Annotated in this window: 72 protein-coding genes, 1 tRNA gene and 1 pseudogene (2 of these 74 running past the window's edge); 31 read left to right on the top strand and 43 right to left on the bottom strand. The window is 57.4% G+C overall.

What is annotated here, in order from left to right; genetic code table 11:
* From HX818_RS10920 to HX818_RS10785, 28 genes are all read right to left on the bottom strand, one after another.
* Positions 1–426, bottom strand: partial view of a phage tail protein gene (locus HX818_RS10920; RefSeq protein WP_010211415.1) — the 5' portion only. Its footprint begins 231 nt before the window's first position; only the first 426 of its 657 coding nucleotides appear in the window; its start codon is at positions 424–426; its stop codon lies off the left edge, out of view.
* 72 nt (positions 427–498) lie between these two features.
* On the bottom strand, positions 499–915 hold the full coding sequence (locus HX818_RS10915) for a phage tail terminator-like protein (RefSeq protein ID WP_177020062.1): 417 nt from the start codon (positions 913–915) through the stop codon (positions 499–501).
* The gene (locus tag HX818_RS10910) at positions 912–1,496 is read right to left on the bottom strand and encodes a hypothetical protein (protein ID WP_065905500.1); all 585 of its coding nucleotides are present in this window, start codon (positions 1,494–1,496) and stop codon (positions 912–914) included. The genes HX818_RS10915 and HX818_RS10910 overlap by 4 nt, the downstream gene beginning before the upstream one ends.
* A gap of 1 nt (position 1,497) precedes the next feature.
* Positions 1,498–1,890, bottom strand: a complete 393-nt coding sequence (locus tag HX818_RS10905) for a hypothetical protein (RefSeq protein WP_177020061.1) — start codon at positions 1,888–1,890, stop codon at positions 1,498–1,500.
* Positions 1,891–1,892: 2 nt separating this feature from the next.
* Positions 1,893–2,270, bottom strand: coding sequence for a hypothetical protein (locus tag HX818_RS10900; protein ID WP_177020060.1), 378 nt, complete (start codon positions 2,268–2,270; stop codon positions 1,893–1,895).
* 10 nt (positions 2,271–2,280) lie between these two features.
* Positions 2,281–2,586, bottom strand: coding sequence for a HeH/LEM domain-containing protein (locus HX818_RS10895; RefSeq protein WP_177020059.1), 306 nt, complete (start codon positions 2,584–2,586; stop codon positions 2,281–2,283).
* A 55-nt stretch (positions 2,587–2,641) separates the two neighbouring features.
* A complete protein-coding gene (locus HX818_RS10890) occupies positions 2,642–3,619 on the bottom strand; it encodes a major capsid protein (RefSeq protein WP_134326529.1) in 978 nt (325 codons plus the stop codon).
* 3 nt (positions 3,620–3,622) lie between these two features.
* Positions 3,623–4,390 carry a hypothetical protein gene (locus HX818_RS10885; RefSeq protein ID WP_177020058.1) on the bottom strand — a complete coding sequence of 256 codons (768 nt, stop codon included), beginning with the start codon at positions 4,388–4,390 and terminating at the stop codon, positions 3,623–3,625.
* Positions 4,391–4,478: 88 nt separating this feature from the next.
* On the bottom strand, positions 4,479–4,847 hold the full coding sequence (locus HX818_RS10880) for a Gp49 family protein (RefSeq protein ID WP_177020057.1): 369 nt from the start codon (positions 4,845–4,847) through the stop codon (positions 4,479–4,481).
* A 68-nt stretch (positions 4,848–4,915) separates the two neighbouring features.
* Positions 4,916–5,530: a hypothetical protein gene (locus tag HX818_RS10875; RefSeq protein ID WP_177020056.1), complete on the bottom strand. Its 615-nt coding sequence runs from the start codon at positions 5,528–5,530 to the stop codon at positions 4,916–4,918.
* Between the two features lie 55 nt (positions 5,531–5,585).
* Positions 5,586–6,080: a DnaT-like ssDNA-binding protein gene (locus tag HX818_RS10870; RefSeq protein WP_177020055.1), complete on the bottom strand. Its 495-nt coding sequence runs from the start codon at positions 6,078–6,080 to the stop codon at positions 5,586–5,588.
* Positions 6,081–6,088: 8 nt separating this feature from the next.
* Entirely contained in the window at positions 6,089–7,201 is a 1,113-nt protein-coding gene (locus HX818_RS10865; protein ID WP_177020054.1) for a minor capsid protein, read from the bottom strand.
* A complete protein-coding gene (locus HX818_RS10860; protein ID WP_177020053.1) occupies positions 7,119–8,579 on the bottom strand; it encodes a DUF4055 domain-containing protein in 1,461 nt (486 codons plus the stop codon). Before HX818_RS10860 ends, HX818_RS10865 begins: the two co-directional genes overlap by 83 nt.
* Complete coding sequence (locus HX818_RS10855; protein WP_138725816.1) at positions 8,579–9,916, bottom strand: hypothetical protein; 1,338 nt, start codon at positions 9,914–9,916, stop codon at positions 8,579–8,581. The genes HX818_RS10860 and HX818_RS10855 overlap by 1 nt, the downstream gene beginning before the upstream one ends.
* Entirely contained in the window at positions 9,913–10,428 is a 516-nt protein-coding gene (locus tag HX818_RS10850) for a DUF2280 domain-containing protein (RefSeq protein WP_256346308.1), read from the bottom strand. The genes HX818_RS10855 and HX818_RS10850 overlap by 4 nt, the downstream gene beginning before the upstream one ends.
* 32 nt (positions 10,429–10,460) lie before the next feature.
* Positions 10,461–11,084 carry a putative metallopeptidase gene (locus tag HX818_RS10845; RefSeq protein WP_177020052.1) on the bottom strand — a complete coding sequence of 208 codons (624 nt, stop codon included), beginning with the start codon at positions 11,082–11,084 and terminating at the stop codon, positions 10,461–10,463.
* A 424-nt stretch (positions 11,085–11,508) separates the two neighbouring features.
* Complete coding sequence (locus tag HX818_RS10840) at positions 11,509–11,853, bottom strand: hypothetical protein (protein WP_177020051.1); 345 nt, start codon at positions 11,851–11,853, stop codon at positions 11,509–11,511.
* Positions 11,850–12,188 carry an MFS transporter gene (locus tag HX818_RS10835; protein ID WP_177020050.1) on the bottom strand — a complete coding sequence of 113 codons (339 nt, stop codon included), beginning with the start codon at positions 12,186–12,188 and terminating at the stop codon, positions 11,850–11,852. The genes HX818_RS10840 and HX818_RS10835 overlap by 4 nt, the downstream gene beginning before the upstream one ends.
* Before the next feature lie 137 nt (positions 12,189–12,325).
* Positions 12,326–13,288, bottom strand: coding sequence for a hypothetical protein (locus HX818_RS10830; RefSeq protein WP_177020049.1), 963 nt, complete (start codon positions 13,286–13,288; stop codon positions 12,326–12,328).
* 11 nt (positions 13,289–13,299) lie between these two features.
* The gene (locus tag HX818_RS10825) at positions 13,300–13,485 is read right to left on the bottom strand and encodes a Com family DNA-binding transcriptional regulator (RefSeq protein WP_177015841.1); all 186 of its coding nucleotides are present in this window, start codon (positions 13,483–13,485) and stop codon (positions 13,300–13,302) included.
* Between the two features lie 462 nt (positions 13,486–13,947).
* Positions 13,948–14,493 carry a hypothetical protein gene (locus HX818_RS10820; protein ID WP_177020048.1) on the bottom strand — a complete coding sequence of 182 codons (546 nt, stop codon included), beginning with the start codon at positions 14,491–14,493 and terminating at the stop codon, positions 13,948–13,950.
* Positions 14,490–15,080: a recombination protein NinG gene (locus tag HX818_RS10815; protein WP_177020047.1), complete on the bottom strand. Its 591-nt coding sequence runs from the start codon at positions 15,078–15,080 to the stop codon at positions 14,490–14,492. The genes HX818_RS10820 and HX818_RS10815 overlap by 4 nt, the downstream gene beginning before the upstream one ends.
* On the bottom strand, positions 15,077–15,547 hold the full coding sequence (locus tag HX818_RS10810; protein ID WP_177020046.1) for a hypothetical protein: 471 nt from the start codon (positions 15,545–15,547) through the stop codon (positions 15,077–15,079). The genes HX818_RS10815 and HX818_RS10810 overlap by 4 nt, the downstream gene beginning before the upstream one ends.
* Positions 15,544–16,341 carry a hypothetical protein gene (locus HX818_RS10805; RefSeq protein WP_177020045.1) on the bottom strand — a complete coding sequence of 266 codons (798 nt, stop codon included), beginning with the start codon at positions 16,339–16,341 and terminating at the stop codon, positions 15,544–15,546. Before HX818_RS10805 ends, HX818_RS10810 begins: the two co-directional genes overlap by 4 nt.
* Positions 16,328–17,308: a phage replication protein gene (locus HX818_RS10800; protein WP_177020044.1), complete on the bottom strand. Its 981-nt coding sequence runs from the start codon at positions 17,306–17,308 to the stop codon at positions 16,328–16,330. The genes HX818_RS10805 and HX818_RS10800 overlap by 14 nt, the downstream gene beginning before the upstream one ends.
* Position 17,309: 1 nt before the next feature.
* The gene (locus HX818_RS10795; protein WP_177020043.1) at positions 17,310–18,113 is read right to left on the bottom strand and encodes a Rha family transcriptional regulator; all 804 of its coding nucleotides are present in this window, start codon (positions 18,111–18,113) and stop codon (positions 17,310–17,312) included.
* Between the two features lie 69 nt (positions 18,114–18,182).
* Positions 18,183–18,797: a hypothetical protein gene (locus tag HX818_RS10790; protein ID WP_177020042.1), complete on the bottom strand. Its 615-nt coding sequence runs from the start codon at positions 18,795–18,797 to the stop codon at positions 18,183–18,185.
* 54 nt (positions 18,798–18,851) lie between these two features.
* Positions 18,852–19,079, bottom strand: a complete 228-nt coding sequence (locus HX818_RS10785; RefSeq protein WP_063030611.1) for a helix-turn-helix transcriptional regulator — start codon at positions 19,077–19,079, stop codon at positions 18,852–18,854.
* Between the two features lie 43 nt (positions 19,080–19,122).
* Between HX818_RS10785 and HX818_RS10780 the strand changes: the two genes are divergently transcribed.
* From HX818_RS10780 to HX818_RS10725, 13 genes are all read left to right on the top strand, one after another.
* Positions 19,123–19,830, top strand: a complete 708-nt coding sequence (locus HX818_RS10780; RefSeq protein WP_177020041.1) for a LexA family transcriptional regulator — start codon at positions 19,123–19,125, stop codon at positions 19,828–19,830.
* On the top strand, positions 19,830–20,069 hold the full coding sequence (locus tag HX818_RS31195; protein WP_256346306.1) for a hypothetical protein: 240 nt from the start codon (positions 19,830–19,832) through the stop codon (positions 20,067–20,069). Before HX818_RS10780 ends, HX818_RS31195 begins: the two co-directional genes overlap by 1 nt.
* Before the next feature lie 242 nt (positions 20,070–20,311).
* Positions 20,312–21,349, top strand: a complete 1,038-nt coding sequence (locus tag HX818_RS10775; protein WP_177020040.1) for a P63C domain-containing protein — start codon at positions 20,312–20,314, stop codon at positions 21,347–21,349.
* Positions 21,350–22,298: 949 nt separating this feature from the next.
* Positions 22,299–22,550 (top strand): DUF1654 domain-containing protein, encoded by a 252-nt coding sequence (locus HX818_RS10770; protein WP_177020039.1) that lies wholly within the window; start codon positions 22,299–22,301, stop codon positions 22,548–22,550.
* Between the two features lie 454 nt (positions 22,551–23,004).
* Positions 23,005–23,211: a hypothetical protein gene (locus HX818_RS10765; RefSeq protein ID WP_177020038.1), complete on the top strand. Its 207-nt coding sequence runs from the start codon at positions 23,005–23,007 to the stop codon at positions 23,209–23,211.
* Between the two features lie 160 nt (positions 23,212–23,371).
* Entirely contained in the window at positions 23,372–23,815 is a 444-nt protein-coding gene (locus tag HX818_RS10760; RefSeq protein WP_177020037.1) for a septation protein IspZ, read from the top strand.
* Between the two features lie 174 nt (positions 23,816–23,989).
* The gene (locus HX818_RS10755) at positions 23,990–24,322 is read left to right on the top strand and encodes a hypothetical protein (RefSeq protein WP_371315709.1); all 333 of its coding nucleotides are present in this window, start codon (positions 23,990–23,992) and stop codon (positions 24,320–24,322) included.
* Positions 24,319–24,531 carry a hypothetical protein gene (locus HX818_RS10750; protein WP_134326507.1) on the top strand — a complete coding sequence of 71 codons (213 nt, stop codon included), beginning with the start codon at positions 24,319–24,321 and terminating at the stop codon, positions 24,529–24,531. The genes HX818_RS10755 and HX818_RS10750 overlap by 4 nt, the downstream gene beginning before the upstream one ends.
* A complete protein-coding gene (locus HX818_RS10745; RefSeq protein WP_177020036.1) occupies positions 24,528–24,722 on the top strand; it encodes a hypothetical protein in 195 nt (64 codons plus the stop codon). Before HX818_RS10750 ends, HX818_RS10745 begins: the two co-directional genes overlap by 4 nt.
* Before the next feature lie 168 nt (positions 24,723–24,890).
* The gene (gene bet, locus HX818_RS10740; RefSeq protein WP_177020127.1) at positions 24,891–25,697 is read left to right on the top strand and encodes a phage recombination protein Bet; all 807 of its coding nucleotides are present in this window, start codon (positions 24,891–24,893) and stop codon (positions 25,695–25,697) included.
* Positions 25,694–27,319, top strand: a complete 1,626-nt coding sequence (locus tag HX818_RS10735) for a YqaJ viral recombinase family protein (RefSeq protein ID WP_177020035.1) — start codon at positions 25,694–25,696, stop codon at positions 27,317–27,319. Before bet ends, HX818_RS10735 begins: the two co-directional genes overlap by 4 nt.
* Complete coding sequence (locus HX818_RS10730; protein WP_177020034.1) at positions 27,316–27,909, top strand: hypothetical protein; 594 nt, start codon at positions 27,316–27,318, stop codon at positions 27,907–27,909. The genes HX818_RS10735 and HX818_RS10730 overlap by 4 nt, the downstream gene beginning before the upstream one ends.
* A 69-nt stretch (positions 27,910–27,978) precedes the next feature.
* Positions 27,979–28,455 (top strand): hypothetical protein, encoded by a 477-nt coding sequence (locus HX818_RS10725; protein ID WP_177020033.1) that lies wholly within the window; start codon positions 27,979–27,981, stop codon positions 28,453–28,455.
* On the opposite strand, the gene HX818_RS10720 is transcribed toward HX818_RS10725, so the two are convergent.
* Positions 28,456–29,148 (bottom strand): hypothetical protein, encoded by a 693-nt coding sequence (locus HX818_RS10720; protein ID WP_177020032.1) that lies wholly within the window; start codon positions 29,146–29,148, stop codon positions 28,456–28,458.
* 121 nt (positions 29,149–29,269) lie between these two features.
* On the opposite strand from HX818_RS10720, the gene HX818_RS10715 reads away from it, so the two are divergent.
* The gene (locus tag HX818_RS10715; protein WP_177020031.1) at positions 29,270–29,902 is read left to right on the top strand and encodes a hypothetical protein; all 633 of its coding nucleotides are present in this window, start codon (positions 29,270–29,272) and stop codon (positions 29,900–29,902) included.
* 27 nt (positions 29,903–29,929) lie between these two features.
* Here HX818_RS10715 and HX818_RS10710 read toward each other — a convergent pair whose 3' ends face one another.
* The gene (locus HX818_RS10710) at positions 29,930–30,466 is read right to left on the bottom strand and encodes a hypothetical protein (RefSeq protein WP_177020030.1); all 537 of its coding nucleotides are present in this window, start codon (positions 30,464–30,466) and stop codon (positions 29,930–29,932) included.
* Positions 30,467–30,554: 88 nt separating this feature from the next.
* The gene (locus HX818_RS10705; RefSeq protein WP_177020029.1) at positions 30,555–31,211 is read right to left on the bottom strand and encodes a hypothetical protein; all 657 of its coding nucleotides are present in this window, start codon (positions 31,209–31,211) and stop codon (positions 30,555–30,557) included.
* Between the two features lie 51 nt (positions 31,212–31,262).
* On the opposite strand from HX818_RS10705, the gene HX818_RS10700 reads away from it, so the two are divergent.
* A complete protein-coding gene (locus tag HX818_RS10700; RefSeq protein ID WP_177020028.1) occupies positions 31,263–32,225 on the top strand; it encodes a DNA cytosine methyltransferase in 963 nt (320 codons plus the stop codon).
* On the opposite strand, the gene HX818_RS10695 is transcribed toward HX818_RS10700, so the two are convergent.
* Positions 32,185–33,033: an HNH endonuclease gene (locus HX818_RS10695; protein ID WP_256346305.1), complete on the bottom strand. Its 849-nt coding sequence runs from the start codon at positions 33,031–33,033 to the stop codon at positions 32,185–32,187. The two genes, HX818_RS10700 and HX818_RS10695, sit on opposite strands and share 41 nt — an antisense overlap.
* A gap of 88 nt (positions 33,034–33,121) precedes the next feature.
* On the opposite strand from HX818_RS10695, the gene HX818_RS10690 reads away from it, so the two are divergent.
* The gene (locus HX818_RS10690; protein WP_177020027.1) at positions 33,122–33,763 is read left to right on the top strand and encodes a hypothetical protein; all 642 of its coding nucleotides are present in this window, start codon (positions 33,122–33,124) and stop codon (positions 33,761–33,763) included.
* Positions 33,760–34,062, top strand: a complete 303-nt coding sequence (locus tag HX818_RS10685; protein WP_177020026.1) for a DUF4406 domain-containing protein — start codon at positions 33,760–33,762, stop codon at positions 34,060–34,062. Before HX818_RS10690 ends, HX818_RS10685 begins: the two co-directional genes overlap by 4 nt.
* 19 nt (positions 34,063–34,081) lie before the next feature.
* Here HX818_RS10685 and HX818_RS10680 read toward each other — a convergent pair whose 3' ends face one another.
* Positions 34,082–34,756 carry a hypothetical protein gene (locus HX818_RS10680; RefSeq protein ID WP_177020025.1) on the bottom strand — a complete coding sequence of 225 codons (675 nt, stop codon included), beginning with the start codon at positions 34,754–34,756 and terminating at the stop codon, positions 34,082–34,084.
* Between the two features lie 51 nt (positions 34,757–34,807).
* Here HX818_RS10680 and HX818_RS10675 point away from each other — a divergent pair, with 51 nt between their 5' ends.
* Both HX818_RS10675 and HX818_RS10670 read left to right on the top strand, forming a co-directional pair.
* Complete coding sequence (locus HX818_RS10675) at positions 34,808–35,197, top strand: hypothetical protein (protein ID WP_177020024.1); 390 nt, start codon at positions 34,808–34,810, stop codon at positions 35,195–35,197.
* Between the two features lie 49 nt (positions 35,198–35,246).
* Positions 35,247–36,380, top strand: coding sequence for a site-specific DNA-methyltransferase (locus tag HX818_RS10670; protein ID WP_177020023.1), 1,134 nt, complete (start codon positions 35,247–35,249; stop codon positions 36,378–36,380).
* Positions 36,381–36,664: 284 nt separating this feature from the next.
* Here the strand turns inward: HX818_RS10670 and HX818_RS10665 are convergent, their stop codons facing one another.
* Positions 36,665–36,856: a hypothetical protein gene (locus HX818_RS10665; protein ID WP_177020022.1), complete on the bottom strand. Its 192-nt coding sequence runs from the start codon at positions 36,854–36,856 to the stop codon at positions 36,665–36,667.
* 155 nt (positions 36,857–37,011) lie between these two features.
* On the opposite strand from HX818_RS10665, the gene HX818_RS10660 reads away from it, so the two are divergent.
* The 3 genes from HX818_RS10660 to xerC are packed head-to-tail and all read left to right on the top strand — an operon-like array spanning position 37,012 to position 38,477.
* Complete coding sequence (locus HX818_RS10660) at positions 37,012–37,233, top strand: hypothetical protein (protein ID WP_177020021.1); 222 nt, start codon at positions 37,012–37,014, stop codon at positions 37,231–37,233.
* 2 nt (positions 37,234–37,235) lie between these two features.
* The gene (locus tag HX818_RS10655) at positions 37,236–37,445 is read left to right on the top strand and encodes a DUF4224 domain-containing protein (protein WP_177020020.1); all 210 of its coding nucleotides are present in this window, start codon (positions 37,236–37,238) and stop codon (positions 37,443–37,445) included.
* Positions 37,446–38,477 (top strand): tyrosine recombinase XerC, encoded by a 1,032-nt coding sequence (gene xerC / locus HX818_RS10650; protein ID WP_177020019.1) that lies wholly within the window; start codon positions 37,446–37,448, stop codon positions 38,475–38,477.
* Between the two features lie 80 nt (positions 38,478–38,557).
* On the opposite strand, the gene HX818_RS10645 is transcribed toward xerC, so the two are convergent.
* Together HX818_RS10645 and HX818_RS10640 are read right to left on the bottom strand one after the other, a co-directional pair.
* Positions 38,558–38,644: transfer RNA gene (locus HX818_RS10645), tRNA-Leu, on the bottom strand.
* An 822-nt stretch (positions 38,645–39,466) separates the two neighbouring features.
* A complete protein-coding gene (locus HX818_RS10640) occupies positions 39,467–40,075 on the bottom strand; it encodes a LysE family translocator (RefSeq protein WP_032899362.1) in 609 nt (202 codons plus the stop codon).
* Positions 40,076–40,291: 216 nt separating this feature from the next.
* Here HX818_RS10640 and HX818_RS10635 point away from each other — a divergent pair, with 216 nt between their 5' ends.
* From HX818_RS10635 to HX818_RS10625, 3 genes are read left to right on the top strand one after another with little or no spacing between them, the layout of a single operon-like run.
* Positions 40,292–41,431 carry a merozoite surface protein 3b gene (locus HX818_RS10635; RefSeq protein ID WP_087693935.1) on the top strand — a complete coding sequence of 380 codons (1,140 nt, stop codon included), beginning with the start codon at positions 40,292–40,294 and terminating at the stop codon, positions 41,429–41,431.
* Positions 41,431–42,618, top strand: coding sequence for a DUF6384 family protein (locus tag HX818_RS10630; RefSeq protein ID WP_008435073.1), 1,188 nt, complete (start codon positions 41,431–41,433; stop codon positions 42,616–42,618). The genes HX818_RS10635 and HX818_RS10630 overlap by 1 nt, the downstream gene beginning before the upstream one ends.
* Before the next feature lie 4 nt (positions 42,619–42,622).
* Positions 42,623–43,996 carry a hypothetical protein gene (locus HX818_RS10625; protein WP_087693936.1) on the top strand — a complete coding sequence of 458 codons (1,374 nt, stop codon included), beginning with the start codon at positions 42,623–42,625 and terminating at the stop codon, positions 43,994–43,996.
* 34 nt (positions 43,997–44,030) lie between these two features.
* Here HX818_RS10625 and HX818_RS10620 read toward each other — a convergent pair whose 3' ends face one another.
* Together HX818_RS10620 and HX818_RS10615 are read right to left on the bottom strand one after the other, a co-directional pair.
* Positions 44,031–44,354 carry a helix-turn-helix domain-containing protein gene (locus HX818_RS10620; protein WP_003207700.1) on the bottom strand — a complete coding sequence of 108 codons (324 nt, stop codon included), beginning with the start codon at positions 44,352–44,354 and terminating at the stop codon, positions 44,031–44,033.
* 80 nt (positions 44,355–44,434) lie between these two features.
* Complete coding sequence (locus HX818_RS10615; protein ID WP_102368907.1) at positions 44,435–44,953, bottom strand: DUF1993 family protein; 519 nt, start codon at positions 44,951–44,953, stop codon at positions 44,435–44,437.
* 145 nt (positions 44,954–45,098) lie between these two features.
* Here HX818_RS10615 and HX818_RS10610 point away from each other — a divergent pair, with 145 nt between their 5' ends.
* The 3 genes from HX818_RS10610 to HX818_RS10600 all read left to right on the top strand — a co-directional run bounded on the left by HX818_RS10610 (position 45,099) and on the right by HX818_RS10600 (position 47,001).
* Positions 45,099–46,055, top strand: coding sequence for a glycoside hydrolase family 6 protein (locus HX818_RS10610; protein ID WP_177020018.1), 957 nt, complete (start codon positions 45,099–45,101; stop codon positions 46,053–46,055).
* A 6-nt stretch (positions 46,056–46,061) separates the two neighbouring features.
* Complete coding sequence (locus tag HX818_RS10605; protein WP_177020017.1) at positions 46,062–46,382, top strand: hypothetical protein; 321 nt, start codon at positions 46,062–46,064, stop codon at positions 46,380–46,382.
* A gap of 238 nt (positions 46,383–46,620) precedes the next feature.
* Positions 46,621–47,001, top strand: coding sequence for a DUF1090 family protein (locus HX818_RS10600; RefSeq protein ID WP_003207691.1), 381 nt, complete (start codon positions 46,621–46,623; stop codon positions 46,999–47,001).
* Positions 47,002–47,168: 167 nt separating this feature from the next.
* Here HX818_RS10600 and HX818_RS10595 read toward each other — a convergent pair whose 3' ends face one another.
* From HX818_RS10595 to HX818_RS10585, 3 genes are all read right to left on the bottom strand, one after another.
* Positions 47,169–47,756 carry a hypothetical protein gene (locus HX818_RS10595; RefSeq protein WP_177020016.1) on the bottom strand — a complete coding sequence of 196 codons (588 nt, stop codon included), beginning with the start codon at positions 47,754–47,756 and terminating at the stop codon, positions 47,169–47,171.
* Between the two features lie 328 nt (positions 47,757–48,084).
* Complete coding sequence (locus HX818_RS10590; protein WP_177020015.1) at positions 48,085–48,621, bottom strand: spore coat protein U domain-containing protein; 537 nt, start codon at positions 48,619–48,621, stop codon at positions 48,085–48,087.
* A gap of 264 nt (positions 48,622–48,885) precedes the next feature.
* A complete protein-coding gene (locus HX818_RS10585; protein ID WP_218173759.1) occupies positions 48,886–49,842 on the bottom strand; it encodes a GlxA family transcriptional regulator in 957 nt (318 codons plus the stop codon).
* Between the two features lie 173 nt (positions 49,843–50,015).
* Here HX818_RS10585 and HX818_RS10580 point away from each other — a divergent pair, with 173 nt between their 5' ends.
* The 3 genes and pseudogenes from HX818_RS10580 to HX818_RS31190 all read left to right on the top strand — a co-directional run.
* Positions 50,016–50,948, top strand: a complete 933-nt coding sequence (locus tag HX818_RS10580) for an alpha/beta fold hydrolase (RefSeq protein ID WP_256346303.1) — start codon at positions 50,016–50,018, stop codon at positions 50,946–50,948.
* 121 nt (positions 50,949–51,069) lie between these two features.
* Entirely contained in the window at positions 51,070–51,408 is a 339-nt protein-coding gene (locus tag HX818_RS10575) for a hypothetical protein (protein WP_008435088.1), read from the top strand.
* A gap of 28 nt (positions 51,409–51,436) precedes the next feature.
* Positions 51,437–51,577 (top strand): annotated as a pseudogene (locus HX818_RS31190) (DUF159 family protein); the annotation flags it as partial.
* Between the two features lie 25 nt (positions 51,578–51,602).
* On the opposite strand, the gene HX818_RS10570 reads toward HX818_RS31190, so the two are convergent.
* Positions 51,603–51,785, bottom strand: a complete 183-nt coding sequence (locus tag HX818_RS10570) for a hypothetical protein (RefSeq protein WP_023658797.1) — start codon at positions 51,783–51,785, stop codon at positions 51,603–51,605.
* Positions 51,782–52,191 carry the 3' portion of a PepSY domain-containing protein gene (locus tag HX818_RS10565; protein ID WP_177020014.1) on the bottom strand. The gene runs 742 nt beyond the window's last position, so 410 of the gene's 1,152 nt are visible here — the last part of the coding sequence; its start codon lies beyond the right edge, outside the window; it ends in the stop codon at positions 51,782–51,784. Before HX818_RS10565 ends, HX818_RS10570 begins: the two co-directional genes overlap by 4 nt.

Genomic DNA, 52,191 nt, shown 5'->3' with positions numbered 1-52,191 from the left:
CAGCGCCAAGCTGGCCGCCGCTTTGTCGGTTGGCATCTGGCGGCCCTGTTTGTCTTCCAGGAACACTACGTCCAGATAGTTCTGGGTGCCGCCGGCGAAAGCCACGTCAGTGATTTGCGGAATCTGTACCCAGGTCAGCACCTTCTTCAGCGAGCCGATGCCGGAGCCGGCCGGGTAGACCTGCACATCGGTGGTGTCGATCCCTTCGAGGGTGATGGCGGTGGCAGTGGCAGCTTTCACACGCACAACCCGATTGCCCAGGCGAGTCCAGCCGGATGTGACGATCACGATGTCGCCAGCCGACAGTGTGCCGCCAGTCACAGTGGCCACAGCCTCAGCCGCGTTGCTCAGTGCCGAAAACGGGATGTCCGGGCCATAGGTGGCACCGTGCTGGAAGGTGCCGCCGTCCGGAATTTTGTAGCCCATGGGTATTTCCTCTTTGCAGATGTGAAAAAACCCGCTCAGTGGCGGGTTCGTGGGTTTGCCCAATGGGCGGGATCAGTTCGTGTCGGCTCGGTACAAGAAAGAGACCGGGATGGTGTAGGTGGAATCACCGGTGATGCCGGGGCCCTGGTCGACCGGCGACATCGTCACCACGGTGACCGAGCCCTTCGTGTCCCTGGCGTATAGCGGAAACAGATCGGTCAGCTCAGCCGCTATAGGGTTCGTCTTGGTCTTACCCGTGCCCGCCGGTGCGATGATGCTGGCCTGGAACACGCCGGTGAACAGCCGGTGATCACCGCCGAGCGTGTTGCTCGCAGTGTCGCCCGGGATAGTGAAGGCTCGCAGGTAGGTCTCGCCCGCCATCGGTGTGTAGGCCGTGTTCTCGAAGACGATCTTCAACTTCTCCGACCTGCCAGCGTTCCAGGCGATGAGCTTGGCCTCGTAGATCGAAGCGATGATTGCGTGACTCATACCTGGTTGTTCCTGATGGCCTCCAGCACGATCTGCTGGAAGCGAGCCACAGTTACCCGGACCATGCCGCCGGGGGCCTGAGTGGAATGGCCGAACTCCAGCGGAATCGCATAGGGCAAGTTGTTGATGATGTAGGCCATCTGGCCGGCGGTGAAATCGCTCATCGCAGCGACCAGGGCAGCCACTGTCTCGGTGCCGCTCGGGTCAACCTCATCGAACGTGACGCTCTCGACCACGCCGAGCGAGATGTGCCAGTTCGCACGGAACCGGCCGCCGACATAGCCCTCTGGCGCCTTGATGTCCATGCCGTCGTTGAGCTTGCGGCCCTTCTTGAGCCTGCCGCCCTTCGTGAGGTTGGCCGGGTCACTACGCAGCGCGCTGTTGTGATCGTCGACGGCCTTGTTGTACTGGGTGGCCACTGCGTTCTGCGCCCAGATCTCCGGGTTACCCACGGGAGACATGCGGATCAGGCTGCTTCCGACCTCGATGATGATTTCACGCACGCTGGCATCGATGGCTTCGCTGGTCTGGGCGGCGAACTCGGCCAGGCTCAGGGCGAAGCTGCCGGATTGAGTCGCCATGTCATTTCCTCAGTTGCGCCGTCCACGTCGCATCAGCCGGGTCGGCGGACAAGTTCATCACCCGCAACCCGTTGACGATATCGCCAATAGCCGGGGCAGCCGGTACCGCCGTCGGAACGCCAGCCTCCGATACGAACAGCTCGTTTTGCAGCACTAGCAGCTTCTTGTCGCTGGTCTGGATAAGGGAGCCGTCTATTTCTTTGGACAGGTAGCTGCCAAGAACGCCGCGCCCCGAGTACGTCACGGTGATCTCCGGCGTTTCGCCGCCCAGATCGGGGTCATACTCGCCAGCGACCTTGCGCACGCCTGTCACCGGCTTGACCGCATCGGCCAGGCCATCGGGATCATCGAACGCCTCGGCCAATTCGGCCTGGATCTCTTCACGCATGCCCACGGTCAGATCCTCTTCAGCATCATCACGCCGGAGCGCTTGATCCACGGCTCCAGTAAGGCCAGGGCGAAGTTCACGCCCGCCGACTGATCGGTAGAGCCCGCCACGTAGGTCTTGCTCACCGATGTGCCGGGCTGAGCCGAGACCGTCTTGCTCTGCACTTCCTTCTGCGTGGCCGTGTACAACTTGCCCGCCGCCGCCTCTTTGGCAACCTGGGCGCCGGCTGTTTTGATCTCGGCCGGGACCGGATCGGGAACAGCCCGCTTAATCTTGGCCGTGAGCCAGGCATTGGCCATGGTCACAGCAAGGACCGGATCACCGGTGCCAGCCCAGTCAGGACCCAGCGAGGCATCAACATCGGCAACGGTGATGAAGTCGGTCATGTGCTTGTCCTTATTCCGCTGGCACCAAGGCCTGCAGGTCTTCTTTCCTGGCGGTCGCGTCGAAGGTAATGCCCTTCGCGCTCAGCCACTCTTTCAGCTCGGGGACCTTCATTTTGAGAGGGTCGGTTTCAGGTGCTTCCTGCTCCTTGCCGTCGGAAACCTTGATGCCGGCGGCCTGGTAAGCATCGAAGATATCCGGTGCATCGCCATCAACGACCACCTCGGTCGCGGAGCCGATAACGCCGAAAAACTCGCTCAGCAGGCGGTAGCACACGCCGCGCTCTTTGCCCGGCTTGTCCGTGTAGATCACTTTCATGAGTCACCTCAAAAGCATCCCGGCGCCATAAGGGCGCCAGGCTGTGTGGGCCGGATTACGGCGTGGTGGTACCGCTGATCACAGCGGCGAACGGGACCTGCTTGCGGCTGAACACACGCTGCCAGTTCCCAGCGGCGGCGTACTGAGTCGCGGTCGGGCTAAGGTTCTGAGCCTCGGAGCCCTTCCAGCTGAATCCGGCAGGCTGGAGGATGTAGGTCTTCCGCTCCCACAGCACTTCGGCACCGCCGCCGTTACCACCGCCCGGCTTACGCTCGAGTTCTACCGGCACCTTCGGCGTGCCTTCGCCGTAGCCGAAAGCCCCCTGACCGAAGAACACGGACAGGTACTTGCCCGCACCGTAGACCAGAGCGTCGTCCATGAACACTGGCTTACCCAGGTAGGTCGCCAGGATGATCTTGCCGTCGGAGTCACGCAGGTACTCGATGAGGTCCTGCTTGACCATCTGGTTCATCACCACCGAGTGCACACCGATCGCGCCGAACTGGTCGGCGGCATCGCCGGCGGTGAACGCAGCATCCTGGAAGGCGTTCGCACTGATGGTCGCCCCTGCGTCGATGACCATGTCACCGCCATTGTTCGCGATGTTCGAGGCGATGATGCCGCGAGCCGCGCCCAGGGTGTAACGCTGCCACTGGCGGGTCCAGTAGGTACCGAAGCGGTTGCGAATCTGCTGCTGAGGCTCAGTGTTGGCCAGCTCGGCAGTCAGGTCGGTCACGCCGTAGCCTTTGTTGAGGTACAGAACCCGTGCACGCATGCTGTCCTGTGTGACCTTGCCGACTTCGCCTTGGTCGTTCGGGTCGTCGTTGCTGATGTTCGGAGCCTCATCAGCGTTGAGATCCTGCCAATAGCTGATTTCGGCGGTGCCCTGGCTGCCGGAGGCGATCGCATCCAGCACAGGCGATCGGGTCACAATGCCCGACTCGTACACAGCGGTCTTTTCCGGGCTGTTAACCGGTGCCAGGGAGGCGTAGTAGTCGCCGACGAAGATGTCGGTCAGTTGGGTAGTTGCCATGGATTAGGTTCCTTTAGTGGCCTGGATTTTCTTGAAGAGCTCAGGGTTGTCACGGGCGATCGCAGCGCGCTCGGTTTCCGTGTACTCACCCCACTTTTTCGTGGCCTTGCCACCGTTGTCGCCGGTCTGCCCGGCACCCTGAGCCCTTGGCCACAGGTGTGTTGCTGTTTCACGCAGAGATTCCGCCCACTCGAGCGGCGACAGCGGGGTTTTCCCGTCCTTCCCGTAAACGACCTCGCCGTCACGGTCGGTGGCAATTGCCTCACCGTCTTCACTGAGTTTGAAAGTGCCCCGGGCGCGCAGGATGATGTCCTCGGCAGCCTCAGGGAGCGCGCCGGCCTTGATGGCAGCAGCGCGGATGGAATCGGCCAACACTTTGTCGCTGTACTTGGCAGCGAAGGCTTCGGCCTTGTCGGCGCGGCCCTTCTCAGCAGCCAGTTTGGCGTCATAGTCGGTGCGCAGGCGCTCGGTGCGTTTGGTGATGACCTCGTCGAGCTTGCCCTCAGCCAGCAGGCGGGTTTCTTCGTCTTGGCCGACCTTTGTGAGCAAAGCCTTCACCGCGTTGATATCCAGGCCTTCGAACTGGGTCTTGAAACCATCCAATTCTGTTTTGGTGGTCCGGAGGGAGGCGAGCAATTCGCTGTTTTTGGTCTTGAGGCCAGCGACTTGTTGATCAATCAATGCCTGAATCTCAGGGGTGATTGCCGGACCGCCGCCGCCTTCGCCGCCTTCGCCAGCAGCATCAAGAAAGAGTTGTTTCAGCTTGAACATGGGTATCCCCTCGGGACTTTTGGGCTGCTGACCTGATCAGCAGGCAATAAAAAACCGCCCATTGGGCGGCTTGTAATTCGGCGCTTGGTCATTTGGCGTCGTGAAGCTGCTGTTTGAGCGCGTAACCCATCAGCGGCCATATCTTTTGCTCGGCATTTTGGCGGGCGATCTTGCGACCAATCTCGGCGTCGAAGTTTTCCGGGCTGGCACATGCGCTTTCACCGGTGACGGTGAAGCCGTTGCGAAGCACCAAAACACAGAAGGTTAGCAGCGACAATTCGCCGTGTGCGCCAGTGAGTCGGGTCAGCTCATCCTGTGAATGGAAGGCAGCCTGCACACCATCGGCAGCAGTAAAGAAGTACTCGCCGACGATGTTGGCTTTCAGGTCTGCCGGAGTGATGCGCGGCGCAGTCAGGCCCTTCTCTTGGAGTTCTTGCTCGATTTCTTGGTTGCTCATGGGTTTCTCCGGACATAAAAAAACCCCAAGCATTGGGGTTGTATTTGGTTGAAGCGTCGTCGCCCACCCTAATGGGGTGGACGCCCAGCCTTCAGACTTTCAATAACATCGGTAAGCAAATGCGTAATGATTCCGTCGAGCGGGGCACTGAATGTTTCTAGTGTGGTGAGGATGTTAAGTTTCAGGCCTTCTTTTTTCCCATCACAATGATCCAGGACGAACTCAGCGAGTTGCTGGATGTTCCTCACTGTAAAAATCAAATCTACCTTATCACCGTAGCTAAGATTTGCAGGTAGGCTGCCACTGAACCGATGCAGGTTTTGAGGCCATAACACTTTTTTAGAGTGCTTTGACGAGATGCTGATTGAGGTAGCTAAAGAAGGCCTCTTTCCTTTCGAAATCACGTTGACCGTTAATAGCCAAGTCTCCTCGCCCTGGATGACCGATATATTTGGGACCACCAACAACTCGGCGACATCCTCTCGGCGTTGCTTATCCGCCAGCCACAAAGTAACCAACACAGCCAAAAGCGCGCCAAGACCAGACACCCAGTCACCTAAACTTCCCCAAACTGGGACAAATTTAACTGTGGAATCAGGATTTAGGTTGACTCCAGCTGTCAGGCCTAACAAGCCAGATACAGCACATAAAGCGATAACGACACCGGACAGAATCCACTTCATAAAGCACTCCTTCTCAGGAAAACTTTATACCAATCGGCGCGAATTACTTCCAATGTCATTGCGGGTTAGCGACCACAAACAACCCGCGCATGACTAGGTAATCGGCGAATTGCGTCCTGCTCGGAGCGTATGGTGGCGGACGCATGCGAAACCCGGGCGTATCGCGATTGAGCCGCGTGCGCCGCCCATTGGGCTCATTGCAATGCGTCGGTTCCTCGATCCGGAAGCCCTGTTCCACAGCGTATAGCTCAACCGCCAGCCGCACCTGGCCCCATTCAAGCTCAAAGGGCACGAATGTCTCGGAAAGCGTTTGGTATTCGATCTTGCAGTCACGCCGAGGCCAGGCCATTGCCTGTTCAGGCTTGGCCTTTCGCCCTTTCCACTGCCGAGCGTTGATGTCGGCAGCAGCGCGCAGCAGCAACTCTACCTGCTCAGCCTCAGCTTCAGGTATCCGGAACCCGTAGTAGCCGCGGTAAAAGGTCAGCTTCTCCAGAGGCACGAAGCTGTTGGCGTCCGGCCTACCCTTCCCATCCTCAACGATGATCTGCATGCGCTATCTCAACCTGGTTGAGCGCCGAGTGTAACGCCTGCTCGGATGAACATGTCAGGTTCGGCTTCCTTCAGCTGCGCCAGGGTCAGCGGCTTGAACGACTTGTCGAGCTGCAGCTTGGCGAACTTCTCTGGCGTCAGGCCACCATCACGGAACAACTTACCACGGACAGGCCCGAGGGCATGATCCTGGAAGCTCGCCGGTTGCGTTGCCAGCCACTCGTAATAATTCAGGCCTGCGTCGACCTGGGCCCCGCCGTTATCGCCCACCGAAGCGCGCGTGGCGTCCTTGGCGAACATCTCCGAAAGCCTGGTGGTCGGCACCGTGGTTGACCGGCAGTTGATGTGCGCCGGCGGTAGCGGCCCCTTGCCCAAGTCGAAGCGCATACCGTCCAGGCCCTTGCATTGCTGCGAGGTCTTGCGGTCGAGCGTCGACACCCAGCGATAGCCTAGCACCACGTCGCTGTTGGCCTTTAGCGTCTCCATCCGTGCCGTCGTGGCCACATGCTGGATTGCCGTCTGCACCACAGAGGCAGCATTGCGGTTACTCACCGCCAAGACGCCGTCCGTGAAGTTCTGCGCCGCGGTACCGCGAATCGCCTGGATAATCTGGGCATTGGTCTGGCCCTGGCCGAAGCCGAGCCGGATCGTGTTCGTAACCCGCATCGTCTCGGTCCGCGTCCAGCCGCTGACGAAGCTCTTCAGCAGCTTGCCGCCGTCGATGCCCTTCACCTGTAGCGGGTAGGAGAACACCGCAGCGCGGATCACCGTGTTGGTCGGCACCACAGCGTCGATAGAGAGCGCATTGCTCAGGCTTTTGGCCTCAAAGCTCGACTCATACAGCGCGATGTCGACCAGATCGGCCTGCACCAGGTCGCCGTAGGCCTTGTAGATCTCCAGCAGCTTGCCGTCCACCCGGGCCAGAAACTGCTCAAGGCGGTCCCGGCTGTAGGTGGTCAGTTCCTTGCGGGTGAGTTGATCCCGCACCAGCTTGTCGATCTGGCGCAGGTACTTCTCGAACTTCTTGACCTCGCCAGCCTTAAGCCGCTCCAGCATTACCGAGTGGCGGGTCGTCTGCTCCAGCAGTTGGCTGTCCGCCTGCGCCAGGCTTGTCGTTGGCATCGTCGTTGTCCAGGTTGATGCCGGCCGACTCGCGCTCATCGCTGATCAGCTCGGCCTCTTCGTCATATGGGCGGTCCGGCAGCTTGCCGGTGGTGAGGTACTGCCAGTAGGTGTCGGCGCTGAGCGTGCCTGCCATTACGCCCTTGAGCAGCTCGGCGAGAACCTGGGCATCAACCACAGGGGTGACGAACTCAGGGTTCACCTTGAACTTGACCTGCTTGGGGTCGTAGCCCTTCCACTCGGCTGCGTACCGCAGGCCCTGCTCTACCGCCTCGGCCACCGTGATAACGATGCTGTGCAGCGTGGCGTGCTGATCGTTCTGGCGCGTCTTCCGCGCCTCGCCCGACTCGGTACCGCCGACGTCCATGACCTTGGCGCCCGCCTCAAGCGCGGCGTTCTTCTGGTCATCCATGGCTTTGCGCACGGCTTCGATGCCGGCGCCTTGGAACTCCAGGTAGCCACAGGACCCGCTAGGCCCAAGATCCCAAGCCGCTGATGGGCCTGTGACGCTCAGTTCGACCGATTCATCCATCCCGGACACCCAGGGTTGCGGGTGGCTGGTCTGATGCAGCGACGTGAAGTAGTCAGCGCTCAACTGGTAGGACTTCAGCGCGGCCCGCGCCATGGTCAACAGCGGCACCTCATCGACATCCGGGGAGTTGTCGGTCGAACCGCAGTAGATCACGGGCAGGTATGGCAGGCCTTTCACCAGGCGGTTGTCGGTACCGGTGGTGCCCAGCGGTCTCTCGTCCTCGACCAGCTCACCGCCTTCATTCCGCACCGACGTGTAGCAGACGTTGCCTTCCATGAAGAACTCACGGAAAACCGTGTCGCAGTCATGGCTGTAGCGATCGCCGCCCTTCTTGCGAAACTCGCGGAATACCGAGAGAACTAGGTCCTGCCGACCGCCTTGATCTGCCGTGTCCCAGTTGATCGCGTTGCGGGTGGCGTACGTCGAGAAGTACGGTTCACCGCGCTCATCGATATTCACCACCAGCGGCACCCGGCCATGCGAGATAGCCTGGCGTACCATGCGGAAGAACAACTGCTTCAGGCCGAAGCCGTCTGCCGTTGCATTGTCTTCCAGTCCCTTCAGCCCGGCGGGCAACTCGATTTCCGGGATCAGACGCGACACCAGGCCCATCATCGACCGGAGCGAGTCGCGCACCCAGTGCTCGTACTGGGCGCGATCGGTGTAGTTCTGGTACAGGTACTTGTTGCCGGTGGCGTCGATCTTCTCGGCCTCAACCATGCCGCTCGGCTTTGGCAGGTTGCGCTCTTTGCGCTTTACGGCGCACTCACCCTCGAGCGCGTCGTCCATCATTTCCCACTCAGCGATGTGCGCGTCGTAGTCGGGGTTTGTCGATTGCACTGGCATCAGGCCAAGCCTCCAATTCGGCGTGTTCCGCCTGTGCGTTTGATGCACGGCCACTCAACGTCGATGCAATAGCCAATCGCCGTGGTGATGTGCTGGTAGTCGTTTTTCTGGTCTTCCTGGAAGGTCGAGCCCATTTGAAGCTGGACCGTACTCAGGCCCTTGTGGCACCAGGGAGCGGTGACCGGGTTGATGAACAGGCTGGTCTCGCCCGAAGCGGTCAGGATCTTCGCCCGGACTGCGTTCTGCCGATCCTTGATGGACGGATGAGCCGGCTTGACCTTGCGCGTGTACGTCCAACCATTGGCCTTCAGCACGCCCTCGATGTCGGTGTAGTCAGAGGCGTGGCCGTGTTTCTCACCAGCCTTACCCGCCGGATCGCCATAAATCAGAACGTGCTTGTTCTTGTGATCCTTGAACTTGTCCACGAACTCAGCGGCTGACTGCTTCGATACCGCGCTGATCAGCACGATTTCATCCAGCAGATAAAGGTCTTTGCCGTCATTGCGCCGGACACCGATCGCGGACGAGAGCGGCGTGAAGTTCTGGTCGTGCATCCACATCAGCTGCTCATGAGGCTCAATGGCTGCATTCGTGGTGTTCGCCTTGCTGTAGTCCTCGTAGATCCGGCCAGACGCTGTTTCGAACGACGCTTCGAATTCCTGCTTGAACTGCTTGGCCGACATGGCCCGCTTCATTGCGTCCATTACGTCAGCCGGCAGAATCTCGGCCGACTTCCAGTGGAACACGCGAAAGTTCGGGTCATTGCCCGACTCAGCCTGCATGCAGAGGTCGTAATAGTGGTTCAGGCCGTCCGGCACCCCGAGCAACCAGCACCAGGCTCGGTAATCCGGCATGGTTGGGTTGACGGTGTTCAGCGCCGGGAGAATGTTTGCCTCCCAGGCGTCCGGCTTAATGTCGGCGAATTCGTCAATTCCCCCGCCAGTCCACGGGATACCCTCAATACGCTGCGGCTTGTCCAGGCCGATGACGTGAATCTCGCTACCGTTGTCCAGGTAGATGATCAGGTCCGACTCGGACGGCCGGCGACTGTGCATGCAGCACAGCGTGAAGGCCTTGAGGTCATCCCAGAAGATTTTCTTCGCCTGGGCATGCGTTGGTGCGGCGGCGAAGTACATGCCGGTGTACGCCGACGCCTGCTTCACCACGAAGCGCTTGAAACGCTCAGTCTTGCCGCTACGACGACCAGCAGGCACCAGCGGGAAGCGAATGCCTTCTGACACAGCGGCCACCAGGGCGAGTTGCACCGGGTGATCCTTCAGTGGGTACCAGCGGGACAGTTGGCGATCAAGCATCAGGTTGCCGGTGTTCGCGATCATGACGGCAGCCTCGCGATTAGATCGGCCAGCAGTTGGGCGTTGGAGTTGCCGCCGCCCTTCTCTATCAGCTTGAGCTCGGCCTTACGCTTCTCGATCTCAAGCAGTTTGATTTCTTCATCCAGCGACTTGTCCGGCTCAACGCGGCGATTGACATAGACGTCACCCGTCTCTTTGGCTGCTTGCTCGTAAAGCTGGGCAGTCAGCGCCAGGTTGCGCATGTTCTCGGCCTTCTCGGCCAGCCGCCCAAGGCCGCGAAGTCGGTACGCACGATTGGCAATGGGGATATCGGTTGTCTCTTCACGGAATCGCTTGCGAGCAGCGTGGAACAGGTCCACCCAGGTCTTGCCGAGCTTCTGCCCGGCAAACTTTGTCGGATCGTGCGTTTCACATTGCTGGCGGGTGATCTCAATCCCGAATTCTGTCTTGACCGCTGCTACCACCTGGGATGGCGTATCGAAGCAGGCCAGAGCCTGAACGATGAAGGCTTTGACCTCGCTTCGTAGTACTGCCATATGGTTGTCATCCGTCAATACCTGTCATGGAATCAGGCCGACTTGAGCAGACAGGTTCCGCAGGCCCTCGCAATGTTCAATTTCCCCACCTCAGCAGGACTGTTTGCAGCATCCACCAACGCTTGAACGTCAGGGCTTGCACCATAGCGGCGGACGACACCGACGAACTCTTCCACGTCGTGTCCGCGCATCTCAAGCTTGGGTAAGCCGTCTTGGGTGAAGGCTGGCTGACCGTACTTATCGGTCGCCTGGGCGATGTGATAGAGCTCATGCTCCACCAAGGCACAGAAGTCGATGTCGCTGCACTGGGAGCAGTAGTCAGCAGCAAGCGTGATGATGAAGGCCGGCACATCGCCGAACCAATCACGCATCTGTTGCTCCATCCGTGCTTTCTGCCAGCCACCGGCGCGGAACGCTACCTGCTCGGCCTGGCCCAGTACTGTCCTGCCCTGCTTCTCGAAGCTCGACGACGCCCACATGACCTGGATGTCTGCATCCAGTAAGTGGGCATGGTCTTCGTTGTGGATGCTACCGCTTTCGGCAAGGATCTCGGTCTGGAGCCATTCCCACACCTCAGGGGCTGGGGTCAGGCGGATGCCGTAGTCGGAGAGTTCGGACAACTCAAGCAGGGTCGCCGTAGGAGTTGGCCTATGCAAATTAATCCCCCAAAGAAAAAGCCCTGCATCGGCAGGGCTAAAAAACTACTACAGGTAATTACCGTTACATGCCGGGACCATCAGAGCCGTAACCTTTAGGTTTTGGCGTTGGTTTTGGTTTTGACCCAGGCTTCGGCCCAACTATTGGCTTTGGCGGCGGGCATGGTGGGAGATTACCCGCATACTCCTCAGCCTCCTCAAGGGTGCCAAATGGACCCGCTACATCTTCGCCATCAGCATTTACGACGAAATACTCGCCATGACGCAACTCGATTGAATATCCATTAACCACGCTAACTACTTTCAAAATGAAGCTCCCTTTTTGACTGAGGCTCGAGACTATAGAATTCACGGGGCTGGGTACAAGCATTTCGCCACCATGGGCCGCGAACCCTATTGATTTAAGGCACCACGATAAGCGATATCATTTGGGTGATTTTATGTCGGTTGAATGTTGACGCTCGTTGTGCAGGCAGTGCTCGCAATTCAGCGTCCGGCAAAGCCAGACCTTCACCCGCTGCCAGTACGTGACCATGAAGATGTGGCGGGCGCCGGCCAGGGCCAGGGACACATGCAGGGTCAGGCCGGCACTGCTCGGGCCAAAGAAGATGTTCTGGCTGCGTGCCATAACGACGAAACCGCTGATGGCGATCGCCGAGTAGATCAGCTTCCCGAGAATGCCGTCCCTCACTTTCCCACTCAGTACGCACCAGGCTGCCCACAGCGCGATAAGGCCGCAGGCGATGGAGTTGATCAGTTCAAGATTCATGGTGGATTGCCTCCCCCGAACCGTTGGCGAATGAGCGCCCAGAGGTCAGCGGATTTGATGGCTCGATTGATGGCCGCCAGGAGCGAGCCGCCGAATGCCCCCAGCAGGAAGCCGATACCGGCAACGATCTTCGGCTCGGTCACGCCCAGGTTGGTGCTGACCATGCTCGTGAGGTAGATCGAGCAGGCCATGCCGGTGATGAGGAAGATCATCCAGGCACGCCAATCGTTCAAGTCGTCCTTGTGCCACCAACTGGCGATCACTGCCCCAACGAGGCCCGCAATCAGTAATTCGAACCTGTCGATCTTGTCGAGCAGGCGCTGTAGATACTCCATGCGCTCGACTCCGTGGGGCATGTTTGAAATAGGTCAGCCCCGACGGCACTCCCTGCTTAGAGCGAAGGGTGTGGCGGGGCCGAAAATGAAAAAGCCCAGCTCGATGGCTGGGCTCTATTACGCAAGCAGATAGAAGATCATGGAGTCCAGTAAGCAATCTTGCCGCCCGCACCAACAGCTACAAAATTGCCGTTGCCGTAGGCGACGCTCCGGATATCGGTTCCTGCGAAAGTGTTGGCTTGCTGAACCCAGCCGATCCCGTCCTCGGAAACGGCTGTCTTGCCGCCGTCGCCGACAGCTACATACTTGCCATTACCGTAAGCAATGTCGCGGATGATGGTTCCACCGAAACTGGTATCTGCAACAGCAGTCCAGTTAAGCCCATCGGGTGAATGTGCCATCTTGCCATCCGCACCAACGATAAACATTTTCCCGTTGCAAAGCTTCATGGAAAGGATGGTGCTAGTGCCGAAGGTGCTAGTTACGGTCGAGAATGATTGCGGATTACCCGTCGCCATCTTCACAGCCCTAAGCAGCTTCCCATTCGATCCCGCAACCAACACAAAAACGCCAATGACGTTGACGCAGTACACAGTCTCGTCAGAAGTGAAGGTCGTAGTGCGCTCCACCTGGCCTGACCAATCGCCATAACGGGAAAAGACTTTACCGTTAGAACCAACCAGTATCCAGGTCGCGTCGCTGCCGGAAATTGGCTGATAATATGCAATGCCTTGCAAGTCTCCGGACACGCGAACAGTTGCCGTAATGTTTGTCCAAGCCCTTTCAGGGCGTGCTGTGCTGCCGTAGGCCACATTGCCGGATTGAGAGAGGGCTTGAAGCTGTGTCCCAATACCGTTCCAGTACAGATCGTTGAGGACCTTTCCGCTATCAGAGGTGACGACGTCCTTAAACCTGGTCCAAGTTGTACCAGTCGCGCCTCCGCTGACAAGCTGAGTGGTTGTGGGAAGACCGTTGCCACCAGCCGCATAAAACTTGCCGTCCCCAAAAACCACGCGCCTAAGCATGCCGGTGTTATCCACCGGTTGCACTTGGGTCCAAAGATCTTGCAAGGTTTGAGACGCCGAATTTGCGTTTTCCATTTTAAACTCCGTTACTTAGCTGATTTAAGTTCAGGCCTCTGTATTGGGCGTATGGCGCTCATCGGCGATTGCTCGAGGCTCGCGGCCTTCACATGATTCAACGTCCCGCATCGGGAACATTTGATCTGGAGCTCTGTAAACCCACCCGTACGGGCGAGAAGTCGGTTGCAGTTACCGCATCTGATTTCTTTCAACATCTGCAAATTCCTTTTGCTGAATCGCCCTTCCGTGGGCAATAAAAAGCCCCGCACTTGGCGAGGCTCTCTTCGCGTCAAATATCAGTTTTCAGCACAGTCTTCACACAGAGGGTGACCACCAATATGCGTGGTCGCATCCTTCTCACAAAAATCACATTGGGTCCCCGGTCGTGGGTCAGCAACTTCTTCGCAGGACTCACAAAGGTTACGGGAACTCAGATCCTGATCTTCTTCACCACATTCATCACATTTACCAGACATGCTCATTCTCTCTCTTTCTTCTGGGAAGCAATTATCCTTCGAGAGGTAGAGGGACAACAAGAGCGTATCAGCTAGAAAACAGCCCAGAAATAAAAAAACCCAACACAATGGCTGGGTTTTTCAGTGTCAATCCCTAACGCGCAAGATCGACAGGATGGGTAAATACTCTCTCACTTTCTCACTCAGTGCAATGGCTTTTTGCTACGCCGCACAACTTTCGATTAATCCTTCCGCATCTAGCAGTTCCTGAGCGGCAGTGAGCGCCTCGTTCACCTGGTCATCCAGCGTCTTGCGAATCCCTGAGCGCCACCGGTACCGAGTAGATTCAGGCTTGCCGTCGTTATCCCAGTTGGTGATGTCGTACCAAGCGGCCGGCAGCACAGCGGCAGAACGCTTTCCGTCGGCACCGGCAACTTGCGGAATGGCCCAGGTCAGCACCGCGCATTCCCGGAAGCGCTTCGGCGCCGGGGTCTTCACCGAATTCAGGAGCTCCAAAATGGCGCCATGCTTTCGCTCCTGGTGCGTCGAGTATTTCGCCACCAGCGCGCGCCAGTGCGCCGGAGTGAGCGCCTTGTGCAGCCGACCGAATACCCAGCAGTCTTGGAGAAACGCCGCCTCCTTACCGACGATCTCCCCCTTCTGCTTGGCGCACTGCACCTTCGGCTCAAAGTCACAGCCGCCGGCGGAACTGATGGTCTCGGCCGCGAGGGCTCGAACTACTGCTGAAACAACGTTGCGATAGGTCATGCTGCAGCCCTCTTCAGTTCTCTGGTCCTTGCCCGGTAGTAGGCTTTGATGCCCTTGATCTGCTCGACGGAGTACTTACGCACACTCTGGTCAGCTTCTAGAGCGTCGACAGCCTCCTGGCCGATTCGCGCAATCAGGCCGATCCGGTAGTCCACGGCGTTGCCCGAAAGGAATCGGTTGTCCTGCTTGCTCTGGGCGTGACAATTGCGTTCGTCGAAGCGCAGGTGCGGCGCGGAGCCAACGCTGCGGTAGTGGCCGGCATCGACTGCGTTACCACTCCAGTCCAACGGCTTGCCGCTGGAGATGCAGAGGTGGCCGGCGGCCTGGTCCCGGGTGCGAACGTACTCGTTGAACGCCTGCTGAGCCTCACGAATGTGTTCGCCGCGGCTCTTCAACTTCTCCTTGCGGACCTTTATCTCGCGGCGCTCAACCTGGGCAAGCGACTTGCGCGCTTTGGCCTGGTTCACGTCCTTGATGGCCAGGCCGCACTTCGGGCTACATACCGCCTGGCCCAGTCGCTGCGGCGGGAAGCTGATGCCGCATGCCGGGTTCTTGCACTTCTTCGGTTTGGGTTGCTTGGCGATCATGCAGCCTCCTTGCTGAGTAGATCAGTGAAAACCACACCTAGGCCCGTGAAATAGGCGGCGATGCGGTCGGTGTAATTGATGCCCTGGGCGCGGTTGAACAGGCTGGTCACCGGGAAACCGTCAGGGCCGAACAAGTGGCACTCCCCCATCATGGCCAACTTCGTTTCATAGGGCAGATGACGCATGACGCGATACCACTCGGCCTGAAAGCCGGCATCCTCGTTCAGCAGGATCTGCACGCCGAAGTGCAGCTTGCAGTAGCGGCGGGCGTCAGCTGCGTCACCGATCTGGGTCATCTCGGCAATGCGCTTGTACATCCCGAACCACAGCCGGTTCTGGTCGAGCGTGCGGTCCTTGCCTGGGCGCAGGGTCACCACCACAAACTTCTTGTCTTTGTACATGGCGCTGATTTTGGTGATGACTTCAGAGAGCCTGGCCTGGCAGTTGACGCTGATCTTGTCGGTCATTGCGCTGCCCTCTTCGCTTCCAGTTCCTGGGCCTGCTTGACCAGCAGCGCCCGGCGATCCGCCAACTCATTGGCCGCTTCAATCCGCATTTCGGTTTTTCGTTCGGCGCTGGCCTTGCGCATCTCCAACATCGAGTTTTTGACCAGTTCCAGCTTCTGTCGCAGAACTGGCGCGGGCTGGGTGACGGCGCCGGTGAGCAAACCGGCAATGGCGCGGCCATCCTCGGTAACTGGAACAATGCTCAGGTCAGCCAAGTACTTTTGGCCGTGTTCTTGGGGGATACGCTTCAACTCCACCGCCTTAGCGACGGCCTGGATACGACGGTTGGCGTCGAAGCCCACGGACACGTGCCAGTTGACCGGTTTCGCATCCTCGCGGGCCTGGCCCACGAACCTTTGGTAGGCGTCGATGAACGCCATGCGCGCACCGATTTTGTCGCCGCCATCCAAGATGGGTTTCGCAGCAGCCAGGGCCAGCTGGATCTCGTCGGTCAGCACCACGGTTTCGAATTCATCGTTGGTGGTCATGGCGATTGCCCAGGCCTCGTCCTTGCCCGGGCGCCCGTCAGAGGACTGGACGCGTTGCAGGATGTCAGCCATTGCCAGTTTGCCCTTCACTTCGAAGCGGCAGGCCTTCAAGGCGGCTTTGACGACGGGCACCGGGTAGGCGCAGAGGTCTTCGGCCATCATCGCGGCAGTGCCCGGGTTCATCTCCTGACCCATGGCCTCGGCTGTAGCGCAGATGGCGGCGGCCAGTCCGGCAACCTGATGGTCGTTCATTTCAGAGGTATTCATTGCGGTCACCTGCTTGGCGTTTGGCCAGAACCATCTGGGCGGCCTGCTCCGCTGCGGAGTGGTTCGCCTCAGTTCGCTCCATCTGGCGGGCGGTGGTGCCGTTGATGCGCTGCCCGGTCACCCACTGGGTGTGATAGCTCTCGGCGTTGGCCAGCAGCTCGTTGAGGCTGTGGCACTTGCGCAGCACAGCGGCGTCGTTGGATTTCAGGTAATGCGCGGCAACGTGGTGAGCAACGTCAGCGCCGAGGCGGTCGACCAATTGGCCGAGTTGACCGCCAACCTTGGCGTTCCAAACAGGCCATGCACCGAGGTAACGTTTGCGGTAGGCCATGGCGTAATTCGCCCAGACCTTGAAGGTTTTGCAGGTCTGGTCTTTGGGGCCCGGCATATCGGCGGGGATCTCAACCCGTGGGGCATCGGTGCGATCAACCACCAGCACCAAGCCGCGGGACTGAGCCGGCTTGCCGGTGGCGTCCTGCAAGTCCTCACTGGTGTCCTGATTGGTACCCTGATGATTGGTATCCTGATTTGTCGGAGATTTATCCGACCCTTGCCCGGATTTTTTTCCGACCTTGCTCGGAGATTTATCCGAGGTAGATCGGATATTTTTCCGACCCTTGTTTTTTGGTGGGGTCGGATATTTTTCCGACCCGTCGAGCTTCTGGTTCCACTCGATCGCCTTCTCTGTGAGACGGAAAAGCGTGATGTTCGAAGTGCTGGAAAGCTCAATCAAGCTAGCCTCTTCCAGGGCCTTCAACATGCGATAAGCGGTGTCTGGCTTGTCAGTGAGCAGCGGTAGCTCCTCGATGATCTTGGCCTTGCTCAGCGCGAAGAAAATCCCGTCATCAGTCTTGATTGGCTTGGTCCAACTCGGGCAGCCGTATACGAAGGCGAACAGCAGGGCCTGCTGAGAATTCAGCCCCCACTCCAGCGCCTTCACCTGGTTAATCGTGACGGTGTATTGCATGTCAGGCCTTCCCGACCTTTGCGGCCAATTCAAGGAAGCGATCCACGTACCAGTGAGGCTGCGTCTCGCGGGGGCATTGAGGGCTGGTGAGGTTCTTGCCGTAGGCCATGCCCTTCTCGGTCACAGACCAGAAGTCCACCATTTCCTGCTTAGAGTTTTTGCGCTGGAGGACCTTGAGGAAGCCGTGGGCTTCAAGTGCAAGGTTGAAGGCGCGTGGCGTGCTGGCAATGGAGTGATCTTTGATCAGAGCGGTGATTGCCTTAGTGGGCATCGAAGAGCCACCAGCGGCATCAGGGGCGGCGTCCACCGCATAGCCTGGAAGGAATTTGGCATCTAAGCCGTTGTTGGTGGCGATCTGGGCGAGCATCATCACTTGGCTGGATGGCGCAGGCTTCAGCATGCGCGTGAAGCATTCCAGGATTGCGAGTTCGCCGACGACCTTCGTGCCGTTGGCGATCACAGCCTGACGTGCTGCGTTGTGCCCCTCCAGTTCAGCCCAGCGACGAATAACAGCGCGACGCATCTTGGCGCTGTAACCGGTGAGCAGTGTATCTGTCAGCTCGCGATCAAGCAGATACTCGACCTGCTCCCGCTTGTACCCGTCCAAATAGATGTGCTCAAAACTGAGCACATCTTCTTCAAGGTCGGTAAGCATGGATACGATATCCCGCTTCACATTGTTGTGGCGCTTTCCGGTGACATTCGCAATTTCGCGTGACGACATAGTCCGCGCCACATTTTGCGATTGCGAAAAACGTGGCGCGAGATTGTTGGGGCTATTGATCGATTCTGTATGTTGGTGCATGATTCGCTCCAGTTGTTTACCGCTGTAGAAAAAGCCGACCTCGAACGTCGGCTTTTTTGTGCCTGCAATTCAGGCTATGGATTTCAGTGGGCGAGCCGACGCGAGCAGTTGCTCTGCTCTACGCCCCAACTCCCCCGCCTTCGCTTCAACCTGGCGGCACTGTTTGGCGAACGCCGGTAGGTGCGGCAGATCCAGTTCGCACATCACCTGGTCGTCGAACACTTCGCTGCCGGTGTCGATCACATCGCCCAGGGCTCGGATCAGTGCGCCGAAGCTCTTGTTTGCGCATTGGTCGCTGGTCATTTGGCGGGCACCGGTCAGTCCGTGGCGGCTTGCGAGCTCGTTTACGCAGTGGTCGCGGAATTCAGGCTCAAGGGCGTTGACCCACGACTCTTCCAGCCAGGACGGCATTTCTTGATCGCCGGACAACCAGCGCTGAACACGCTTGAGCCAGCGGCCGGTCGCCTTCACAAAGTCACCGACATCGTTCTGCAACGTCAGCGCGGCGAAGTCCGGGACCTCTTTGGCGACAGCCTTCTCTGGGCACGACAGATGCAGCTCGCGGCTCAGCGCCTGGGCGAAGTCGTCCTGGCTCAGGCTGGTGCGCGCGATCTGGTTTGCAGCGTGGGCGACCAGCACCTGATCACGGGTTTGTACGGTGTGTCTGGAACTGGACGTTTGCATGGGGACTGCTCTCTTCTAATCTGGCTTCAATGGAACGGCGGACAGGGGTGTCGCTTAGGCGGCCTGAACATCCGCAGAAGATTGCTGCGGAAAAACGCGATCCAAAGTGCATTTCGCACCCAATTCATTCAGCGCCTGGACGATCTTCCGGGCGTCTTCAAGCTTCAATGGGCGAGCCCCCGACTCGTAGTTAGCGAGCCGCGACTGCTTCCAGTTGAGCTTTCGGTGTAAGGCTGCCTGCGTGATTCCGGCCTCCTCACGAAACTCTGCTATGAGATTCATTGCGTTGCTCCTGCGGTCAATAAACCAAGGATAAACACATATCGTGTTATTGGCAAACACAATAAGTGGGCGGATTTTATTTCACTCCGTGATTAAAATTCGATCCATGAAGACACTCGGATCGCGCATCGCGCACTACAGAGAAAAAGCAGGGCTTTCTCAGGCTGCCTTGGCAAAGGCGTGCGGATGGAAATCCCAATCGCGCATAGGAAACTATGAGAAAGATGCTCGGGAGCCAAACCTTGAAGATATCGCCAAGATTGCCCATGAGCTGAAAGTCGATCCGGCAGCGTTACTTTTGCCTGGCGAAAGCCCCTCGAATATTTCAATCGCCGCCCAGCCCACCAAATCATTCCGCTACCCGGTTGTGAGCTGGGTTGCCGCCGGCGCCTGGTCGGAAGCCGTGGAGCCCTACCCGGCTGGAATCTCGGACACCTACGAATTTTCGGAGTACGACTCCAAAGGTCCTGCGTTCTGGCTGACAGTCAAAGGGGACTCGATGACAGCGCCCGCCGGCCAGAGCATCACCGAGGGCACGCTGATCCTTGTGGACACTGAGGCTGAAGTTGCACCAGGTAAGCTGGTCGTGGCCAAACTGCCGGACAGCAACGAAGCCACATTCAAAAAGCTGGTCAGCGATGGCGGACGGCTGTTCCTGAAGCCACTGAACCCAAGCTACCCGATTGAGGCAGTCGACGAGAACTGTCGGATCGTGGGCGTGGTTGTCCAGGCGCTGCAGAAGTTTTACTGATGCCATCCGCCCTTGGAAAGCCATCGACCTCATGGCGAGAGCAGAGCTTTTGGAACAAGGTGTGGACCTATGCTCTGCTGGCACTCATGGTGGTTTTCACAACCGAAGCTGGCATTTGGCCGGACGGCAGTTCATCTCATCGCAAGCGAGTCTTCAGCCCAGGCTTCGTTGTGCTCTGCGTTTTCGTGGCTGTGGTTGAGCTGATAGCGCTGAACCACTTCTATGGTGTGCGAGGATGAGGTGAATACGGGAAAAATTGTGCGTGTACGCTCCCGTGATCAGCGCCATGGGGGGGCTGGTATCTCCTATAGCTAGCAAGAAAGCTCGACTCTCACGCGTTGAGCTTTTTTATTGCTGGCGCAAAAAGGCAAAGCGCCGACTTTATAATTAATGGAAAATCTTCGAGCAACATCAATATTGCTTGCATGCTCCTAGCAATACCAATATTGTTAGGACTCAAACATCAGTCTTGGTATTCCCAATGTCAGACGATTCCAGCAAAAAACCTGTCGGCCGTGCCAAAGGCGGCGCCGCGCGTCAAGCAGCTCTATCCCCCGAGCAACGCCGCGAAAACTCACGAAAAGCTGCGCTCGCAAAGGCTGAGATTGCAAAGCTTCCTGTAGCTACTCATGAATCTGGTGACCATCCTCTAAAAATTGGGGATGTGGAGTTGACGTGCTACGTCTTAGAAGACGGAACGCGAGTTCTCTCTCAGCGCGGTATGCAGGTTGGGATCGGGATGTCGACAAGTGGCGGTTCTTCTGGCGAGCAGCGACTTGCCAATTTCGCGCTTTCTTTATCAGTTAAATCTCATGAAAACAGCGAGTTACAAGCGCGCAGCACTGCGCTCGCCGATCGCCTCAAACAACCAATTCGTTTCCGAGTACCGCGCGTTGGCACAGTTGCCTTTGGGTATGAAGCAACAGTTCTTGCTGACTTGTGCGACATTATCCTCGCGGCGCGATCAGAAAAAATCTTGCAGAAGCAACAATTACACATTGCCGATCACGCTGAGATCCTTGTCCGAGGATTTGCCCGCGTTGGCATCATCGCCCTTATTGATGAGGCAACAGGCTATCAACGCGATCGAGCTAAAGACGCGTTGGCCAAGATTCTCGAAGCTTGGGTTGCCAAAGAACTCCAACCTTATGTGCGCGCATTCCCGGCTGAATATTACGAGGAGCTTTTTCGTCTGCGAGGTCTGAAATATCCGCCTGAGAATCCTAAGTTTCGCCCTCAGTATTTCGGCCTACTGACCAATGACATCGTTTATGAGCGCTTAGCTCCGGGACTCTTGGACGAACTGAAAAAGCAGGCTGCGAAAGATGAAAAGAAAAAACATTTGCACAGAAGGCTTACTCAGGAGGTTGGCCACCCTCGTTTGCGAGAGCACCTTGCTTCAGTCGTGACCGCGATGAAGCTCTCCAATGACTATCAGGACTTCGTTACCAAAATGAACCGACTTCATCCCAGGTTTGGCGACAACCAAATGCTCGACCTCGAGGAAGGTGATCGTTAGCCTATAAACTAGTCGACCGAAAAGGCCGGCGTAGGATGACCAGTTCTGCTTCTTTTTGCACCAGCATGCAGCCCGGCCCAGCGCCGGGCTTCTTGTTTCTGCCCTTTGTCGTGCCACCATTGAGCTGGCAAACCGCGTGACTGCACACTGGATCTGCTGAAGGGTCGGCGCCCAAAAAGTTTACAGAGAGCCCGCCACAGAGCGGGCTTTTCTTTGACTGAAATTTGATCGTGTGAAGCGTGACCTCTGTCGGGGTTTCTTGTCTCGGCCATTCGCTACCCGCTTCAAGATGCTGGCTACCCTGGCCCGCTCAGCATGATTAGATCAGCCCGCGCGGAGAAGGCGACCTTCATGATCGCCTCTACTCCTCTCGACTGCCTTCAGATCCTGATCCGTTATCGCGGACCGCTACCGGGACCACCGCCAGGGCCCCCACCAGGCCCGCCACCTTGATCGTGGCCACCGTGACCACGATCGCCACCACCTCCTGGCGGCATAAAAATCCAGCATCCCGACAGAGAAGACAGCAGAGCAACAACTGCTGCAACCTTGACCAATCGATTTAAAGTCATAACTACGCTCTCTATTCAGGAACAGTTGATTCACGTGATTTATGACAGCTGCAGAATGGGTTACGTCATATTTTTCGTGTAGCGACTTGGTAAGCTTTGTGTTGCAAACGACAAGGACCAATCGCAGCAGCCAACACACCACGGGCTTTCTGCTTTTGCGACATCCTTTTCACCTGGCATTTACAGCACCGGGGCCAAACTCCCCTTACTCCTTTGAAGAATTCCCTTTAGGCCCGCCCATAAGCGGGCTTTTTTTTGCCTGTCAAAAATGCTCCCTTAAAAATATGCATTTATGCATGAAACTTCGTACCGCCCTCTTGCCAAGATATGTCAGCATCAATACTGTGTATGCATACAGTATTCGCAAGGAGCGACGCATGATCCAGGCACCCTACCCCACATCGAAACCGAGAAATTCCTACGAGCTTGTGGGCCATCGCCTGCAACGCTTGATCGCATCTCCCCGGGTCCAGAGAATTCAGTTGGTGGAGGTATCCAGGCGCGACGATGAAAGCCCTGAAGCCTGGCACCAGGTCATCCAAGACATCGGCGACACCGCCGGCATCAGGATCGAACATCTGGATGACGGTGCCGTCAGGATCGGCTGGCGCGAATACTGCGATTCCTAAATGAGCACGCCAGCAGGCGGGCTCACCACCCCGTCCTTCTCAATTCCCCTATAAAAACCACACAGCGTGATTCAATCATGAAAAATACAAACACATTGCGTGTTGACACCATAAACACACTCTGTGATTATCGCCTCAAGCCAGCAACGAAGAACGCCGGCCAGCAGCTAAACCTGCGCCGCTCTTTAGCGATACCCCTTGCCGGATCACAACCGGCCCAGATTCAAAGGCAGCGATGAACCGGCCTAAACGGTTCAGAGGGTTGGCAACTGACCCGGGCGTGCAGCGTAAAGCGCCAAGAACAGTTATCCAGCGGGAGAACAAGCCGAAAGGCCCGTGGCTGGAAGAACAATTGATTCAAGCCAGTGACCGACGCCAGTAGCGGGTCACGGCGGAAGTTTTCACTGATGCACCTGGTGACGGGTGCATTGGGAAAACAACCGGAGATAGCAGCATGGCATTCAAGAAAGGCGACAAGGTGACCTGGTCAAGCGCAGCCAATGGGAGTTGGAAAACGAAGCTGGGCGTCGTCACTCATGTGTACAAAAGCTCCCGCGGGGAACCCGAGCGCTATGAAGTTACGGTTCCACCACCAGAAGGGAGCCAAGCCAAGGCAAAGATTTATTACCCACGCACTTCTGCGCTGCAGCCCGCCGACTGATCAACCAGCGCCACGACAGCCTGTCGTTAAATGCCCGGTCACCTGCATGACAAAATTTCGTACTTTATGGAGCCAATACAATCTAGTAGCTTAGAACTGAAATTCTAAACGTGAAATGGCATACCGCCGCTACATGATGAACATCTTAAGGTCTCGTAGAATGAGTGTGACAAAAAATTGGCTGAGGCTGTCCTTTGCGCTTTTGTGGCGCGCGTTTCTATTGTTCCAAATTTTCGGTTTGGTATTTGGTGTACTGCTTGGAAAACTCCTACTGCCGAGCTCATTCGTCATATTGATTAAGCCTACAATTTTGTACGGATCATTAGCTCTGGTAGTAGTTATCGCTGAAGCCGGATTCAAGCTCAATCTACTTCAATGCATTTTCGGAAAACGTTTAAACCTGTCAAAACCACAATGGCGCATGTGTGCACTTTCACTGGCGTTGCTTCTCGCAACTATGGCAGTGTTGAACGTTGCGGTCGCTTTTTCCACGCCATTTGATTTGTGGCTTTACTACAAAGTTTTCGGCAGTCCGGTGATATTTGTTGCTGGCATATTCGCTATTTCTTGGATTGCCATCAGCAAGACCAGCATTCACCAGTAATCGCACCTCCCCTAGTGGTGGCTGACTGCTCTGGACAGGGCCTCAGCTCCACCATTCTTACAGCAATGCATTGAGGACTCCCTGTCCTCTCATATCAATCCGATTTTTCGGATTCCCACCTCTACCCGTCAGCACTCCTCCCCCGCGCCCATCGGCAACCAGCGGGAGGCATGAGTGTTGACGAATACAGGTGAACAACCCGCCACCCTGGAGGTGACCATGGAACACGAAGTGATTGTTGAGGGCTTTGTCCTCCAGGTGGAGGTGACCCATTGCGTAAATGAGCCGCCGAGCCCGGGCAGCTCGAACAGCGACTGGGACGCCCAGGGTGACCGGGAAATCGAGTTCAAGATTCACTCGGCGATTTGCTACGACGAAAGCGGCGCCCGGATGGATGTAGAACGGCACCTGCTGTACCTGCTGGCCCGCCAGTACGGCGCGCAGATCGAGAGCGCGTTGTGGATCGAGATCGACGCTCTAAAGCGCCGGCAACGGTGGGCCGCATGAGCGAACACCACGACGTGGCAATCGGAATGCTTGAAGGGTACGTCAGGGCGATGAGTGATCCGCTTTGCAATCCTTCCGCAGTCAAGGCTTCGTCCAGCACCGCGATCCTTATTCTCCGCACGCTGGGCATCATCAGCGCGCAGGAAGACGCCAACTACACCGAGAGCCTGCGCCGTGATTACGAGCGCCGGTTAGGGAGAGCCGCATGACCACCGCACCGGTTAAATCGCTGATCGACGAGCAGCTCGACGACGTTGAGTCCAAGCTGATCATGCTGGGCTTCGGCCTCCCCTTCAATGAAGTGATCGGCCAGCCGCGTGAGCGTGCCGTGGCCACCTTGCCGAAGCGCCTTACAGCAACCATGAAGGGCGGGCGGATCGCGGTGAGGGTTCGGCCGTGACCACCCACCAGCGCACCCGGCGCCTACTCATCTGGCGCGGTTCCTTCCCTGTCCTCGCCCTCTTCACCTTCCTGATGTTGCTCAGCGCTCTCGCTGATCGAATCACTCAATAACCAACACCTTTCATCGCTGCGAGCATCGCGGCAAGGAATCCCCATGTCCGCAGTAATGAAGCAGGACGAAAACGCGCCTGCGATGTCGGAGGCCGCGCTTGTTGAAGTGCTGAGCAGCAGCCTCTACCCCGGCGCCGAAAAGAACTCAGTCGTGATGGTGTTGGCTTACTGCCAGGCCGCGCACCTGGACCCAATGCTGAAGCCGGTGCACATCGTTCCGATCTGGAACTCGAAGACGAAAAAGATGCAGGACACGGTGATGCCTGGCATCGGCCTGTACCGCATCCAAGCGGCACGCACCGGCCAGTACGCCGGAATCAGCGAGCCTGAATATGGTCCTCCAGTAACGGCGAAGCTGAGCGGCGTCGAAGTCACGTATCCCGAATGGTGCCGCGTGACGGTCAAGCGGCAGATGAGCAACGGCCTGGTTGCCGAATACACGGCCAATGAACGCTGGCTCGAAAACTACGCGACGTCGAGCAAGGAAACTGCGGCGCCCAACGCCATGTGGAAGCGCCGGGCATTTGCCCAGCTCGCCAAATGCGCCGAGGCCCAGGCCCTGCGCAAAGCTTTTCCTGAAGTCGGATCAGCGCCAACGGCCGACGAGATGGAAGGCAAAGCATTCGAGGAGCCGGCGCGCGATGTCAGCCCACGACAGCAAGCCCAGCCTGAACCGGAAGCGTTGCCCGCCTACTCCGACGATTTGCTGACCGAGAACATCGTGAAGTGGCAGCCACTAATCGACTCGAACCGCACCAGCCCTGAACACCTCATTGCGACCATCAGCAGCAAGTACACGCTGAGCCCGGCGCAGATTGAAAAAATCACCAACCTCAAAGCCCTCGATGGAGACGCAGCATGAAAATTCACAACGTAGCTCAAGGCTCCGCCGAGTGGCTTGCCCTTCGCGCTCAGCACCGTACCGCCTCAGAAGCACCTGCAATGATGGGCGCTTCGAAGTACCAAACCCGCACCGACCTGCTCGCCGCCAAAAAGACTGGCATCACGCCCGATGTCACGCCGTCTCAGCAGTTCATCTTCGACAAAGGGCACGCGACCGAGGCCCTGGCACGCCCACTGGCCGAAGCACTGATCGGCGAAGAGCTTTATCCGATCGTTGCTACCGAGGGCAACCTGCTCGCCTCCATGGACGGCGCCACGATGCTCGGCGAGACACTGTTCGAGCACAAACTGTGGAATGAGTCAGTCGTGGCCCAGGTGAAAGCCGGTGACCTGGCTCCGCACTATTACTGGCAGCTTGAGCAGCAACTGCTGGTGAGCGGCGCTGAGCGCGTCATCTTTGTTTGCTCGGACGGCACGCCGGAGAGCTTCGTGCACATGGAATACCGGCCCGTAGCCGGGCGCGCGGCCCAGTTGATAGAGGGCTGGAAACAGTTCGAGGCAGACCTGGCCAACTTCGAAATGGCCGATGCTCCTTCAATCGTAGTCGGCAAGGCGCCTGACGAGCTGCCAGCGCTGCGAATCGAACTGACCGGAATGGTCACCGCCAGCAACCTGAAGGTGTTCGAAGACTCAGCCCTGGCTGTCATCGACACGGTGAAAACCACGCTCTCCACCGACCAGGACTTCGCCGACGCGAAGAAGGCGGTCAAGTGGTGCGGCGAGGTTGAAGAGGCTGTCGCGGTCGCCAAGAAACAGGCCCTGTCGCAGACCCAAAGCATCGACGAACTGTTTTCGTCGCTGGATCGCATTAGCGCCCATGCCCGCGAGACTCGCCTGAAGGTCAATAAGCTCGTGCAGGCCCAGGAACTGCTGGTAAAGACGACCATCAAGCAAAAGGCCGAGCTAGCGCTTGCGGAGCACATCGCGGGGATCAACAGGACCTTGGGCCAGGTGGCGCTGCCTCAGGTGCACGTCGACTTCGCCGGCGCCATGAAGAGCAAGCGCACCATCGCCAGCCTCCAGGACGCTGTTGATACCGAACTGGCCCGGGCAAAGATCGACGCAAGTCAGGCAGCGGACGGTATTCGCTTGAACCTGACCAGCCTGGCGGAGCTCGCAGCTGATTACGCCTTCCTGTTCAGCGACGTGCAGCAGCTGGTGACCAAGGCCAACGATGACTTGGTGACGCTGATCAAATTCCGAATCTCCGAACACCAGAAGGCGGAGAAGGAAAGGACCGACGCGAAGCGCATTGCTGAAGAACAGGAAGCCCAGCGCCTGGCGGCCATCAAGCCAGAGCCGGTCGTGGAGAAGGTGGCGACACCAGGGCCTGCCCGCACCGCTCCAGTCCAGGCGGCACCCGTCGGCCAGGCCACAAAGCCTGTGGCGAGCCACACCGTGGAGCAGGTAGCGCTGCAGGCCAACGTGACGGACTTCGAGGCCCTGGTGAAAGCCGTGGCATATGGTCAGGCGCCGATCACGCTGCTCTCGGTCAACTGGGAAGTGCTCGACGCGATGGTCGCAGCGCAGGGATCCACCTTCAGCATGGCCGGGGTGACGCTGGCCAAGGCGGCAGCATGATCAGCAACCACCTCAGCCTGGTCGAGGCGCTGCGTCCGGCATCGGATGAACTGGCGGCCCAGGTCGCCCAGTTCCTGGCCAGCGGCGGCCAGATCGAAGAAGCGGCGCCCATCGGCTACAAGCCCAAGCCAATCACCTACAGCAACCAGATGCCGCCGGCGCCGAAGCCGTTTGTTCGGCGTCGGGTTGAGGCAACTCCCCTGCCGCTCGATAAAGACGATATCCGCACCCAGGAGCGACTCAAGCTGGCTGAGCAGATACGCCAGCTTGGCGTTACGCACACCCAAACCGAAGTAGCTGCTGCACTCGGTGTCAGCCGTCGTCTCATCTACAACTACGCCGCCCGGTACGACATCACGTTCAAGGCGCCAACGAGAGGCGGCGCCCGGAACTTGGTGCACAACACGGTCGATAAGGAGCGCGACGCGAATTTCGCCGAGCGCATCAAGGCCTTCAAGGAACTGGGGATTTCCCGCCGGCAGTGCTGCGGGAAGCTGGCGATCGGCAGCAAGGCATTCGAGCGGATCATCGCGGCGCACGGGATCGACTATCCAAAGCTGGTCCGGAGGGCCACTCGATGCGCCGCATAGCCCGCATCCAGCAACGCAAACGTCAAACCTGGCTCGCACTGCCGGCCAGCGGAATAGAAGAGGTAGGCCATGGCTGCCGAACAGAAGGAGCGCACAGCCAAGCTTGCCGAGAAACGGCAGCAACTGGGCGAGCAGGAATTGCGGCACACGGTCCCGTACGGCACCCGGCGGATGCTCGACGAGCTGATGCTCTGGCATGATATCGAGGAAGTGAGCGAGGCGGTGCAGCTGCTGGTACTGAATGCGCGGGTTGAGGATCTGCCGCCGGCGCCACCAAAGGTTAAAGGGCCGTCCGACAGCATCCGCCACTACTTCCGCCAAGGAATGCGTGACCGGTTGGCAGCGCTCACCGCCGAGCTGGACGAGACGAAGGACCGGGCTACCATCTGGCGACTGATCGCCCACGCCCACTCGCTGGGCGCCTTTAATTCCGCCGATTACTTCGCAATTCCGCGCCACGGTTTCGAGATATGTGAAAACGTGGCGTGCAAACTACGGCACGCGGGCTACGCCGAATCGCGCCAGATGAATGACGATGATGAATAATCACTTCGCCAGGGGTTGCACCTCAAACTGAGGAAGTTCGCTTTCACCAGAGATATCAACACGCCTGATATCAAAATAGGCTGCCTTGGTATTGTGATCCGCGTCCCTGTAGGCAATTGTGATAGTTTCCTCAATTGCCGGATTATCTAGGTCAAATTTTATAGAAAACTGTTGAAACTTCCCTTTTGGCCATTCAGGGATAAAAATATTCAACCCACTTAGATCACCACCAAAATCAATCGCCACCTTAAATATCGTGGCTCCATCATTCCCAATGTTCAGTTCTAAAAAGCACTGCTGCCCCATGCGAACTGTACCATCTACTCTTGCAAACAGCTCAGGCATAATATCCTTTTCTCTACGCTCCTGTATTGACCTCAACCTGTTCATCTCCGACTCAACTTGTAGCCTCGTTATATCAACAAGTTCTTTCTGCTGTTCGACTGAGTTTTTTAATTCTTGTGCTTGAAGCTGTAAGGCTTCAGAACTGAGCTTAAGCTCCCGACCTTGTTGTAAATAGCCCAGCACCAACCACAAAAAGGCCACCGGACCAAAAACTCCTGCGAGAAAATCCCCTATCTCATTGAGTTCTAGATCTGGAATAGTTGTGTGCTTCCAATAAACAAGTGTGGCTACACCTACTAGATAAACGCCGGTAACCAACCCACCTAAGATTTCTGATCTGACCTTCATCGCTCGCTCCATCGAATGAACGCGAGATATTAGATGTTACTGAAGTCACTTGGAAGCATCTTGCCATCACCCTACTCGCTGAATCCGGTAACGGAGGGCGGCGCCTGACTGGAGATATTCCATGGATGATCAGTTCTACCTGCAAGACAGTCGCAGCCACGCCTACGTCGGAGACGGGTTGTCGTTTTGGGGCTTTGGCGGATCTGGATACGTCACCGATCTGGCCAAGGCTCAGGTATTCACCCGGGACGGAGCTTGCGATCACCGCGACACTGACATCCCGTGGCCCAAGGCCTACGTCGATGCTCGGGCGCGTATTGGTGTCGACTGCCAGCATGTGACGCTGAGCGAAGCGCTGGACCAACACCCCGACGCAACCGAGTTTTACATCCAGAAGCCGCAGTGCTGGAACGGCAACAACCTGATTTGGCTTTGTGAGGAAGGAGTATTCTCCAGCGATCTGTCGAAGGCTGTCGTGGTGCCGAGGGCTCAAACCATCACCTGGATCGGCAAGCTCGGCCAATCAGGTGCGGTGGTCTGGCCCAAGCCCTACATCGACGCGCATAGCCGTCGGCTGGTCGAACGCGACGACGTGAACATCAAAGACGCCCTACGCGGCACCGGCATTAAGCTGGCCAAGCCGAAGAAGCCCAAAATGATGATGTTCAATTGTTACGGCTGCGGCCGGTTTATCAGTGACGCTCAACGCTATCGCGAAGACTGCCGAAACTGCGGAGCAAACAACGCGCCTTAATCCGTCCTACCGCGAATCCACTTGTTATCAAGCGTGGGATAAGCCATTGCCCATCATCGTGTTTCCAAGGTGGAAAAAGCCGGACCCATCATCTATTGAATACATGATGGTCGTTTCAGCGAGCAAGCTGCGAAGTTCTTGCAACTCTACAGGATCTGTAGGTAGTTTTATGAGTATGGACGTGACCATTTCGTCTTCGCTTGGAGCGAACATTTGCAAATATTCATACGGCGCTAACGCATCGCGGAGCGTTTCGTGTCCGCCAATCTGCTTGCCGGAGCGCGCCAGCCTCGCGCGAACAGTAAAAGCAAACGCATAACCTGTAATTACTGGATCAGGGATGGGCGCATCCTTCCACTCATGGCCGTCCTTGCTTTCGATCATGTAAGGGCCCTCGCCGATGTACTGACCGTAGTTTTCAACAAGGTAAGCCATCTCATAGGTAGATTTGACGGTCGACGCTATCTCCATAACGGGGGAACTCATGCTCACAACGAGCATTGACGCCGCAGCGAGGCCTCTCAGGTAGGCGGGCAAATCTTTTTTTTGCACAAGTCGCTTCATATCTATCCTTTCCCGCTCCATGCCGGTCACCCGTAATACCCCATATCAACGAATCACGCCAGCCAGCGAAGGAGACTCCGCAAAGCCTTTACCCCTCGGAGGATGGCATTTCTAAATTTAGAATATCTGGCAGCTTTTCAGCAAGAAGCATCTTAATTTTGCTCACTTCTGAAAACTGCGTTACAGAAATTTCAAAAGCCAGAATCAATAGGTCATTCGCTGCATTATGGGCTTTAACCTGTCTTGCTTGAAGATTTGAGAGCGCTGCCTTTTTTTGGGCGATAGGAATTTCCGAATTCTTAGTTGAAGATATATGTGCTTCCAAGCTGTCAACAATTCGCCTACGGTGCTCAATGAACATCTCAAGCAAATTAATCTGAGACGTCTGGTAGGCCTGTATCTCGGCATGCTTTGATTCCGCCTTACCAAGATCCAACTGTTCTGACTGTGCCGTGAGAGTCTCAGATTGAAGCTTATTTAGAGCACGAAATTCTTCCCTCTGCGCATCAAGCAATTCTCTCTGCAAGTAAACCGTTTTAAGAACGGCCAGAAGAGTACAAAAAGATATTAGCGGGCCAAATACCCCTCCAAAATAACTACCGAATGCCGACCAATCTGACGCATTCGTAGATAGTTGGCTGCCAAATATTTTCCAATAGTAATAAGAAGCAAAAAAAGCGCTCACAAACACGATGCAGACCAATAAAAACCAAAAGCTACACACCGATTTTCTCAAGCGTTCCATGCTACTCACCAAATTTTAAGAATCGGCGAAATATACCAGCGAGGTTTAAGTATGCCCATCACTTACGGAAGCGTGTGCAGCGGCATCGAAGCCGCGACACAGGCCTGGCACCCGCTGGGCATGCGCGCCGCCTGGTTCGCAGAGATTGAGGCTTTCCCATCGGCGGTCCTGGCCCACCACTACCCCGACGTGCCGAACCACGGCGACATGACCAAGCTGGCCGCCCTAGTCCTAGCCGGCAAGATCCCGGCGCCGGACGTGCTGGTCGGCGGTACCCCATGCCAAGACTTCAGCGTTGCCGGTATGCGTGCCGGTCTCGGTGGTGAGCGAGGTCAACTGACAATTAAATTCGTGGAGTTAGCAGATGCAATTGACCATGTTCGAACTGCAAGAGGAGAAGCCGAGTGCGTCCTTACCTGGGAGAACGTCCCCGGCGTCCTCAGCGACAAAGGGAACGCCTTCGGATGCTTTCTTGGCGCGCTTGCTGGGGAAGACTGCGAGCTGCAGCCTCCAGGGAAGAAGTGGCAGGACGCTGGTTGTGTGTATGGACCCAAAAGAACAATCGCGTGGCGGGTCCTGGACGCCCAATATTTCGGCCTGGCCCAACGACGCCGTCGTGTGTTCGTTGTCGCAAGTGCTCGAGACGGGTTCGATCCCACTGAGGTACTTTTTGAGCGAGAAGGCGCTCGCCGGGATAGCCCGCCGGGATGGCCGGCGAAGCTTGCACTTCACCCTACTCTCACGGCACAAGGAGGGGGCTCTCTCGATGACCGAGAGGCATATGTGCTGGAAGCCGAAGGCGTCCGCCGGACCAGTGTGATCGAGTGGGAGCGCTGCCAAGGTTTTCCCGATAACTACACGCAAATTCCTTGGCGCGGCAAACCTGTAGGTGAATGTCCTGACGGGGCCCGCTACAAGGCAATCGGCAACAGCAAGGCCATCGCGGTGGTTAACTGGATAGGCGGGAGAATCGTCAAGTTTGTTGAGCTAAGCGTCTCACGATCACATCTTTGATTACCGAGTAGTCCTCGGTGCCCGATCGCATATGAGCGTGCACGGCAGAATGACAATTCGAACACAGTAATGCTAAATCTTCTAAAACCACATCTACCTTCGCGGCCTTCGTAGAAACTGGCACTTTGTGATGAGCCTCGATATATTCAAATCCGTACCTAACCTTAAAATCATCACTGCAAATTTCACAGACGCATGATCCGGACGATTTTAGCAGCTTGACTATTTGAGAATTCCTCTCGGACAAAAGATGCGTAACATAACTTTTTCCACCCTCCATAAAGCCCTGCCCGATCTTGCTCGTAACCACATGAGTTTCAGCTTGGCGACCAAGAACAACATATTCGTCAGCGCATTCAACCAAGCCAAACAACCCTTCAAAAACCCAGTCTTTCTTTTTCCCGCTATAAAGGAGTACTGGGTAACCGAACTCAGGCTGATTCAGCAACGAAAGATTCGCCTTTTCCTTAAGTGATACAACCCCTTTTCTGGCTTTAAAGGAATAGCGATAAAAATTCCTTTCGGCATCTACCCAGCCATCGTGACTATAACTTCCCGGGTACACTTTAACTAGGACGCCTGCAAGAGCAGGAAGTGAACCAATCCAGTTAATACCCTGTTGCGGAGTATTATTTATAACGAAATTTTCGCCACCCCAATATTTGGACCCCTCTACTTTTGAATACTGGATCAACTCATATAGCTCTTTTTTTGAAACTACCGATCCAACTTTAGCACTTAGCAGATCATGAACGCTTATATTTGCCATCGTTTTCCCTAACAAAATTTCCGTGTAGTCAGCTTTCATTATGACACTGCAAATTTAAAGCGCGAAGCCTTCAATCACACGATTCCCTCAATCCCACCGCCCGGGCATGGCCCGGCAAGGACTCCCCATGCCTACAGAACACAAACCGACCGCGCCGCTGCAGGTGGAACGCTCGACCGTCACGAAGCTGGTGATCACCGGAGCGCCACGGCTCGACCCGATAACGGTTTTCCTCGAGGACTTCGGCCGGCGCGACTGCCCGATTGAATCCGACCAGAACTACCAGACTGCCCAGGGCAAGATCACGATCAACTGCTGGGACAAGAGCTGGAACGCGTACTGGGGTGGAATGGGACCTCGCACGGTTGCCGAGTTCGTGGCCAAGTACGATTGGCCCTATGTTCTGAACTGCCTGGATCGCGGGATCAGTAGCACGCGATTCAGCGGGGCCGCGCTCCATGCCTTCGCCAAGAAGTGCATCGTCCAGCGCCGCCGGCAGCAGACCGGGCGACACGACTGGGAGCTTGGCGAGCTGAGCAAGAGCGAGGCCCGCGAGCTATGGCAGGACATCGAGGCTCTGACCAGTGTGGAGTCGCCAAACGAGTGCTGGCATCACAGCAAGCTGCTGACGGAACTGTTCGGAGATGAACGGCATTACCCGGTCGACGACAAGGCGATCGAGGAAAACCACGAATTCACATACCTGCGTCGTGTCGTTGAGGCCGTTCAGGACGCGCTGCGCCAGGAACAGCAGCAGGTGGCCGCATGAAGCGCATCTACCTCAGCGGCCCCATGACCGGCCTGCAAGGCCTCAACTTCGCCGCCTTGCACGCCATGACCAACAGCCTGCGCGCCGGCGGCCACACCGTCACCAACCCCGCCGAACTCAACTCCGACGGCGGCACCTGGAACGACTGCATGCGCCGCGACATTGCCGCCCTGATGGACTGCGACACCGTGGCCACCCTGCCCGGCTGGGAGCATTCAAAGGGTTCCCGCCTGGAAGTCCTGATCGCCGAACGCCTCGGCATGACGGTTGTGAATGCCCATGATCTTGTGGCTATTTAGATATAAGAGTAGAGCGCACTCACGCAAGACGCTTGGAATCTTTGTTTAAAACCTTTTTGATACCTATACCTTCACCACTCTCATCATGGTAATTATAAAGCTCAAAGCCTTGACTATTATACAGCCCACTTGACTTCATATAGCTAATACTAAGGAGTGATTTCCCCCTCCCACCAAATACATCGTCGAGGAAAAAACTTCTGCCTACTCCGTTATATAGCGGCTCCAAAGATATTGGGGGATTATTAACCCCCTCCACGCATAAAACAACGTTAACACCCTCGCAATAACTCCCGAGATTTGTAAGTAAGAAGCCGGAGTAATAATCGCCATCATCATCCTCATGACCACCTGTATATTTTAACTGAAGCAACGGTTCCAGCGAACGCTCGTGATTTTCTAAACTGAGTTGCTGAGCAGCTACCAAAGCTGTTTGCTGCTGCACCGAAGCTTTTAGCTCATCAGCCTGCATTCGGAGCGCATCGGCACTAACACGAAGTTCCGTCCCCTGCTGCATAAAACCCAGAATCAACCAGAAAAAAGCGATCGGACCAAACGCGCCTGCCAAAAAATCACCTACCGCATTCAACTCCATGGTCTGAAGCTGTGGCAAACGTCCAAAGATGAATGCGGTAAAAGCAAATAAATAAATCGCAGTAAATATAGTACCAATCCAAGCAAGCTTGTTACGCATACATCCCTCATGCTGTTTTTTATCAAGACCCGAATCATATTCGATGTAGCCATGACCAGCTACACCCCTCCCCCCATCAAACTAAGCCGCTACAGCGGCAAGGACGAAGTCATGCCTGAAGAAAATGGAAAGCCCTGGAACGGCGAAGGATTGCCGCCTGTTGGAACAACCAGCGAAGCGTTCAGCGCTCGGACAGCGACGTTTCGGCAATGCACAGTTCTGGCCCACCGCAACGGAATGGCGGTAGTTAGTTTCCTCGACCAAGAGGAATTGCAGTGGGCCACAGAGTTTCGCTCGCCCAAGCAGATCGCAGCAGATGAGCGCCGCGCAGCAATCAAGCATATTCAAGCAGCTAGCGTCGTGAATTGCGGCCCCTACATCACTGAAAGCGCAGCCGCAGCAATCCACGACGCCGGGTACCGCAAAGAGGGGGCTCCATGATCGCCACCCTCTGGTTCGCCTACGTCTTCATCTACAAGGGGCCCAGGCCATGAAACAGCATCGCGTTTTGATCGGCGACTGCATTGAGTCGATGCGGACGCTGCCAGACAAGTCAGTTCAGATGTGCGTGACCAGCCCGCCCTACTACGGCCTGCGGGATTACGGCGTGGAGGGCCAGATAGGCCTGGAGGAAACGCCGGCCGAGTTCATCGGGCGCCTGGTCGAAGTGTTCCGCGAGGTGCGCCGAGTACTCCGCGACGATGGTACGGCCTGGGTGAATATGGGTGATAGCTATGCCGGCTCCCGCTGCGGTGGCAACAGTCAGTCAATTACCGGCGTCGGGCGCGATGAAAGCGTTACAGCCGCCAAGGCCCGCCGCACCGTTGCCTCCCGCCGTAGGGATAATGAAAGCGTTCCGCGCAGTGACTACGCCGTACCTGGGTTCAAGCCCAAGGACATGATGGGAATGCCCTGGCGCTTGGCCTTTGCCCTGCAGGACGATGGCTGGTATCTGCGCCAAGACATCATTTGGCATAAGCCAAATCCAATGCCGGAGAGTGTCCGCGACCGCTGCACTAAGGCCCACGAGTACATTTTTTTGCTGAGCAAGTCGGCGAAGTACTACTACGACCAGGCGCCAATCCTTGAACCATGCTCACCCAACACCCACAACCGCCTCTCACAAGACGTTCTCTCGCAGATCGGGAGTGAGCGCGCCAACGGCGGGGCCAAGAGCAACGGTAACATGAAGGCGGTGGCCAGGAAGTCAAACGGCGTGGGCTGGGGTCACGGTACCGACAGTGAAGAAAGAGCGCGGGGGCGAATCAAGGACAACGATTCGATGAACTCAGCCCTCGCCGTTATGCCCACCGAGCGAAATAAACGCAGCGTATGGACTGTGCCGACGCACAGTTTCAAGGGCGCACACTTCGCCACCTTCCCGCCTGACCTGATTCGCCCATGCGTCCTGGCCGGCGCGCCACTCGGCGGCATCGTGCTTGACCCTTTCGGCGGTGCCGGTACGACGGCGGTGGTCGCCATGCAGGAAGGCCGCAGATCAATCCTGTGCGAACTGAACCCGGAATATGCCGCAATGGCTGAGCGGCGTATCGCAGCAGCCTGGCTCGACGGCGCGGCGCAGATGGATGTCTTCCGCGACACAGCGCAACACCCAGCAGCCTAACCCCAATCCCCCTACATGCCTGCCGGTGAGCGGCGGGCGAGGTATGCACGCATGTTTATTTGCGCAGAAACGAAGATCGGGAAGTGCAAATCGCTCGGCGACCAAGTGCGAGTGTGCGCGCTTCGTCGTGGCGGCGGCTGGAGTCAGGCCCGCGAGGACCTGGCGAAAGAGGCAGAGAGCTGGTTCGGTCGCGAGCCGGTGAGCACTAAACAAGACTGGCGAGCCATTCGCGCCGAAGTCTTCCGTACCGATTAACCCACCTTCTGCCGCCCAGCGCGGCAGTCTTAACCCGCGTCCCTGGTCAACACCACAGCCTCAATCGCGCCCGCAACCATTACCGCAGGCACCGCCGCATAGGCCATCGCCTCCAGAACATGCGGCACACCCGCGACATGCGAAGCGCTTCCGGTGATCAACACCAGCGCCGTACACGTAAACAAAACCAGCCTTACAAACGTCCTCATCACTTCCCGCATGTTCCTACTCCTTTAGCTGAGGCCCGCAGTAAAGCCCAAGCACAAGGAATGTTCATCCGCGTTTAAACGATGAGGACGTTTCCCACACCATTAAACGAAACGCCCTTGGAACCGAGGGCTACACCTGCAGCCGCCCGGCGCGGCAAGGACACCACATGTTCGCAATCAAACTCACCCTGATCCTGCTGGGCGCTTTGCTGTACTTGGTCGGCAGTGGCTGCTGGTTCTTTTGGCTCGGCCCACGCCTTCTGGACGACGGCGAAACTGCCGACATCCTCTACGCCTTCGCCGGCACCTGCGGCTGGATGCTGATCACCTTCAGCCTGGTCATTCACATCATCAAGACAGCCCGGCCCACGGCGGCCGGTGGGAGGTAGTTATGGACGGTATTCACTTCCTGTCGCATGAAGAGGTTTGCACGCTTACCGGCGCGAAAACGAAAGCGGGCCAGGTGCAAGTTCTCAAAAGAAACGGCATTCGCCACACCATCAAACGCAGCGGGTGGCCTTGCGTCATCGCATCTGCACTCACTGGCGAGGCAGCCGGCGTGATGGAAAAACTGAAATGGCAACCGCGGCTGGTGGGGTAGATGGGACGAAAACCAACCCGGCCTGGGAGCATTCCCCGGCTACGCGAAAGGAAGCGTGGCGACACGACGTATTACCTTTACGACACAGGCGGGACGCCACGCAAAGAAATACCATTGGGCATGGACTACGGGCTGGCAATTTTGGAGTATGCAAAGCTCGAAAAAAGCCGTGTATCCCAGGCCATGGCGCAGGATGTACTGACTTTCGCCTATGTCGCTGAAAAATACATGCTGGAAGTTGTTCCAACTAAAGCGCCGGCGACGCAGAAAGACAACGCCAGAGAGCTGAAGCAGCTACTTGCCTTTTTCAATGACCCACCCGCCCCGCTGGAAGCTATTGAGCCCCAGCACGTTGCCCAGTACTTGAGGCATCGAGGAAAGACCGCACCTGTTCGTGCAAATCGCGAGAAAGCGTTGCTCAGCTCGATCTGGAACTTCGCCAGGACCAGCGGCTACACGTCCTTGGCCAATCCCTGCGCCGGTGTTAAAGGCAATAAGGAAAGCGGACGTGACATCTACGTCGAAGATGAAATGCTCGCGATGGTGTATTTGCACGCAGACCAGCCGCTAAAAGACGCGCTCGATCTGTTCTACCTGACAGGTCAGCGTATCGCTGACACCCTAAAAATGGATGAGCGCGATATCAGGGAGGATCGCCTGGCGGTGCAGCAGGGAAAAACCAAGGCCAAGCGACGAATTGAAATCGTTGGGGAGTTGAAGGTTGTGATCGACCGAATACTGGCCAGGAAAGACAGCCATAAAATCCGGTCCAGCAGACTCATCGTAATGGACAACGGGCAGCCCATGACCAGCAGTATGTTACGGGGGAGATTTGATGCTGCGAGAGAAGCTGCCGGCGTAAAAAAGGCAGACTTTCAGATGCGGGACCTGCGCGCAAAAGCTGGTACCGATAAGGCGGAATCAAGCGGAGATATTCTGCAAGCCAGAGATCAGCTTGGACACACGACCGTGGTGATGACAGAGAACTACATCCGCAAACGTATCGGCAAAAAAGTTACGCCGACGAAGTGAATTGCGGAAAGGAGAAGAATATTGCGGAAAAAAACAAAGAGCCAGCCAAGTTCTAAAACCCAGCAAACCCTTGAATATGATGGTGCCCGAAGCCGGAATCGAACCGGCACGCCCTTACGAGCGGGGGATTTTAAGTCCCATGCGTCTACCAGTTTCGCCATTCGGGCGGTAGCGCTATGCAGCAGGCCAAGCAGCGTTAAAAGCCCTTGAGCGTTGCAGCAGGCTAGGGAATATATAGATCCAGCCCCCTCGATGCAAGGTCGGGTGCGGGCTTTTTCAAACAATCAAGCGGCGCCCTGGCAAACAAAAAAGCTCGCCAGATCAGTCATCTACAGATTTTGCAGGCGGGAGTGGGCAATGGCGATACCGACCGCTTCACCAGGTGTCGCACCCGTGCCCCACGTGCATCAGGAAAAATAAGTCATTACCGCAATAACCACTGAAACCCAAACCAGGGTCATCAAAAACGACAGCGCAGCCAATGTCTTGCCCATTTGCCTACTCGCCCCGATGAAATCACTTCAAGGAACCCTCCCAGCGCCGCTTGAGAATAGCCACGCACGACGCAGTTCGCCTTCAACCTCCCACGAAAATCGTGGATACGATACTCCACGCAAAAGGTTAGTTCCTTCAGCAGTCCCGCCCACAAGTTACTGAGCCGCTGTTTATTCCCTGATACCCCAAAATGATCGTCCCCGGCTTTCCTGCTCCTGCGGCGCCCCGGCCCATCTGATACGCTTTTTTCTTCTGCATCTGCCCCTGTATCGAAAACCGCCCTGCCCTGACAATACTCCCACTCCCGACACGCCCGTGGAGCCCGGCAGGAACCGTCCTGCCGGCCCGTTCATTTCGGAGGCCTAATGGCTAAGATGGCATTTTTCCTGTTCGGTTTTCTTGCGCTGACCATCGCAATTGGTCTGCTGGCCACCATCTCACCGGTCTAGGATCCATGGCCTGCTGACGCAACCCGCTGGAGGTCAGGGGGCGTGTCAGCCGGCAAAAAACATCGGATACAACGACAGCACCAACAGCCCCGCCATCGACCAGTTGAACACCCGCAACCAGCGTGGCTCGCGCAGTACATTGCGCAAGCCGCTGCCACAGCCGGCCCATACGCAAACACTGGGCAAGTTCACCAGGGCAAACACGGCGGCAATCAACAGCACGTTGGTGACATAACCCTCGGCAGGCGTGTAGGTGGTGATCGCGCCCAGCGCCATGACCCAGGCCTTGGGGTTGACCCACTGGAAGGCCGCCGCGCCGAGAAACGTCATGGGTTTGCGCTTGTCATCGGTGTCATCGGACATCGCGCTGGAGGTTGCAATCTTCCAGGCGAGGTACAGCAAATACGCCGCCCCCACATAGCGCAATACGGTGTAGGCCCACGGCAACGCCTTGAACACTTCTCCCAGGCCCAGGCCCACGGCGATCACCAACAACATGAAGCCAATGCTGATGCCCAGTGCATGGGGGATCGAGCGAATAAAACCGAAGTTCACCCCGGACGCCAGCAACATGGTGTTATTGGGACCTGGGGTGATTGAGGACACAAAGGCGAACAGCGCGAAAGCTGAAAGCAGGCTTGAAGACATGAGCATGGCGCGACATCCGAACGAGTACTGTGACCGTGACAGTAGAACGTTGCGCCAGCCTGCGCCCCGTACAGCTAGCGGTAGATACGGTCATACACTTCGTCAGGCCTGCCAACAAGCGCCCTCCAACCAAACTGCCATTGGTTTGCCTTCATTGATCGGTATACTTGCGCCCTTCTCTGCACTGCACACTGTGCTGAACACATCCTGAAAGGACACTCGATGAGCAACTACCTCGACCGCGCGCTGACGGGCCTGCGGACCCTGGGCATCAATCTTCTGCAGCCGGTTCCAGATGCACCGGTACTGGTATTGCTGGACCGCGTGGCCCAGTACGACACCGCCAAAGTCACCGCTATCGCTGCCGTGCTGCAACAGTCGACCACCTTCAACAGCGTGGTTCGCGAGCAGATCGCCGGCATGGATATCTCCACGCGCTTCATGGACATCACCCAGAGCTTCACCTCGATTCGCGAAGACGCTGCGGCCATGGCGGGCTGGATGGATGATGGGCGCCTGGATACGCTGGAGAAGCTCAAGCTGAGCTGGATGAACCTGCGTCGTGGCTCGATCCCCAGCCGCTTCAACGAGATCCGTGAAAACTACTTGCAGGTGTGCAAGTCGGCCAATGACCAGATCTCCCGGGAAACGGTGATTCTGGAGGCCTACCTGGATTTTCGCATGGCCATGAAAGCGGCCGAGGTCGATGCCCAACAAGTGCTCGCCCTGGCCGGCCAGGTCCTGGAGCAGCGTACCCAGGCCTTGAACGAGGCCAACGCCCAAGTCACGGCTGCCGAAACCCTGGCGCCGGCCGAACGCGCGGCCTTGGAATTGCGCCGTGACGAAGCCGTACGCGCGCTGCAGGACGAAGACAAGCGCTACCAGATCGTCAAGGACATCGCCGATGACCTGAAGGTCGGCTACAACACGGCCGAAATGGTCTTCGCCCGGATCAACCAGGTGCATGTGATCAAGGAGCGCCAGTACCAGCGCATGGTCTCGTTCTTCTCTACCAACGAAGTGGTGTTGACCGGCCTCGCGGTGTCGTTCACCAGCAACAGTGGACTGGCCGAAGCCACCAACACGCTGAATGCCACCACCGACGGCATCAGCAAGGGCCTTGAAGCCCTGGGCAGCACCGGCAACACCCAATTGGAAGCGGCGGTCAAGGCCAGCTATGGCTCCACCATCAAGGTCGACTCGGTGCGCGCCCTGGCCGACGCCACCCTGAGTTTCCAGACGGACATGCACGGCCTGACGGAAACCTACCGCGCTGAATCCAGCAACGCGTCCCGTGACATCGCCGAAGCCGTCGAAGAGGCCAAACGCAAGTTCGCCGCATTGCTGACCAAGGCCGCTTGATGAGCGACATTCTTCTCTCCGAACAACTCGGCGCGATGGCGCTGGTGGATCAACTGCGCCACCAGCAGATGGCGGTGGAAAAGGACTTGAGCCTGCCCCAACGCCGCGCAGAAGTGGCGGCGCGCATCCGCGAGTATTACCAGAACAACGGCATTCAATTTACCGAAGCGCAGATCGATCAGGGCGTGCGCGAATTCTTTTCCAAACGCCTGGTGTTCGAGGCCCCGGAACTGAGTGCGCTTGACCGCTTCTGGAGCAAAGTACTGCTCAGGCGGCATCGCGGCATACTCGTCATCCAGCTCATCGCGGTCACCTTGCTGGTGGTGCAATGCAGCCGGGTGATGGTCGCCAGACACGAAATCCAAGAGGCTCAAAGAGCGGCCATCGCCGTCGAGACGAACGCGGCACAAAAACAATCAGACATCGCCCACCTGAAGGCTCGGCTGAGCGCCGTGCAGCAGGACCCGGCCTATATTGAGGGCGGCGACCTGTTCAGTGCCCTGCCCCGCCTGAATACCAAGGCCGAACATGCCCTGGCCATGGTCGATACCTCCGGGGTCGATTACGCCAGTGAGCAGATCGGCGTGCTGGAGGCGTTTTTAGCCAAGGTCAAGGCAGTCCAGCCGATGACCGACCAGCTCAACGAGTTGACCCGCAAAGTCGCCGACATTCACCTGCCCGCCGCCGACAGTAAAGCGACGCGGGGCATGCAGGCCGAACTGGTCATGATCAAAGACCTCATCGGGAAATTCGAGATCGAAAAAGCCGGCGGCCAACTCAGGGCCCTGCGTGCCAACACCGAACTGATCCCCAAGGAGGTGACCATTCGGGTTGTCGACCGGCCCGGCACGCCGTCCGGTGTCGAGCGCTGCTACGACAAGGCGCTGTGTAATTCCAATCCTGGTTCGACCCAGGGCAAGAGCTGGTATTTGGTTGTCGAAGCCGTCGACCTGTCGGACAGACCGGTTCTACTGCCCACCGTCAGCAGTGAGACCGGCACCGGCGCGTGGGCCAGCCAGTTCGCCGTGCGGGTACCGCAGGCCGAATACCTGAAGGTCAAGGCCGACAAACTCGACGACGGCCACCTGACCAACCGTGTAGTCGGCCGCAAGCCAGCCGGCAGGATGGAAGTCACCTACTTGAGCCAACGGACCACCGACCCGCTCGAAACGATATTGGAGTGGTGAAGACATGACGCCTGACACCCTGATCGGCATCACCGAACGTAACTCCCGCAACGCCGAGCTGAGGATTCGCACGGCCGAGCAACACCTGTCTGAACTGCTCGGCGAGCAACTGGCGCTGGAGCAGGACATTACCCAGCGCCTGGGTAAAATCGCGGCCCTGCACCTGGACCAGGGCAACACGCAGAACGAGCAAGTCGCCGCCGCCCTGAACCTGCGCCAACAGTCCCAGGATCTGCTCCACCAGCAACTGCGCGACGCTGAGCAGACCGTGGCCCAGGCGCTGGCGGGCAAGGAAAAACTGCAAGCGCGAGCCGAAACCCTCGACCAGCAAGCCCGGCAATCCCTGGAACAAAACCCCGACTACGCCCGCCAGGTCGAGCAACTGGACCTGGCCCAGGCCGCCCACCGAGAACACGTCAGCGGTTATGAAGACTTGCGCCAGGAGTGCGCACTGAAGCGTCCGACCTTTGATACCAACCTGGTCTACGTCTACCTGCGCGGACACGCCTTCGGCACCGACCAATACCGGCGCAACCGCCTGAACCGCTGGATGGACAACTGGCTGGCGACCAAGGTGAACTACCTCGCCAACCGCAAGAACGAGCTGAGCCTGATCGCCCTTGGTGAGCGAAACGAGGCCTTGCAGGCCGAGCGCATCGCCCTGATCAGTACCTTGAGTGCCAGCGTCGATGCGCAACTGGCTCAGGCACGTGACCAGTTGGGACAGGCCTCAATTCAACCCGAGCTCGACACCCTGCAACGCGTAGTCGACAACGCCAAGCGCCAGGCCAATGCCATCCAGGAAAAACTCGGCAGCTACTCACGCAACGAAGACCCGCAGTACCAGCGCGCACGCCAGTTGCTCACTGACCAGTTGAAAACCCGCAGCATCGGCGAATTGATCGACCTGGCCAGCCACACCCCGGACGACGCCGACGACCTGATCGTCGAGCAACTGCAAACCCTGAACCTGCGCTTGAAAGCGGTGGTACAGCAACTGGCGGATACCCAGGAAGAGGCCGTGGTACACCAGAACAGCTACCAGCGTGCCAAAGACCTGGAGCGCAAAGTTCGCAACGATGCGTTTACCGGCCGCGATGTTTATTTTGACCTGTCGACTGACTTCGAGCGTCTGGTAGAGAGCTACATGACCCAGGGTGCAACCCTTGGCCAGGTTGTGGATGTGCTTAGCCGGGGCCTTAAAATCGTGCGCCGCAGTCAGGTAGCGGCAGGGGCGACGCGAGGCTATGTCAGCGCATCGATCAGCCCTGTCGTCCTTGGCGTCGCCACCGTCGAAAGCAGCAATAACAACACGGCCAGCTTTTCGACGTCAGGCAGTACAGGCGGCGGCAGCTTCAGGACGACCGACAGCTTCTAGCCTGGCGCGAAGCAAATCCGGGACTTCCTCGTTGCTAGCTGTCAGACAACGAGGAAGTGATCTGCGCAATCGCATCCTGATCCAGCCCGTCCAGCGTGCGGTAGTGGTTGATGATCAACGTCTCCTTGTCACTCAGGGTGGCCTGGTTGATAACCGCCCTTTCCCCCGTCAACACGTAAAGCACGTCCACGCCTTTATGCCGGATGGCAATCAGGTAATCGGACTTGGGCGCCCGCGCGCCACTTTCGTAGTGCACCTGAGCATTCGCACCCACACCGCCAATCGCACCAAACTCCTGTTGGGAGAGCCCCAGGATCTTGCGTTCCTCTTTCAGGCGGATGCCGAGTTTATCGTCCATGGCGGGTACCTCAATAAACGTGTTTAACACCCACCATACGCTTATGCGCAGGAGCGGGGTCTATTCATTCGGGTGGCTACCTATTGCGTGCGCACGAAGGCGAACATATGCGGCACGTAATCGGCCTTGCCGAGCGGCACACCGTTATGGCGAAGGATGTTATAGGCGGTCATCAGGTGAAAATAGAACTGTGGAATGGCCCAATTGACCGCGTATTCGTAGGCAGTCATGTCGAAAATAGTACCGTCGGGAAGTTCTATCGAGATAGCGCGCTCGCTGCTGTCGATGAGTTCGCGATCTGCCGAGGCGAGGGCTTGCAGGGTTTGCTCGATCAACCCACGCGCCTCGCTCAGGGTTGCGGGTGTGCTCAGAACCGGCAGCGGTTGATGGGTGAGACGCTGGACCGATTCCTGGGCCTGGGTGCACGCAAACCGGATTTGCGTTGCGAGGGTGTGCATGTCGGGCGCCAGCCGCGCGCTCAGCAGGTTTCGCGGGTCATAGCCCAACTCGCCGGCATGCGCCTCGCCTTTGGACAAAAGCCCCTTGAGCGAGCGCAACATCTGCGCAAAGCAAGGGACGGTGATTACATAGGTCGACATCGTTCTTCCTTGACTGGATGCTGAGCGTGGGAGCATGCCATGGGCACGGTCTACGCGGCTAGCCGGCAAGCTTCATGCAGCTTCACGTGACGTCAGCGGCGAGCCGACTTACCTTGGCCACCCGCCCCTCTTACTGGTGTAGAGCGTGCTAAAGATCGCCACCCTTGCCGCCGGCTTTATCTGCCTGTCGATGCTGCCTGCTGCCCAGGCGAGTGATGGGTTCTACGTCAACCCGCAGTCCACCGCCGCACAGTGGGTCCAGCAGCACCCCGATACGCCTGCCACTGCAAGCATCCGCTCAACCATTGCCGAGGTGCCCAGTGCCCTGTGGCTGACCGGCACCAGCCAGGCCATAGGAACGCTGGCCGAGCGCGTCAATCGCTATGTAACCTCTGCCGCCAGTGCTGATAAAACACCGATTTTGGTGGCCTATAACCTGCCCCACCGCGACTGCAGCGGTGGCGCCTCGAAGGGTGGCGCACCGGCAGCGGCGGAGTACCGGGGCTGGATAGACCAACTGATCAAAGGCATTGGAGACCAGCCGGCGCTGGTTATCTTGGAGCCGGACGCACTGGCAGACCTGCAGTGCCTGGACAAGGACAAGCGCGCCGAGCGGCTGGGGCTAATCAATTACGCCGTATCGGGGTTCAACCAGCGCGCACGCCATGTCGATGTTTATCTGGACGCTGGCAATCCAGGCTGGAAATCCCCAGGCGCCATGGCCGATGCGTTGAATGCAGCCGGGGTGAAACAGATTCGGGGGTTTGCCCTGAATATCGCCAACTTCTACACCCTCGCCCAGGTGCGCAGTTATGGTGATGCCATCAATGCCAGGTTGTTAAGCGAATACGCCTATACAAAAGCCGTGGCGGTGGATACCAGCCGCAACGGCAATGGTGCGAATCCTGGAGACTGGTGCAACCCGGTGGGGCGCAGACTGGGCATGCCACCGCAAGTGCTTTCGCCACGGTTGGTTGCCCTATGGATCAAACTCCCGGGCAATTCGGACGGTGCGTCTTCGACGAAAACCGATTGTCATGAAGGCCCGGCGGCAGGCACCTTCAGTGCCGAACTGGCACTTCGCCTGATTGATGGACACTAACGGCGAATGAGCCTTGCATCACCTGGACTCATTGCTCAGGATAGCGCTCTTGAGCTGAACATCGGCAGGGAAGCAGCAGGTTACCGAGGCCGACAACACATGACGCTCCATCAAGATAGCCCGCTGCACATAGAGGTGTGCCAGCGCCAGAAACACCTCTGGTTCTGGCTCCCAATTGGTCTTTTGATGGTTTTCTTGACGATTACCTCGACGATTTTCCTGGGTACAAATCCGCCGGAATGGATGTTTGTCGCACTCAACTTTGGCTGGGCAATCGTCGCGCTGACACTGCTGGTGAAGCTATCGGGTGTTTGTTGCGCCAAGTGAAGCACCCAGGCGTTTCAGCTTGCATCGCGCATCACTCGGGCTCGTGCCCTCACCTTGATACGTCGTCAATGCCAGAAAACAACGTGAAACAACTCACATTTATGAAGTTTCACGGTTGAAGGTCAAAATTTGACCAAATATATTTCGCCCCACCCGAGCGCTCACCTCTATACGGATATTGTTCTGCGCCTGCTCGGGCCCCCGGAGATGCGCAGGCAATAAAACATTGAGGTTTGCCATGCGTCTTTCCAAACTCGCCCCAGCCGCCGCCCTGTTCAGCCTGTTCACTTTGCCCGCCCACGCCGCCGACCTGTCTGCCCTCACCGGCGCCCTGTCATCTGCCTTGGGGGGTGCCGGCAACAGTAACAACACCGTCAACGCCAACAGTGCCTCCTGCCAGCAACAGATCCGCGACCTGCAGACCAATATCAATGCGGCCAATGCCAAGGGCGATACGTTGCGCGCGACCGCGTTCCAGGCAGCACTGACACAAACCAACAAGAGCTGCAGCAACAGTACCTACAACACTCAGGCACAAGTGGACACTAACCCTCAGCGCCAGCAAAACGTGAACAAGGCTGCGGATGCGATCAACGCAATTGGCGGCTTGTTCAAGTAAGTCGGGCTGCCCTGCGAGAAGGCCCGCGATTGCGGTTTTTTCGCCCATCGTACTTACCGGCAGACAATAAAAAACCCCGTAGACGTTAATCTACGGGGTTTTCTGGTGTGGAGGATTGTCGTCCCCCTTCACCTTAGCCAATGGCCACCGACAGCTGCCATGTTCGCTTATTTCTTGGCCCAGTTGAGGATGTACTTACCGTAAGCACCTTCAAACCCATCGACGGCAATCGAATAGGTTTCACCCTTCTTGGCTGAAAAAGTCACAGCACTGGTTACATCATTTTCCGACTGGTTATTGTTCGTGCCGGCCACCGGCATCGAATTCAGGCTCGTGCTTTTATAAACGGCAAGCACGGTGTCGAATTTTGAGCCTGTGGTATCAAATGTGAAGCTTGCGTCTTCTGGGGAAGTCCATTTGCACCAGACCGAATGGTAAGGCTTGGCAAAAGGAATATGTCCAGACTCACCAGCCTGGCTGGTGGCTAGTGTAGTGTCGCCGGCAACTGTACCTTTAACACCCTCGATAACCGTGGCTTGCGAGAAATCATCTGCGCAGCTCAGCGAGCTGCTTGTGCCGTTGAGGCCCTGATAGATCAGCGTGCCGGCTCCGAGCACGACAACAGCAATGGCTATTGGGAAAATAATGCGTGGTACGGCCATGACTCTTCCTTTTGAGGCGTATAGTTTCTGAACTGCTGCCATAGCAAGCGCAGCTTTAAATGGAAAAATGAATATCGGCTGATTAACGCCCATGAAATCATGCCATGGACGTTAAAAATGGCACATCAAGCTATAAATCTCAGGAAACAAGTGGATTTTCTCTCGACCAGCCTGCCCGCCAGAGGCCCCTCGGTCACGAGGGGTGGCGATATTAACATGATGCATGCACCTGATCATCCAACTCCTGTCATCCCGTAGATGGCTTTAGGGGTGTGAATGCGATACAGGTAGAGATCAATTTAAAAATCAATAAATCTATGCCGTCTCCCGCTCAAAAATGGAAGACGGAGTTCAAAATGGAACAGCAAATAAATTATTTCCCTTGGCATCCGAAGATTGCCGCAAGCGATATACCTCATATTCAAAACGTCAGCGTGACCGCAATCGTGTCGGTATAAGTGCCGGCCGGCAAACCCACCTTGCCTGGGGATTTACCGTAAATATTCACGGTTTGCGCAACCCCGGTGCTGGCCGTGAGATTGATAGTGCCGTTGTTGGCAAGAATTTGCGTGTGGGCGGCGTCGGTGTAGATGTCATAGGGCGCAAAGTGGCCGGCACCGTCTGCCAGGGCACGCGTTCCACCGGTGGATTTGCCATCATTGGCGCCGGACGTGATGGTCAATACCGGCGAAGTACCCGCCGAGCATTGAATAGACAAAGGCGCCCCGCCGCCGCCCAGCACTTGCCCATCAGCCTCGGTATACAGGGTGTTGGCGGTACCAAAGTTCAACGCACCGAAATTCAAGCCTGTGGTGCCTCCCACGCCGTTGACCAGGCAACTGTTGATCAATATCAGCGACGCACTGATTTGACCGGTGACAGTGGTCGCGGCCTGGGAGCCGGACATCCAGGCCAGTGTCGTCAACGCCAGTAAGACTCTTGAGATAAGTCCATTCATGAAGCTCTCCTTATGACTTGCCAACCCAGCGCGCCGGTTCAGGTCCCTGAGGTAGACCCTTGACACTTGTACAAGGATGGCCGTTGCGTAGAAGGTTAGTCAGTCAAAAGGAAACTGCCAGCCCGAGGCCAATCGCTTTCACTTGCGGGAGGTTGCCTGGAGAGCTTTTCGGCCTTGTACCCGCAGTAATCACTGGCCAGTCTTTGCCTGGTCGCTGCACATCAGCAATCGGGTGTGGAAACCCGGAAATTACAGGTACCTCCCCTATCGATGATAAGCCTTCCGGTAAGTTGTGGGGCTCACGCCCACGATCGAGAAAAAGTGCTGACGTAACGACAGGCTTGTACCAAACCCGCAAGCGTCAGCGATCGACTCGACGCTATGGTCGGTGGTTTCAAGTTGCAGTTGGACGGCCTTGATTCGCTCATTCGTGAGCCACTTTCCAAACGTCGAGCCGGTCAGTTGCTTGAAGTGCCGAGTGAAACTGCGTCGACTCATCGCCAGCCTCGTCGCCACCTGATCGATTGACAACGGTTGTCCCAGGTTTGCCCGAAGCCAGTCCAGCAACTGGCCGAGACGCTGGTCGCTTGCGCCTTGAGGAACAGGCTGGCTGATGAACTGGGCCTGGCCTCCTTCGCGATGGGGGGAAACCAGCAGTTGACGCGCCAACGCGTTGGCAACCCCCCGCCCATAGATCCGCCTGACGATATGAATACAGCAATCGAGCCCTGCGGCCACGCCTGCAGAGGTCAGGATTTGCTGCGCCTCGACATAGAGCACTTTGGGGTCCACTTCAATGCGTGGGAAATCTCGCGCCAGATGCGCCGCCCACGCCCAGTGCGTGGTTGCCCGCTTGTCGCACAGCAGGCCCGCATGGGCAAGCACGAACGCCCCCAGGCACAGGCCGACCACCAGCGCGCCCCGTTCATGGGCTGCCTGAAGCGTTTCGAGGAGTGCGCACGGCGGCCTTTCGGTGACGTCCCGCCAGCTGGGAATGATGACGATGTCAGCTCCTGCAACCTGGTCCAAACCATGGTCACAGTGGATCGCGAAACCGGCGTTGGTAACCAGCGCCCCCTCTTCGCCCGCGCAGACCACCAATTCAAACCAGGGCGAATCCCCCACTCGGCGATCTTTACCAAATACGAGGCACGGCACAGAAAGGTGAAAGGGGCTGATGCCGTTAAAAGCGATGACTGCAACTTTCACACTTTTTTTCATAGGGCGGGCCTGATCGAGATTGGCCCGATTCTAATGAAAAATGGTCATTGGGCCAATGGTGTGAGTTCCCGGATGCGTTCACTCTGATCGCAGCTGCATTTCACCGGGAAATGCGCAAATCAGAGCTCAGGGCCTCAATGAACATCGCCACCTTTTGCACGCTGGGAGCACTTATGACCACTCTTTCGATGACCGCACCGGCACACGCCAGCGAACCGGTGCCGTCCGTCCCCTATACCACCGAGTCCACTGGCTATCATTGGTCCAGTGTGGACGGCGTGAGGGTTTTCTATCGCGAGGCCGGCCCCAGGGACGCGCCGACCCTGGTGCTGCTCCATGGCTACCCTTCGTCTTCGCGCATGTGGGATTCGCTGATCCCGCTGCTTGCTGACCGGTATCACGTGATCGCACCCGACTACCCCGGGTTCGGCAGAAGCGACGCGCCCTCGCCCGCGACCTACACCTACACGTTTGACCATCTGGCCGACACCATGAGCAAGCTGCTCACGCAATTGCAGATCCATGAATACACCCTGTTTATGCAGGACTACGGCGGCCCGGTAGGCTTTCGGATGATCCTCAACGCGCCGCAAAAACTGCACGGCATCATCATCCAGAACGCCAATGCCTATGACGAAGGCCTGGGTGCCAAGTGGGCGAACATCGCCAAGTACTGGAAGGCTCCCGCCGAGCATCCCGAACAAGTCGATGGGTTCACGGGGTACGAAGGCACGAAGCAGCGTCATCTGGGCACCAGCCCTCATCCCGAGCGTTACAACCCTGATGCCTGGGAGGACGAGTTTGCCGCCTTATCCCGTCCGGGCCAGCGGGCGATACAGTCGGCGTTGTTGCTGGACTACCAGAACAACGTGGCCTCTTACCCAAAATGGCAGCAATGGTTGAAAGACAACCAACCGCCGATGTTGGTCATGTGGGGAAAATACGACCCGTCGTTCATTGTGCCGGGAGCCATGCGCTACAAGGATGATGTGCCGGGGGCCGAGGTTCATATTCTGGACGCGGGGCATTTCGCGCTCGATGAAAAAACCGAGCAGATCGCCAGCCTGACGCGTCAGTTCATGGCGCGTATCACCGCCGGTAAATAGTAAAGAGTGGGAGGCCCGCGCCCGACTGATCGTCGGGTAACCCTGCAGTTCGTCGCCTCAAGCATTCCACTTCACCCAATCTCGAATACTGTATACACATACAGCACTCGAAATACCTCCTATGAATATCGACGAAGACACCTGCGGGTGGCTTGGCATCCCCACGCCTCTCGAAATGCACAAACAACATGCCCGGCTGCTCGAGAACGAGATCCAGGAACTGAACCTGCAACTGCGCAAGGCCCGGGCGGATATCTTCGGCCTGGTCGCGATGCTGACAGAAGCACAGGCAAAGAACGAAGAGTTTGCCGGATACCTCAGGCTGCGCGGTGCCGAAGCTGCAGCGATGAGGAAGCAGATCGCCAACCTCACCACTTCAGATCGACTCAGCACCCGCGAGGCCGAGAGGCTGCGCAGTGTGCTGAACGAACTGATGTCTCACCCGAAAACCATCGTCTAAGCTCAGGTTTCAGGTTGAGGGCTTGGCCATGTGCGGAAGACTTTCCCAGTACAGCGCCATTCACGACTTCGTCGCGGCGCTGAGCATGCCCAATGCCCTGCCGAACTCCGTGGGTGAGTTGCCGCTGGGAGAAAATCGACCTGCAACCGAGTGGAAGCTGACGCTGTTGATGACGGCGCTGAGGATCGCGCCATTCATCGTTTGGCTGAACGCAAACGCAGCCAAACCACCCCGACCAGCCCCAACGGCACCCCCAGGCTGAGCCATGAAAGCAGATCATAGACGCCGTCACCGATCAGCGCCGAGAGCAATCCGAACAGGCTTAAAACAAAGAGCAACAGCGGCCAGCGAAAGATCATCCACAGTCCGCGCCTCATGATCGGCCCCCCATTTCCGGCCCGCTGGCATGCAATTCATCCAAGCGTTTTTGCAACGGTACCTTGCGACGGCTCAGCCACAGGTAGAGCCCACTGCCGAGGATGACGATGCTGATGAGATCGAGCAGCGTCCAGATGATTTTCAGCGGCACACCACCGTAATCACCAAAATGCAGCGGCTGCGAAACCAGCAAGGTTTTCACGTACAACGGCATCTCACGCATGTCGGTCAGCTCGCCGGTACTCGCATCCACCAGGGCCGGCTTGAGCAATCGCGCAGTGAGCGGCGTGGTGCCGCGCATGAACACTGCGTAATGGTGCTGGCTGCTGAACTGAGTACCGGGAAAGGCGATGAAGCTGGGCTCCATGCCTGGCGCCGCCTTACGCGCGGTATCCAGCGCTTTTT

Source organism: Pseudomonas sp. F9001 (genome assembly GCF_013385435.1).
Lineage (GTDB): Bacteria > Pseudomonadota > Gammaproteobacteria > Pseudomonadales > Pseudomonadaceae > Aquipseudomonas.
The sequence above is the reverse complement of the archived record's forward strand: the minus strand, read 5'-3'. Positions and strand labels throughout refer to the sequence as shown.

What these genes read in the sequence shown, in the direction of transcription:
- HX818_RS10915 (WP_177020062.1), bottom strand. Translation starts at nt 915, where the DNA reads ATGAGTCACGCAATCATCGCTTCGATCTACGAGGCCAAGCTCATCGCC.
- HX818_RS10910 (WP_065905500.1), bottom strand. Translation starts at nt 1,496, where the DNA reads ATGGCGACTCAATCCGGCAGCTTCGCCCTGAGCCTGGCCGAGTTCGCC.
- HX818_RS10900 (WP_177020060.1), bottom strand. Translation starts at nt 2,270, where the DNA reads ATGACCGACTTCATCACCGTTGCCGATGTTGATGCCTCGCTGGGTCCT.
- HX818_RS10895 (WP_177020059.1), bottom strand. Translation starts at nt 2,586, where the DNA reads ATGAAAGTGATCTACACGGACAAGCCGGGCAAAGAGCGCGGCGTGTGC.
- HX818_RS10890 (WP_134326529.1), bottom strand. Translation starts at nt 3,619, where the DNA reads ATGGCAACTACCCAACTGACCGACATCTTCGTCGGCGACTACTACGCC.
- HX818_RS10885 (WP_177020058.1), bottom strand. Translation starts at nt 4,390, where the DNA reads ATGTTCAAGCTGAAACAACTCTTTCTTGATGCTGCTGGCGAAGGCGGC.
- HX818_RS10880 (WP_177020057.1), bottom strand. Translation starts at nt 4,847, where the DNA reads ATGAGCAACCAAGAAATCGAGCAAGAACTCCAAGAGAAGGGCCTGACT.
- HX818_RS10875 (WP_177020056.1), bottom strand. Translation starts at nt 5,530, where the DNA reads ATGAAGTGGATTCTGTCCGGTGTCGTTATCGCTTTATGTGCTGTATCT.
- HX818_RS10870 (WP_177020055.1), bottom strand. Translation starts at nt 6,080, where the DNA reads ATGCAGATCATCGTTGAGGATGGGAAGGGTAGGCCGGACGCCAACAGC.
- HX818_RS10865 (WP_177020054.1), bottom strand. Translation starts at nt 7,201, where the DNA reads ATGCCAACGACAAGCCTGGCGCAGGCGGACAGCCAACTGCTGGAGCAG.
- HX818_RS10860 (WP_177020053.1), bottom strand. Translation starts at nt 8,579, where the DNA reads ATGCCAGTGCAATCGACAAACCCCGACTACGACGCGCACATCGCTGAG.
- HX818_RS10855 (WP_138725816.1), bottom strand. Translation starts at nt 9,916, where the DNA reads ATGATCGCGAACACCGGCAACCTGATGCTTGATCGCCAACTGTCCCGC.
- HX818_RS10850 (WP_256346308.1), bottom strand. Translation starts at nt 10,428, where the DNA reads ATGGCAGTACTACGAAGCGAGGTCAAAGCCTTCATCGTTCAGGCTCTG.
- HX818_RS10840 (WP_177020051.1), bottom strand. Translation starts at nt 11,853, where the DNA reads ATGAATCTTGAACTGATCAACTCCATCGCCTGCGGCCTTATCGCGCTG.
- HX818_RS10835 (WP_177020050.1), bottom strand. Translation starts at nt 12,188, where the DNA reads ATGGAGTATCTACAGCGCCTGCTCGACAAGATCGACAGGTTCGAATTA.
- HX818_RS10830 (WP_177020049.1), bottom strand. Translation starts at nt 13,288, where the DNA reads ATGGAAAACGCAAATTCGGCGTCTCAAACCTTGCAAGATCTTTGGACC.
- HX818_RS10825 (WP_177015841.1), bottom strand. Translation starts at nt 13,485, where the DNA reads ATGTTGAAAGAAATCAGATGCGGTAACTGCAACCGACTTCTCGCCCGT.
- HX818_RS10820 (WP_177020048.1), bottom strand. Translation starts at nt 14,493, where the DNA reads ATGACCTATCGCAACGTTGTTTCAGCAGTAGTTCGAGCCCTCGCGGCC.
- HX818_RS10815 (WP_177020047.1), bottom strand. Translation starts at nt 15,080, where the DNA reads ATGATCGCCAAGCAACCCAAACCGAAGAAGTGCAAGAACCCGGCATGC.
- HX818_RS10810 (WP_177020046.1), bottom strand. Translation starts at nt 15,547, where the DNA reads ATGACCGACAAGATCAGCGTCAACTGCCAGGCCAGGCTCTCTGAAGTC.
- HX818_RS10805 (WP_177020045.1), bottom strand. Translation starts at nt 16,341, where the DNA reads ATGAATACCTCTGAAATGAACGACCATCAGGTTGCCGGACTGGCCGCC.
- HX818_RS10800 (WP_177020044.1), bottom strand. Translation starts at nt 17,308, where the DNA reads ATGCAATACACCGTCACGATTAACCAGGTGAAGGCGCTGGAGTGGGGG.
- HX818_RS10795 (WP_177020043.1), bottom strand. Translation starts at nt 18,113, where the DNA reads ATGCACCAACATACAGAATCGATCAATAGCCCCAACAATCTCGCGCCA.
- HX818_RS10790 (WP_177020042.1), bottom strand. Translation starts at nt 18,797, where the DNA reads ATGCAAACGTCCAGTTCCAGACACACCGTACAAACCCGTGATCAGGTG.
- HX818_RS10785 (WP_063030611.1), bottom strand. Translation starts at nt 19,079, where the DNA reads ATGAATCTCATAGCAGAGTTTCGTGAGGAGGCCGGAATCACGCAGGCA.
- HX818_RS31195 (WP_256346306.1), top strand. Translation starts at nt 19,830, where the DNA reads ATGCCATCCGCCCTTGGAAAGCCATCGACCTCATGGCGAGAGCAGAGC.
- HX818_RS10775 (WP_177020040.1), top strand. Translation starts at nt 20,312, where the DNA reads ATGTCAGACGATTCCAGCAAAAAACCTGTCGGCCGTGCCAAAGGCGGC.
- HX818_RS10770 (WP_177020039.1), top strand. Translation starts at nt 22,299, where the DNA reads ATGATCCAGGCACCCTACCCCACATCGAAACCGAGAAATTCCTACGAG.
- HX818_RS10765 (WP_177020038.1), top strand. Translation starts at nt 23,005, where the DNA reads ATGGCATTCAAGAAAGGCGACAAGGTGACCTGGTCAAGCGCAGCCAAT.
- HX818_RS10760 (WP_177020037.1), top strand. Translation starts at nt 23,372, where the DNA reads ATGAGTGTGACAAAAAATTGGCTGAGGCTGTCCTTTGCGCTTTTGTGG.
- HX818_RS10750 (WP_134326507.1), top strand. Translation starts at nt 24,319, where the DNA reads ATGAGCGAACACCACGACGTGGCAATCGGAATGCTTGAAGGGTACGTC.
- HX818_RS10745 (WP_177020036.1), top strand. Translation starts at nt 24,528, where the DNA reads ATGACCACCGCACCGGTTAAATCGCTGATCGACGAGCAGCTCGACGAC.
- bet (WP_177020127.1), top strand. Translation starts at nt 24,891, where the DNA reads ATGAAGCAGGACGAAAACGCGCCTGCGATGTCGGAGGCCGCGCTTGTT.
- HX818_RS10735 (WP_177020035.1), top strand. Translation starts at nt 25,694, where the DNA reads ATGAAAATTCACAACGTAGCTCAAGGCTCCGCCGAGTGGCTTGCCCTT.
- HX818_RS10730 (WP_177020034.1), top strand. Translation starts at nt 27,316, where the DNA reads ATGATCAGCAACCACCTCAGCCTGGTCGAGGCGCTGCGTCCGGCATCG.
- HX818_RS10725 (WP_177020033.1), top strand. Translation starts at nt 27,979, where the DNA reads ATGGCTGCCGAACAGAAGGAGCGCACAGCCAAGCTTGCCGAGAAACGG.
- HX818_RS10720 (WP_177020032.1), bottom strand. Translation starts at nt 29,148, where the DNA reads ATGAAGGTCAGATCAGAAATCTTAGGTGGGTTGGTTACCGGCGTTTAT.
- HX818_RS10715 (WP_177020031.1), top strand. Translation starts at nt 29,270, where the DNA reads ATGGATGATCAGTTCTACCTGCAAGACAGTCGCAGCCACGCCTACGTC.
- HX818_RS10710 (WP_177020030.1), bottom strand. Translation starts at nt 30,466, where the DNA reads ATGAAGCGACTTGTGCAAAAAAAAGATTTGCCCGCCTACCTGAGAGGC.
- HX818_RS10705 (WP_177020029.1), bottom strand. Translation starts at nt 31,211, where the DNA reads ATGGAACGCTTGAGAAAATCGGTGTGTAGCTTTTGGTTTTTATTGGTC.
- HX818_RS10700 (WP_177020028.1), top strand. Translation starts at nt 31,263, where the DNA reads ATGCCCATCACTTACGGAAGCGTGTGCAGCGGCATCGAAGCCGCGACA.
- HX818_RS10695 (WP_256346305.1), bottom strand. Translation starts at nt 33,033, where the DNA reads ATGAAAGCTGACTACACGGAAATTTTGTTAGGGAAAACGATGGCAAAT.
- HX818_RS10690 (WP_177020027.1), top strand. Translation starts at nt 33,122, where the DNA reads ATGCCTACAGAACACAAACCGACCGCGCCGCTGCAGGTGGAACGCTCG.
- HX818_RS10685 (WP_177020026.1), top strand. Translation starts at nt 33,760, where the DNA reads ATGAAGCGCATCTACCTCAGCGGCCCCATGACCGGCCTGCAAGGCCTC.
- HX818_RS10680 (WP_177020025.1), bottom strand. Translation starts at nt 34,756, where the DNA reads ATGCGTAACAAGCTTGCTTGGATTGGTACTATATTTACTGCGATTTAT.
- HX818_RS10675 (WP_177020024.1), top strand. Translation starts at nt 34,808, where the DNA reads ATGACCAGCTACACCCCTCCCCCCATCAAACTAAGCCGCTACAGCGGC.
- HX818_RS10670 (WP_177020023.1), top strand. Translation starts at nt 35,247, where the DNA reads ATGAAACAGCATCGCGTTTTGATCGGCGACTGCATTGAGTCGATGCGG.
- HX818_RS10665 (WP_177020022.1), bottom strand. Translation starts at nt 36,856, where the DNA reads ATGCGGGAAGTGATGAGGACGTTTGTAAGGCTGGTTTTGTTTACGTGT.
- HX818_RS10660 (WP_177020021.1), top strand. Translation starts at nt 37,012, where the DNA reads ATGTTCGCAATCAAACTCACCCTGATCCTGCTGGGCGCTTTGCTGTAC.
- HX818_RS10655 (WP_177020020.1), top strand. Translation starts at nt 37,236, where the DNA reads ATGGACGGTATTCACTTCCTGTCGCATGAAGAGGTTTGCACGCTTACC.
- xerC (WP_177020019.1), top strand. Translation starts at nt 37,446, where the DNA reads ATGGGACGAAAACCAACCCGGCCTGGGAGCATTCCCCGGCTACGCGAA.
- HX818_RS10640 (WP_032899362.1), bottom strand. Translation starts at nt 40,075, where the DNA reads ATGCTCATGTCTTCAAGCCTGCTTTCAGCTTTCGCGCTGTTCGCCTTT.
- HX818_RS10635 (WP_087693935.1), top strand. Translation starts at nt 40,292, where the DNA reads ATGAGCAACTACCTCGACCGCGCGCTGACGGGCCTGCGGACCCTGGGC.
- HX818_RS10630 (WP_008435073.1), top strand. Translation starts at nt 41,431, where the DNA reads ATGAGCGACATTCTTCTCTCCGAACAACTCGGCGCGATGGCGCTGGTG.
- HX818_RS10625 (WP_087693936.1), top strand. Translation starts at nt 42,623, where the DNA reads ATGACGCCTGACACCCTGATCGGCATCACCGAACGTAACTCCCGCAAC.
- HX818_RS10620 (WP_003207700.1), bottom strand. Translation starts at nt 44,354, where the DNA reads ATGGACGATAAACTCGGCATCCGCCTGAAAGAGGAACGCAAGATCCTG.
- HX818_RS10615 (WP_102368907.1), bottom strand. Translation starts at nt 44,953, where the DNA reads ATGTCGACCTATGTAATCACCGTCCCTTGCTTTGCGCAGATGTTGCGC.
- HX818_RS10605 (WP_177020017.1), top strand. Translation starts at nt 46,062, where the DNA reads ATGAGCCTTGCATCACCTGGACTCATTGCTCAGGATAGCGCTCTTGAG.
- HX818_RS10600 (WP_003207691.1), top strand. Translation starts at nt 46,621, where the DNA reads ATGCGTCTTTCCAAACTCGCCCCAGCCGCCGCCCTGTTCAGCCTGTTC.
- HX818_RS10595 (WP_177020016.1), bottom strand. Translation starts at nt 47,756, where the DNA reads ATGGGCGTTAATCAGCCGATATTCATTTTTCCATTTAAAGCTGCGCTT.
- HX818_RS10590 (WP_177020015.1), bottom strand. Translation starts at nt 48,621, where the DNA reads ATGAATGGACTTATCTCAAGAGTCTTACTGGCGTTGACGACACTGGCC.
- HX818_RS10585 (WP_218173759.1), bottom strand. Translation starts at nt 49,842, where the DNA reads ATGAAAAAAAGTGTGAAAGTTGCAGTCATCGCTTTTAACGGCATCAGC.
- HX818_RS10580 (WP_256346303.1), top strand. Translation starts at nt 50,016, where the DNA reads ATGACCACTCTTTCGATGACCGCACCGGCACACGCCAGCGAACCGGTG.
- HX818_RS10575 (WP_008435088.1), top strand. Translation starts at nt 51,070, where the DNA reads ATGAATATCGACGAAGACACCTGCGGGTGGCTTGGCATCCCCACGCCT.
- HX818_RS10570 (WP_023658797.1), bottom strand. Translation starts at nt 51,785, where the DNA reads ATGAGGCGCGGACTGTGGATGATCTTTCGCTGGCCGCTGTTGCTCTTT.